We start from the raw sequence: 55,990 nt of genomic DNA on the forward strand, positions 1-55,990 counted from the left end.
GGCCAGGGCCAGCCCGGCTGGTACGCGCCTCCCCCGCCGCAGCAGGGCGGGCAGCCCTTCGGGGCGCCCGTAGGGGCCCCCGCGGGCCCCTACGGCGCTCCGGGCGCCCCTGGAACGGCCCCGGGCGTCCCTGCTCCCCATCCGTACGCGCAGCCCGCCCCGCAGGCGGCCCCGGCTCCGGCCGTGCCGCCGGCCGCCGCGCCTCCGTCCGCCCCCGCCGCCGACCTGACCAAGCCCGAGGACGCCCGATGAGCACGCCCCCGCCCCCGATGCCGCAGAGCGCCGCACCCGAATGGCAGGCGGCACCCGGATCCGCGTATCCCTCCCAGCCGACGTACGCCGGCTACACCTCGCCGATCCCGGTGGTGCGCACGCACTTCGGGCACGCGATCGCCTCCGAGTGGACGAAGATCAAGTCCGTGCGCTCCACGATGTGGACGCTGGGCGTGTTCGTCCTGCTGGTGATCGGCATCGGTCTGCTGACCGGTGTCGTGGTCGCGAGCTCCGACCCCGACCTGGGCGGCGAGAGCCCGCTGTCCCTCGGCTTCTTCGGGCTGCTGCTCGGCAGCATGTGCGTCATCACACTGGGCGTGCTGACCACGGCCTCGGAGTACGGCACCGGCATGATCCGCACCACGATGGTCGCCTGTCCCTCACGCGGACGGGTGCTCGTGGCGAAGGCCCTGGTGTTCTTCCTGCTCGCCTTCGCGGTGACCCTGGTGTGCGCGACGCTCATCGGCTTCCTGCATGTGGCGCTGCTGGAGGACTACAACGCCAAGGACCCCTCCGGCACGGAGTGGTTCAAGGGCACGGTCGGCGTCTCGCTGTACCTGGCGCTGCTGGGCACGCTGTCGCTGGCGATCGGTTCGGTCATCCGGCACTCGGCGGGCGCCATCACCGTCATGATCGGCGCCGTGCTCGCCCCGCTGGTGATCGCGCTGTTCATGTTCTCGGACTCGCTCCGGGACGTTCAGCAGGCGCTGTTCGAGTACTCCATCCCGAACCAGATGAGCATCTTCTACGCCAACTCCTTGAGCGAATCCGGCCCGTCCGGCTGGGACCCGCTGTGGATCATGCTGGTCCTCACGGCGGTCGCGCTCGGCGGAGCCTTCACCCTGCTGCAGAAGCGGGACGTATAGCGCGGTTCAGAACCTCGGCGCGTCACGGGACCGCCGCACCCGAGTGGTGCGGCGGTCCTTCGCGTTCCAGCACGCCTTGTGCCAGTGCCGGCGGTCGGCGACGCCCGAGTGCTCCGGCCAGGCCACCACGTGCGGCACCCCGTCCGGGATCAACTGGTCGCAGCCCGGGCAGCGGTAGGCCTTGCCCTGGGCACTGGCCCCCGCCACGGGCCGTACGCTCCACTCCTCGCCCCGCCAGCTCTCCGTGGAATGCCAGCCGCCGTAGCGTCCGGAACGATCGTCCTCGGCGCTCCGGCCGGACGAACCGGCTCCCTTGGGTCGGTTGCGACGCGGGGACACAGGACACCTCACGGGCTGTACGGGATGCTGGGGCCGCGTCCAGCCTACGCGGCACGGGCAGGGGTACGCGTACGACACCGACCGTCACAGGTCCCCTCCGGGTGATGCGGTGCCCCCCGGCACGGCTCATTCTGCAGACAATCCGCAAAATCGCTCACCCGGCCGTGTCCTCGGCACGTGTCGGACGGTTATGCCCTGCGGGGGAGCTCCGCGTCGGAGCCAAGGAAGCAGGAAAGCAATGCGCGTTGGAAGTTTCGTGTTGGCCGCCCAGTTCCCCGGGCAGGGTGAGGGAGAGGCGCTGCACCGCGCGGTCCGCTCGGCCGAGGTGGCCGAGGAGGCGGGGCTCGACACGGTCTGGCTGGCCGAGCACCACTTCGTGCCCTACGGCACCTGCCCGTCCGCCGTCACACTGGCCGCGCTGTTGCTCGGCCGCACCCGCCGGCTGCGGGTCGGTACGGCGGTGAGTGTGCTGCCCACCGTCCACCCCGTCGCCCTCGGCGAACAGGCCGCGCTGCTGCACATCACCAGCGGCGGCCGGTTCTCCCTGGGCCTCGGGCGCGGCGGGCCGTGGGTGGACCTGGAGGTGTTCGGGGCCGGACTGGAGGCCCACGAAAAGGGGTTCCCTGAATCACTCGATCTGCTGGTGCGCTGGCTGCGCGAACCCTCCGTCGGGGCGGACGGCGAGCGGTACCGCTTCCGCGAGGTGCCGGTCGTCCCGCGCCCGTCGGAGTCCCTGACCGAGACCGAGGGCCCGGAGGTGGTGGTCGCGTGCACGTCCCCGGCGAGCGTACGGCTGGCCGCCGAGCGCGGGCTGCCGATGCTGCTCGGCATGCACGTCGGAGACGAGGAGAAGGCCGAGATGGTCGCCCTGTGGCGGCAGCACGCGCGCGCCAGCGGCCGGCCGTCTGGGGAGATCCACCGCGCGGCCCACGTCTCGGCCGGTGTCTGCCAGATCGCGGACCGGCGCACGGACGCGGCGGAGACGCTGCTGAAGGCAATGCCCGGCTGGCTGAGGCAGGGGCTTGAGGCCCATGTCACGGTGGACGGGCGGCAGCGGCAGATGCGCGACCCGCTGGCGTACACCGAACTGCTCTGCGGGCTGCACCCGGTGGGCACCCCGCGGCTGTGCGCCGACCGGCTCGCCGCGACCAGCGAGCGGACCGGCATCTCCCGCTTCGCCCTGCTCGTCGAGGGCTCCGGCGATCTGGCGGCGACGGAGGAGAACGTACGGCGGCTCGGGGCCGAGGTACTCCCCCAGCTCGTCTAGGACCTGTCGGGCCGGGGTTCACGGAGGCTTGCCGCCCCGGTACGAACCGCACCTCCCGCGTACGGAGCGGCAAGCAAACGATGGCGAGTCAGCAGTCGCGCAGTTCCGGCGACTGGTTCAGCAACTGGTTGCGCACCGAGGTGAAGCGGGCCAGCGTCTCGTCGACCGAGGAGTCAAGCGGGAACACAGCCACCCGGTGGCAGTTCTGGAAGGCCAGCCGTACACCGAAGTGCCGTTGCAGCGCGCCGCGTATCGCGTCACTCGCGAGCGCACGCAGCAGCTGACCGCGTGCCTGCTCGTCCGGCGGGGGCGTCTGGTTGTCGGCGAAGGGTCCGCCGTCCACCTTCAGCTGGGCCACCAGGGAGCTGATCATCTCCCATGCGAAGGGCAGGGAGGTCCGGACGCAGTCGACGAATTCAGCTTCGTCGACCTCGCCTCGCTCGGCCTTCTCGAGTAGGGCCGGTGAGACGTCGAGCGACATGGGTTCTCCTCTCGCACCCCCAACGAGCAGGGGTTGCCTGACAGATAGGGGAGTGCGCGATATCAGACACGCTGCGTACACAGTTCGCGACCTCCCGTTCAATACCGTAAGCAACGGACGGTGACGGCACCAGGAGAATGCCCGGATGCGGTTCTTCCCGTGGGCTGGTAATCGGCCATCACCGAACACGCGTTTTCCAGGAGATTCAGGACGCGTCGCATGGGTCGCACGGGGCGGCCGTGAAGGCGGATCGCCTCCACCCCTGCCGGTCGAGTAGCGTTGCCGACCATGCGTCTCGTCATTGCCCGCTGCTCCGTGGACTACGCCGGGCGGCTCACCGCGCACCTGCCGTCGGCACCCCGTCTGATCCTGGTCAAGGCGGACGGCAGCGTCTCGATCCATGCCGACGACCGGGCCTACAAGCCCCTGAACTGGATGTCGCCGCCCTGCACGCTGAAGGAGGGCTCCGGCGAGGAAGAGGGCGTCTGGACCGTCGTCAACAAGGCGGGTGAGAAGCTCATCATCACGATGGAGGAGATCCTCCACGACTCCTCGCACGAACTGGGTGTCGATCCCGGCCTGATCAAGGACGGCGTGGAAGCACACCTCCAGGAGCTGCTCGCCGACCGCATCGACACCCTCGGCGAGGGCTACACGCTCATCCGCCGCGAGTACATGACCGCGATCGGCCCGGTCGACATCCTGTGCCGGGACGCCGAGGGAGGGACCGTCGCGGTGGAGATCAAGCGGCGCGGCGAGATCGACGGCGTGGAACAGCTCACGCGCTACCTGGAGCTGCTCAACCGCGATCCCCATCTGGCCCCGGTGCGCGGCGTCTTCGCCGCCCAGGAGATCAAGCCGCAGGCCCGGGTCCTCGCAACCGACCGGGGCATCGGCTGCCAGGTCCTCGACTACAACGCGCTGCGGGGCATCGAGGACGACAAGCTGCGCCTGTTCTGAGGCACACACCGGTACGCCGCGACAGGCCGAGGGCCGGGTCCCGTTCGGGAACCCGGCCCTCACGCGTGACCGCGACGGGTCAGATCACCGTCTCCGACGTGCTGGGCGTGCCCGCGCCGCTGCTCTGCGGGGCGTCGGCGGAGGTGCTCGTCTCCACGGGGTCGGACGACGTCGGGCCACCGGCGGCGTCGCTGGTGGACGGCGGTGGCTCGGAGCTGGCAGGCGGCTCCGAGGTCGGGGGCTCGGACGTCGGGGGCTCGGACGTCGGCGGCTCCGAGGTCGGGGGCTTGGACGTCGGGGGCTTCTGGCTGGTCGACGGCTTCGACGTCGGTGGCTTCGACGTCTTCGTCGGATCGTCCGGCTTCCTGGTGCCGCTGGGCTCGTCCGAGGGCTCGTCCGAAGCCGTCGCCGTCGGCTTCGGATCGTCGGAGGTCCCCAGCGTGCCGTCCGCTCCCGGATCCGTCGGCCGGCTGGTGGCGTCCCCGGTGTCGCCGTCGTCGCTCTCGGCCGCCGGGTCGGCGCCGAGGCTGCCGTCGTCGATGCCCTGGCTCGCGGACGGGTTGACGCCGACGTTCTCCGACGGCGTACCGGCGTCGTTCTCGGACGTGGCGCCGAGGGTGACCACCGTGCCCAGCACGGCGACGAGCAGGGCGCCGGCGCCGGCCGCGACCAGGTTGCGCCGGGCCAGGCTCTTCAGACCGCCGCCCGGCCTGTCCTGGGGCGTGGCCGCTGACGGCACCGTGCGGCTGACGAGCAGGGCGGCGTCGGCGGGCGGCTGGAGCTCCGGGAACGCCGTGGGCACCCCGCGTGGTGGTGAGGCCGACTCCTCGAAGCGGGCCTCGGGCACCTCCTCCCCCGCGGTCGGCGCGATCGCCAGCGGAGTGCCGGAGCGGTCGGCGACCAGGGCGAGGGCCCGGCGCCCGGCGACGGTGCCGCGCTTGTCGGCGAGGGCACCGCGCAGCCCGGTGGACGCCTCCAGTTCGGTGCGCGCCCGGTCGAGCTGCCCGGAGCACAGCGCGTGGATGCCGAGCTCGTGGTGGAAGTAGGCCTGTTCACCGACATCGCCGGCCAGCCGGGCGGCCTCCGCACCGGCCCGCAGCGCCTTCTCCCAGGCGCTCCAGTGCAGCCCCGAGGCGAACGCCGGTGCGGCGGTGCGTGCGAGCTGTACGGCGGTGCTGGGCTCCCCCTCGGTGGTGGCCGAGGTGAGCGGCGAGAGCACGGCGAGCGCGGCGAGCACCGCGTCGGCCTCGGCGCACACCCGTTCCGGGGTGACCGAGGGGTGCCCGGTCCACCAGGCGTAGTGCTGGGCGGCGGCGCGGGCCTGGGCCTCGGCCTCGTCGGCGTACCCGGCGGCCTCCAGCTGGGCCGGCACCCCAGCGGCGAGCCGGTAGCGGGAGCCGACCGGGGAGACGAGTCCGCAGGCGGCCAGCTCGCCGAGGGCGGCGTCGGCGTGGGTGTCGCCCACCAGGGCGGGCAGATGCGCCTGATGGGGCACCTCGCCGCCGAGCGCGACGGCGAAGCGCAGGGTGGCGCGGGCGGATGCACTGAGCCGCGAGGCGAGCAGCGGAGCGGGTGCGGCGGCCTCGCCGAGCGAGGGCAGCGGTACCTCGTCGACGTCGCCGTCGGCGAGGTCGTAGGACGCCTCCTCCGGCCGTACGTCCTCGAAGACGCCGTACTCGTCGACGGCGCCGGCGCCGACCCGCAGCCGGTCGCGCTGCCGCAGCAGGGCGCCGGCCTGGACGAAGCGCAGTGGCAGGCCCTCGGACTCGAACCAGAGGTCGCCTGCCCAGTTCGACTCGTCCTCGGTGAGACTGCGGCCGACGGCGTGTTCGAGCAGATCGAGGCCGGCCGCGCGGTCGAGGCCGGAGAGGACGACCTCCTCGATGCCGGCGTCGGCGGACGGCTCGGGCACGTCCGGAGACGCGCCGAAAAGGAAGGCGCACTCGGGGGTGGCGTCCAGGAGTCCGTCGAGGGCGGCACCGCCGATCTCGAGGTCGTCCAGGACGACGACGGCGCCGATCTCGCGGACGCGCTCGACGAGTTCGTCCCGCTCGGGGCGGTGCAGGGGTGCCTTGTGGGCGGCGTAGAAGAGGTCGTACAGCAGATCGTCGGCGGAGCGGCGCAGTCCGTTCAGCCGGACGACGCCCTCGGGTGCGAGGTCGGCGCAGTCCTCGGCGACGACGTCGAGGAGCCGGGTGCGGCCGGAGCCGGCCGGGCCGGTGAGGCGAACGGAGCGGCCGCGGGCGAGCAGCCGGACCAGCTTCTCGCGCTCGTCCTGACGGGCCAGCAGGGGCAGCGCGGGCTGCGCGGGGCCCGGCGGGACGGGCGGCCTGGCCCCGCGTCCGACCTCGGCGCGCTCCGCCTCGGTGAGCTTCTCGGGGCGGGCCGGCCGTTCGGCGGGCGGGCAGGGCTCGATCTCGCTGCCGTCGACGGGGTTGACGGTCAGCAGGAAGTCTCCGGAGACCAGCTGCACCGTGCGGGCGAGTGCCGGTGCGTGCTGTCCGAAGTCCGAAGTGAGGGATTCCCGGGGAGGACGCTGACGCGGCGCACTCCTGTCACCGCCGTGGCCGTACTCCTCGGGTCCCGGGATGTTCGGGTCCATAGGTCCTAGCCCCCAAAAGCGTTGTGGCTGAAGCCCTCCCCGGCCTCGCTGCACACCGCGCGCTGTCGCTTCTGGTCCGGGCCCGCTCGAGGGTTGCAAGGCAGCGGGCAGCCGAACCCTAAACCCTCGCTCAGTATCTACGACAGTCCGGGGTACAGCGCGGTCCGAGACATCACAGTCTCGTGAGGATTGTGCGCGGGTCACACAGTTCGCCAAGGCCGGCCCTGGTCTGCGGGTCGTCCGTCGCGTACGCGTGCGGCCTCACACGCGGGGCAGCGAGTCCACCCCGATGCCCCCTTCGATCGCCAGGATCCGGTGCAGCCGGGTGGCCACCAGCAGGCGCTGCATCTGCGGCGGTACGTCACGCAGCACCAGGCGCCGGCCGCAGCGGCCGGCCCGTCGGTGGGCTCCCATGATCACGCCGAGTCCGGTGGCGTCCCAGGAATCCAGATCGGACAGGTCCAGTACCAGGTCGCCGGCTCCGTCGTCGACGGCCGAGTGCAGGACCGTACGGGCGTCCGCCGCGCTGCGGACGTCGAGGCGGCCCCCGACGACCAGCTCGGCGTGGTCGCCCCTGATGTACATATGCGCTCCCGTGATCCGTCTCGTGCTCCGTGTTTCCGTGTCTTCCGTCAGGCCGGTGATGCAACCTCAGACTGCGTGGCGGCCGCGGAGGTTGCTGCCTGTAAGCGAACCGATACCGAATTCACCCCGGCGTGTGATGCACGCCGGGGTGAGTGCGCGGTGTCAGTGCTCGTAGAAGCCCTGCCCGCTCTTGCGCCCGATGTCACCGGCGTCAACCATCCGGCGCATCAGCTCGGGGGCGGCGAACTTCTCGTCCTGGGACTCGGTGTAGATGTTGTCGGTGGCGTGCAGCAGGATGTCGACGCCGGTCAGGTCGGCGGTGGCCAGCGGTCCCATGGCGTGGCCGAAGCCCAGCTTGCAGGCCAGGTCGATGTCCTCGGCACTCGCCACGCCCGACTCGTACAGCTTGGCGGCCTCGACGACGAGGGCGGCGATGAGACGGGTGGTGACGAAACCCGCGACGTCACGGTTGACGACGATGCAGGTCTTGCCGACCGACTCGGCGAACTCCCGCGTCCTGGCGAGGGTTTCGTCGCTCGTCTTGTAGCCGCGCACCAGCTCGCACAGCTGCATCATCGGCACCGGCGAGAAGAAGTGGGCGCCGACGACCCGCTCGGGGCGCTCCGTCACGGCCGCGATCTTGGTGATCGGGATGGCGGACGTGTTGGAGGCGAGTACGGCGTCCTCGCGCACGATCTTGTCGAGCGCCCGGAAGATCTCGTGCTTGACCTCGAGCTTCTCGAAGACGGCCTCGACGACGACGTCCGCGTCCGCGCAGGCGTCCAGGTCGGTGGTCGCGGTGATGCGGCCGAGGGCGGCTTCGGCGTCCGCCGCCTCCAGCCTGCCCTTGTTCACGAACTTCTCGTACGACGCCTTGATCCCGTCGGTGCCCCGCGTCAGCGCCTCGTCGGTGACGTCACGCAGGACGACCTCCCAGCCCGCCTGGGCGGAGACCTGGGCGATGCCGGACCCCATGAGACCGGCCCCGATGACGGCGAGCTTGCGTGCCACTGTGAGACTCCCCTGAATACGCGCTGTCTTGTTCTCCAGGAGCGGACATTAGCGTTCGCGGGGCGCTGTGTGACCGGTAAGTAACGCGCGTCACGTCTCACATGACGGACATCACACCAACGGGGCCGGAAAGCGCTTCGTACGGCCTCGTTGGGCCCGCTCGCCCCACCGTGTCACTGGCCACACCCGTGCTCGGGACCGCCGCGGCGTCACTAGGCTGGTTCCATGGTCAACCTGACGCGTATCTACACCCGGACCGGCGACAAGGGCACCACCAACCTCGGTGACATGAGCCGGGTGCCCAAGACCGATCTGCGGATCTCCGCCTACGCCGACACCAACGAGGCGAACGCGGTGATCGGCACGGCGATCGCCCTGGGCGGCCTTCACGAGGAGGTCGCCGGAGTCCTCACCCGTGTGCAGAACGACCTGTTCGACGTGGGCGCGGACCTGTCGACGCCGGTCACGGAGAACCCGAAGTACCCGCCGCTGCGGGTCGAGCAGTTCTACGTCGACCGGCTGGAGGCGGACTGCGACCGCTTCAACGAGCAGCTGGAGAAGCTGCGGTCCTTCATCCTGCCCGGCGGCACCGCGGGTGCGGCCCTGCTCCACCAGGCCTGCACGGTCGTGCGCCGGGCCGAGCGCTCCACCTGGGCTGCTCTCGAGGCGCACGGCGAGACCATGAACCCCCTCACCGCCACCTATCTCAACCGCCTCTCGGACCTGCTGTTCATCCTGGCCCGCATCGCCAACAAGGAGACCGGCGACGTGCTGTGGGTGCCGGGCGGGGAGCGCTGAGCCGCCTCTCGCGGCTCAGCGCCGGGCGCTCCCCCGCTCACCCGCGACCCGGTCCCGGTACTCGTCCGCCGGGGCCTTCTTCGGCCAGATCCAGTACGCCAGGGCCACGAGGCCGTGGATGCCGGCGATCCGCCAGGCCGTGGAGCGCCAGTCCTCGAGGGACGTGACGCGGGCCGGGTCGTCGACGTACCAGATGGCGAGTTGGAGCAGCGCGGTCGCCACGGCGGCGCCCGTCAGGGTGCCCAGCCAGACCCTGGTCTCGTGCCGGGCGCGGGCCATGCCGTAGCGCGGCGGGCCGGGTGGCCTGGGCGCACCGCCCAGGCGGTGGGCGGCGTGGCCGTCGAGCCACGTCACCGTGCGGTGGCCGTGGCCCACGGTGTAGCCGATGTAGAGGGCGGCCAGGCCGTGGGTCCAGTTCGGCTCCGCACCATTCTTCAGGTCCAGGGCGGTGACGACCAGCAGGACGACCTCCAGCAGCGGCTCGCACAGCAGCAGGGCCAGGCCGGTGCGCGGCATCCTCAGCAGGTACCGGAACGCCAGTCCGGCCGCCAGCAGCACCCAGAAGCCGATCTCGCAGGCGGCGATCAGGGCGACAATCACGGTTGACTCCTCTCGGTCGCCCTTCCAGGCTCCCGTGCCCGGCGGCCCGGGGCGTCGTCGCCGGCGACGAACTCGCGGTACATCGAAAGATGCAGTCCAGGACCGTTCCCGGGGATCAGGCGCCGGGTGCGCGCACCGTGTTGGATGGTGCCATGGCCGTACGACTGTCCCGCCCCCACCGTTTCGACGTCCGGGTCGCGCTCGCCGGCCTGCTCGGCGGGACGCTGCTGTGGGGCTTCGGGCTGGGCGTGCGGAAGGCGGACGATCCGCTCGTGCTCTTCGACGGCCGCTGGCCGCTCCTGGTGCCGCTCGCCGTGATGGCCGGCTGCGAACTGCTGCGCCGCGCCGCCCCGCGCACCGCCCTGCTGGCCGGCACGCTGGCGCTGGCCGCGGACACGACGACCCAGGGCAGCATCGTCACGCTCGTGATGTACACCGACCTGATGTACGCCGCCGTCCTGTACGGGACGCCCGGCGCCGCCCGTCGCATCCCCTGGATCACCGGACTGCTCAGCGTCGTCGGCACGGTGGTGCCCTACGCGGTGTGGCAGGAACCCGAGGCGCTGCTGATCGGGTTCGCGGTCGGCGTCCTGACGTTCGCGCCCGCGTCGACCGGTCTGATCGTGCGCAACCACCGTGAGGCCGCCGACTCGGCCCGGCTGCGCGCCGAGCAGACCGCGCTGCTCGCGGAGATGGACCGCACTCAGGCGGTGACCGCGGAACGCGCCCGCATGGCCCGCGAGTTGCACGACATGGTCGCCAACCACCTCTCCGCGATCGCCATCCACTCCACGGCCGCACTCTCCCTGGACGACCCCGGGACCTCCAGGGAGGCGCTCGGCGTGATCCGGGAGAACAGCGTTCAAGGACTGTCCGAAATGCGACGGCTCATCGGCATCCTGCGCAACAAGGACGACGACCGTGAACCGGCGGCGACCCCGACCCTCGACAGTCTCGGCACCCTGGTCGAGGGCGCCCGCGCCAACGGCCTCGACGTCACCCTCGACGCCACCTACGGCGATGTCCCGGCGCCGGTCGAGCTGGCCGCGTACAGGATCGTGCAGGAGTCGCTCACGAACGCGCTCAAGCATGCCGCGCCGGGGACGGTCACCGTGTGCCTGCGCCGGCCGGCCGATGCCCTCGACATCCGGGTGACCAGCCACTGCGGCGGGCGGGACACCCCGCGCGCACCGGGCTCGGGGGCCGGTCTCGTCGGCATGCGGGAGCGTGCCGCCCTGCTGGACGGCACGTTCGAGGCCGGTCCGGAGAGCGGCCCCGAGGGCAAGCTGTGGGTGGTACGCGCCACCCTCCCCGTCACCGACATCACGCTGGGAGAGACCTGATGATCCGCGTCCTGGTCGCCGAGGACCAGTCCGCCGTCCGCGCGGGGCTTGTCCTGATCCTGGGCAGCGCCCCCGGCATCGAGGTCGTCGGCGAGGCGGCGGACGGTGAGCAGGCGGTCGCGCTCGCCCGTGAACTCCGTCCCGACCTGGTGCTGATGGACGTACAGATGCCGCGTCTGGACGGGGTGTCGGCGACCCGCCAGGTGGTTGGCGAAGGGCTCGCCGACGTGCTCGTGCTGACCACGTTCGACCTCGACGAGTATGTGTTCGGGGCGCTGCGGGCCGGTGCCGCCGGGTTCCTGCTGAAGAACACGGAGGCGAAGGACCTCATCTCGGCGGTGCGCACGGTGGCGGGCGGCGAGGGCATCGTCGCCCCGGCCGTCACCCGGCGGCTGATCGCCGAGTTCGCCGCGAAGCCCACGCGGCCGGTGACGGCCGATCCCGCGGTGCTGGACTCCCTCACGCGGCGCGAGCGCGAGGTGCTGTCGTGTCTCGGCGAGGGGCTGTCCAACGCGGGCATCGCGACGCGTCTCGACATGGCCGAGGCCACGGTGAAGACGCACGTCAGCCGCCTGCTGGGCAAGCTGGAGCTGCGCAGCCGAGTGCAAGCCGCGGTGCTGGCGCAGGAGTTGGGGATCTGAGCACGTCAGGGGCGAACCGCGAGGACAGTGGTCCAGACCTATTGACCTGTGGTCCAGACCTTTCTATTCTCGCGGCACTGCGGGCGTGATGGCTCAGTCACGTCCACAACGGCTTCTCCCCATAAGGAGGCGCAGCATGCGCTTCAGACACAGAGCCGCCGCAGGGTTCGCGACCCTGCTGCTCCCCGTCGCCGGCCTCGTCGGCCTCGCGAGCCCGGCCGAGGCCGCGACCTCGGCGACCGCCACCTTCGCCAAGACCCAGGACTGGGGCTCGGGCTTCGAGGGCAAGTGGACGGTGAAGAACACCGGCACCACCACGATCAACTCCTGGACCGTCGAGTGGGACTTCCCCTCCGGCACGAAGGTCACCTCCGCCTGGGACGCCACGGTCACCCATTCCGGTGACCACTGGACCGGCAAGAACGTCGGCTGGAACGGCACCCTCGCCCCCGGGGCGTCGGTCAGCTTCGGTTTCAACGGCAGCGGCTCCGGCTCCCCCTCCGGCTGCAAGCTCAACGGCGGCAGCTGTGACGGCACCTCCGTCCCCGGGGACGAGGCCCCCTCCGCCCCCGGCACCCCGACCGCCTCCGACGTGACCGACACCTCGGTGAAGCTGTCCTGGCCGGCGGCCACCGACGACAAGGGCATCAAGAACTACGACGTCCTGCGCGACGGCGCCACCGTCGCCACGGTGACCGGCACCTCGCACACGGACACCGGCCTGTCCAAGGGCACCGACTACTCCTACACCGTGCAAGCCCGGGACACCGCCGACCAGACCGGCCCGGCCAGCGGCGCGGTGAAGGTCCACACCACCGGCAGCACCGAGGAACCGCCGCCCCCCGGCGAGAAGGTCAACCTCGGCTACTTCACCGAGTGGGGCGTCTACGGCCGCAACTACCACGTCAAGAACCTGGTGACGTCCGGCTCGGCCGCCAAGATCACCCACATCAACTACGCGTTCGGCAACGTCGTGGGCGGCCAGTGCAAGCTCGACGACTCCTACGCCGCCACCGACAAGGCCTACACCGCCGACCAGTCCGTCAGCGGTCAGGCCGACACCTGGGACCAGCCCCTGCGCGGCAACTTCAACCAGCTGCGCCAGCTGAAGGCGAAGTACCCGCACATCAAGGTGCTGTACTCCTTCGGCGGCTGGACCTACTCCGGCGGCTTCGGCCAGGCCGCGCAGAACCCGGCCGCCTTCGCCAAGTCCTGCAAGGCCGTGGTGGAGGACCCACGCTGGGCCGATGTCTTCGACGGCATCGACATCGACTGGGAGTACCCGAACGCCTGCGGTCTGACCTGTGACACCAGCGGTCCGGCGGCCTTCAAGAACCTCTCCCAGGCCCTGCGCGCCGAGTTCGGCGAGGACTACCTGATCACCGCCGCCATCACCGCGGACGGCTCCGACGGCGGCAAGATCGACGCGGCCGACTACGGCGGCGCCGCCCAGTACCTCGACTGGTACAACGTGATGACGTACGACTACTTCGGCGCCTGGGACAAGACCGGCCCGACCAACCCCCACTCGCCGCTGACCTCGTTCAACGGCATCCCGAAGGAGGGCTTCAACTCGGCCGCCGCCATCGCCAAGCTGAAGGCGAAGGGCGTCCCGGCGAGCAAGCTGCTGCTCGGCATCGGCTTCTACGGCCGCGGCTGGACCGGTGTCACCCAGGCCGCCCCCGGTGGCTCGGCCACCGGACCGGCCCCCGGCACCTATGAGGCGGGCATCGAGGACTACAAGGTCCTCAAGAACAGCTGCCCGGCCACCGGCACCATCGCCGGCACGGCCTACGCCCACTGCGGCAACAACTGGTGGTCCTACGACACCCCGGCCACCATCGGCTCCAAGATGGCCTGGGCCAAGAACCAGGGCCTCGGCGGCGCCTTCTTCTGGGAGTTCAGCGGGGACACCACGAACGGTGAGCTCGTGAGCGCCATGGACAACGGGCTGAACTAGCCGAAGGAGAGGGCACGGTCACAGGACCGCAGCCACAGGACCGCCCCCGGACGCCGTCGTCCGGGGGCGGTCCCGCGTCCGGTGACCCGGGGGGTCAGGTGTTGCAGCCGTTGACCGACGCGGCGAGACCGTCCAGGGCGTCCTTGATGTCGTCGTTGGGGGCGGTGGAGCCGTTCTCCACGAAGGAGAAGACCTTCCAGCGCCCGTCCTCCCCCTGCGTGATGCCGCTCAGGGCGATCGCGCCGGTGAGGGTGCCGGTCTTGCCCCTGACCTCCCCGACCGCGCACTGCGAGTCCGCGGTGTCGAACCGGCCCCACTCGGGCCCCAGCGTGCCGCCCGCCTCGCCGGCGACGGGCAGACCGTCCGCGACGTGCCGGAGGACACCCCTGTGGCGGGGGTCGGTGGTCAGGTCGAGGATGTCGGCGAGGGTCCGCGCCGGGATGCGGGTGGCGCGGGACAGCCCGCTGCCGTCGTACATCTCGAAGTTCTCCATGGACACGCCGTACGTCCCGCTCAGCACGTCCCGCACGACCGCCGTGCCGTCCTCGAAGGTGGCCGCGCGGCCGGCGCCGAGCGCGGTCGTCCGCAGCAGCGACTCGGCGATGTTGTTGTCACTCACCTTGAGCATGTGCTTGACGATCGTGGACAGCGCGTCCGACCGGTGCTCTGCCACGAGGGCGTCGCCCTCCCCGGCCACACCGCGGGTGACGTCGCCGCTGACCGTGACGCCCCGGTCGGCGAGCAGTCCGGCGAAGACCTCGCCCGCGTCCAGAGCGGTGTCCTCGACCGCGTGTCCGTCCACCACCAGGGAGCGCACCGGTGCGATCTCGCTCGGGTAGTAGCCGTCGTTCCAGCCGGTGGCGAGGGTGGGCTCGGGAAAGAGGCTGTCGTCGACGCGTACCTCGGCCGAGGTGAGACCGGCGTTGTCCAGCCCCGCTACCGCGGCATCGGCCAGGGCGCCCAGGTCCTCGGTGGTCAGCGTGCGGTCTCCCCCGCCGACGAGGGTGAGCGTGCCGTCGGCGTAGACGACCTTGGTGGTGAACCGGTGGTCGGGGCCGAGGACGGTCAACGCGGCGGTGGCGGTGGCGAGTTTGGTGTTGGAGGCGGGCATCAGCGCGGTGGCCGCGTTGTGGTCCCAGATCACCTCGTCCGAGGCGGCGTCGATGACGACACCGCTGAGCCGGGATCCCAGCCGCGGGTCGTCGATCCGCGCGTCGAGGGCGTCCACGATGCCCTGGTCCACGGAGACGGTGCCGGTGTCGGGGTCGGTGTCGGTCGCGCCGGGCCGGACGGACTTCTTGAACACCGGCCGGTCGGCGGAGTCGGGCCGGACGGACTTCACGAACGCCGGCTCGTCCTCGGGCGAGTCGGACGGCTCGGCCAGACGTGCGGAGACGCCTTCGGTGCCCCCGGCATCACCGGCATCCCCGGACTGAAGCAGAAAGCCCTCGTGGGAGTGTTCCTGGGGGATGCCGAAGGTGTTGGCGTCGGCGGCGAAGGCGGACGGCGCGCCCATGATCGTCGCGGCGATGGGGGCCGTCGCCGCGACCACGATCGCTCGGCGGACCGACGGATTCGCCTCTCTGGGCTTGCGGTGACGGCCACTGCTGGTGGTGACACCCGGAAAGCTGGGCGGCATGGGGGGATCCTCACGTGGGATGGATCGAACCAAGACGTTCGAATGCTGTCCCAAGCACAACCGCTGAAGGGCCGGATCGGTTCAATGTCACGGTCGGGCGAGCGCGGAGAAACCGTGTGGCTTCGGCCACATCGGATCCGCTGTCCGTTCACCCCGGCCCACCCACCGGTGGGATCAGGCCACGTTCACCCTCTGGCCGGGCGGGGCCGCCTCGAGCCACGCGAGGAAACCGGTCAGCGCGTCGTCGCTCATCGCGAGCTCCAGACGTGTGCCCCGGTGCAGACAGGCGAGGACCACCGCGTCCGACAGCAGTGCCAGTTCCTCCTCGCCCTCGGGCAGGCGGCGGCCGGCCACCTCGATCGCGGAGCGTTCCAGGACACGGCGCGGGCGGGGCGCGTACGAGAAGACGCGGAACCACTCCACCCGGTCGCCGTTGTAGCGGGCCACCCCGTACGCCCAGCCCTTGCCGCCGGAGTCACCGGCGACCTCGGGGGCGTCCCAGCGCAGGCTGCAGTCGAAGGTCCCACCGGAACGCTGGATGAGCCGGCGGCGCAGACCGAAGACGAAGAGCCCCGCCACCACGAGCACCACGACAATTCCGCACACAGTCAGAGCGAGGACCATCGACACCGACCTCCTCGTCTCCTAGGTAACGGAACGGAAAAATCATCCAGATCTGCCTCAGCCGCGGTCGGCTCCGGATCGCTCCGGTGCCGGCCGCGGCTGAGTGACGTCAACGCATCGGGGTGGTATCAGCGCCCCGCCGTCGCCGCTCGCAGGCGGACATCCGCGCGGCGCTCGGCCTCGGGGTCGTCCTCCGCCTTCGCACGGGCGAGTTCCTGCTCCGCGCTCCTGACGTCGATCTCGTCCGACAGCTCGGCGGTCTCGGCCAGCAGCGACAGCTTGTCGTCCGCGAACGAGATGAAACCGCCGTGCACCGCGGCGACGACCGTCCCGCCCTCGCGCGTACGGATGGTCACCGGGCCCGACTCCAGCACACCGAGCAGCGGCTGGTGACCGGGCATGACGCCGATGTCGCCGGACGTGGTGCGCGCGACGACCAGGGTGGCCTCGCCGGACCAGACCTCTCGGTCGGCCGCGACCAGCGCGACGTGCAGCTCAGCAGCCAAGGTGGCTCCTCGGGTCACCACCCGGCGGTTGTGCCGGGTGTTGGTTACAAGTCTAGTAGTGGAAGAGGGGGCGGGACGTGCCCGCCCCCTCAAGAGTGAGCCGGAAGCTCACATCGGAAACCCGGGGGTCAGGAGACGCCCAGTTCCTTCGCGTTCTTCTTCAGGTCCTCGATGCCACCGCACATGAAGAACGCCTGCTCCGGGAAGTGGTCGTACTCACCGTCGCAGATCGCGTTGAACGCGGCGATCGACTCGTCCAGCGGCACGTCCGAACCGTCCACGCCGGTGAACTGCTTGGCGACGTGGGTGTTCTGGGACAGGAAGCGCTCCACGCGACGGGCACGGTGGACGACGAGCTTGTCCTCCTCGCCGAGCTCGTCGATACCGAGGATCGCGATGATGTCCTGCAGGTCCTTGTACTTCTGCAGGATGTTCTTCACGCGCAGCGCGGCGTTGTAGTGGTCCGCCGCGATGTACCGCGGGTCGAGGATGCGGGACGTCGAGTCCAGCGGGTCCACGGCCGGGTAGATGCCCTTCTCGGAGATCGGACGGGAGAGCACCGTCGTCGCGTCGAGGTGGGCGAAGGTGGTGGCCGGGGCCGGGTCGGTCAGGTCGTCCGCGGGGACGTAGATCGCCTGCATCGAGGTGATCGAGTGACCACGGGTCGAGGTGATGCGCTCCTGGAGCAGACCCATCTCGTCGGCCAGGTTCGGCTGGTAACCCACCGCGGAGGGCATACGGCCGAGCAGGGTCGACACCTCGGAACCGGCCTGGGTGAAGCGGAAGATGTTGTCGATGAAGAACAGCACGTCCTGCTTCTGGACGTCACGGAAGTACTCGGCCATGGTGAGGCCGGCCAGCGCGACGCGCAGACGGGTGCCCGGGGGCTCGTCCATCTGGCCGAAGACCAGCGCGGTCTTGTCGATGACGCCCGACTCGCTCATCTCGTCGATGAGGTCGTTGCCCTCACGGGTGCGCTCACCGACGCCGGCGAACACCGACACGCCGTCGTGGTTGTTGGCGACGCGGTAGATCATCTCCTGGATGAGCACCGTCTTGCCGACGCCGGCACCACCGAACAGACCGATCTTTCCACCCTTGACGTACGGGGTGAGGAGGTCGATGACCTTGACGCCGGTCTCGAACATCTCGGTCTTCGACTCGAGCTCGTCGAAGTTCGGCGCCTTGCGGTGGATCGGCCAGCGCTCGCCCGTGTACTTCTCGTCGGAGTTCAGCACCTCACCGAGGGTGTTGAACACCTTGCCGGTGGTGAAGTCGCCGACCGGCACGGAGATGGCGGAACCCGTGTCGGTCACCGGGGCCTGGCGGACCAGACCGTCGGTGGGCTGCATGGAGATGGTGCGGACCAGGCCGTCACCCAGGTGCTGGGCGACCTCGAGGGTCAGCGTCTTGAGCTCACCCTCCTTGGCCGGGTCGGCGACCTCGACGTGGAGGGCGTTGTAGATCTCCGGCATCGCGTCGACGGGGAACTCCACGTCGACGACCGGGCCGATGACCCGGGCGACGCGGCCCGTGGCCGTCGCGGTCTCAACAGTGGTGGTCATTAGTTGTCACTCCCCGCGTTCGCGTCGGCCAGGGCACTGGCGCCACCGACGATCTCGCTGATTTCCTGGGTGATTTCGGCCTGGCGGGCCGCGTTGGCAAGACGGGAGAGCGTATTGATCAGCTCACCCGCGTTGTCGGTGGCCGACTTCATCGCGCGCCGCGTGGCGGCGTGCTTCGAAGCGGCCGACTGGAGCATCGCGTTGTAGATCCGGCTCTCGACGTACCGCGGCAGCAGCGCGTCGAGGACGTCCTCCGCCGACGGCTCGAAGTCGTACAGCGGCAGGATCTCGCCCTTGGTGGCGCCCGCGGCGTCAGCCGCAGATGTCCCTGCCTGCGCGACCTCGTCGAGGCGCAGCGGAAGCAGCCGGGAGTCGACCGCCGTCTGCGTCATCATCGAGACGAACTCGGTGTAGACGATGTGGAGCTCATCCACGCCGCCGTCGCCGGTCTCGCCCTCGATGGCCTCGATCAGCGGGGCCGCGACCTTCTTGGCGTCCGCGTACGTGGGCTCGTCGGTGAAGCCCGTGAACATCTCCGCGATCTTGCGCTCGCGGAAGTTGTAGTGGGCCACGCCGCGCCGGCCGACGATGTACGTGTCGACCTGCTTGCCCTCGCGCTCCAGGCGCTCGGTCAGCTGCTCCGCCGCCTTGATGGCGTTGGAGTTGAAGGCGCCGGCCAGACCGCGGTCGCTCGTGAGGAGCAGGACCGCGGCACGGGTCGGGTTCTCCGCCTCCGTGGTCAGCGGGTGCTTGGTGTTCGACCCGGTTCCGACCGCCGTGACCGCGCGGGTGAGCTCCTGCGCGTACGGCGTGGAGGCCGCCACCTTGCGCTGCGCCTTGACGACGCGCGAGGCGGCGATCATCTCCATCGCCTTGGTGATCTTCTTGGTCGCGGTGACGGATCGGATGCGACGCTTGTAGACCCGGAGCTGGGCTCCCATGAGTCAGGTCCCTTCCTTACGTCACTTGGCGGCGGACGGGGCGTCCTCGCCGAGCAGCTTGCCGTCGCTGGTCTCGAACTGCTTCTTGAACTCCGCCACGGCGTCGGCGATCGCCTGGATCGTGTCGTCGGACATCTTGGCGCCCTCGCGGATGGAGGTCATGAGGCCCTGCTCCTTGCGGTGCAGGTACTCAAGCAGCTCCTTCTCGAAGCGGCGGATGTCGGCGACCGGCACATCGTCCATCCGGCCGGTGGTGCCGGCCCAGACGGAGACGACCTGGTCCTCGGTGGCCATCGGCTCGTACTGGTTCTGCTTCAGCAGCTCGACCATGCGCTGACCGCGCTCCAGCTGTGCCTTCGACGCGGCGTCCAGGTCGGAACCGAAGGCGGCGAACGCCTCCAGCTCACGGAACTGGGCGAGGTCCACGCGCAGACGGCCGGAGACCTGGCGCATCGCCTTGTGCTGGGCGGAACCACCGACTCGGGAGACGGAGATACCGACGTTCAGCGCGGGGCGCTGACCGGCGTTGAACAGGTCCGACTCCAGGAAGCACTGGCCGTCGGTGATGGAGATGACGTTGGTCGGGATGAACGCCGAGACGTCGTTGGCCTTGGTCTCGACGATCGGCAGACCGGTCATCGAGCCGGCGCCCTCCGCGTCGGAGAGCTTGGCGCAGCGCTCCAGCAGGCGGGAGTGCAGGTAGAAGACGTCACCCGGGTAGGCCTCACGGCCCGGCGGGCGGCGCAGCAGCAGCGACACGGCGCGGTAGGCGTCGGCCTGCTTCGACAGGTCGTCGAAGATGATCAGGACGTGCTTGCCCTCGTACATCCACTGCTGGCCGATGGCCGAGCCGGTGTACGGCGCCAGGTACTTGAAGCCGGCCGGGTCGGACGCCGGGGCGGCCACGATGGTCGTGTACTCCAGCGCGCCGTTCTCCTCCAGCGCACCGCGCACGGACGCGATGGTGGAGCCCTTCTGGCCGATGGCGACGTAGATGCAGCGGACCTGCTTCTTCGGGTCGCCGGAACGCCAGTTGTCACGCTGGTTGATGATCGTGTCGACGGCCAGGGCGGTCTTGCCGGTCTGGCGGTCGCCGATGACCAGCTGACGCTGACCACGGCCGATCGGGGTCATGGCGTCGACGGCCTTGTAGCCCGTCTCCATCGGCTCGTGCACCGACTTGCGCTGCATGACCGTGGGGGCCTGCAGTTCGAGGGCTCGGCGGCCCTGGGTCTCGATCTCGCCGAGGCCGTCGATCGGGTTGCCGAGCGGGTCGACCACACGGCCGAGGTAGCCCTCGCCGACGGCGACGGACAGAACCTCGCCGGTGCGGGTGACCGGCTGGCCCTCCTCGATACCGCTGAACTCACCGAGGACGACGGCACCGATCTCGCGCTCCTCGAGGTTGAGGGCGAGGCCGAGGGTGCCGTCCTCGAACTTCAGCAGCTCGTTGGCCATGGCCGAGGGAAGGCCCTCCACCTTCGCGATGCCGTCACCGGCAACGGTGACCGTACCGACCTCCTCGCGCGAGGCCGCGTCCGGCTTGTACGACTGGACGAAGTTCTCCAGCGCGTCCCGGATCTCCTCCGGCCGGATCGTGAGCTCCGCCATCTGAGTTCCCTGCTCTCCTTGTTGGGCCCGAAGTTTCACTTGGGGGGATGGGGACTCCCCCCTGAAAGAGGTGAATCCTCTGCACGGCCCAACCAGGGCCGTAAGTACGTACTACTTATTCAGAAATGTGCTGCTCAGCCCGCCAGCCGACGGCTCGCGTCCTCGAGCCGGTCCGCCAGGGAGCCGTTGATGACCTCGTCACCGACCTGCACCCGGATCCCGCCGAGGACACCGGGGTCGACGTCGAGGTTGAGATGCATCCGGCGGCCGTAGAGCTTCGCGAGGGCGTCGCCCAGGCGCTGCTTCTGCTGGTCGCTCAGCGGTACCGCGGAGGCGACCACGGCCACCATGCGGTCACGGCGCTCGGCGGCGAGCTTGGACAGGGACTCCAGTCCCGACTCCAGGCTACGTCCCCGGGGCGCGGTCACCAGACGCGTCACCAGACGCTCGGTGGCCGCGTTCGCCCTGCCCCCGAGCAGGCTGCGCAGCAGCTCGCTCTTGGAGGAGACGGGGGCGCTCCGGTTGGTCAGCGCGGCGCGCAGCTCGGTGCTGGAGGAGACGATCCGGCCGAACCGGAACAGCTCGTCCTCGACGTCGTCGAGCCCACCGGCCTTCTGGGCGGCGGTGAGGTCGGCGACGGCCGCCAGTTCCTCCAGCGCGTCCACCAGGTCGCGGGACTGCGACCAGCGGGAGCGCACCATGCCGGCCACCAGGTCCGCGGCGGGGCCGCTGACCTGCGAGCCGAGCAGGCGCCGGGCCAGTTCGGCCTTGGCCTCACCGGCCTGCGCCGGGTCGGTCAGGACCCGACGCAGCGACACCTCGCGGTCGAGCAGCGCGGTGACGGCGGCCAGCTCACCGGCGAGCGAGCCGGCGTCCGCGGACGTGGAGTCCGTCAGCGCGTCGAGACGCTCGCGTGCGGCTGCCAGGGCCTCGCGGCTCGCTCCGTTCATCGTGCGGCCTCGGCCTTCTGGTCGAGCTCGTCGAGGAAGCGGTCGATCACGCGGCTCTGCCGGGCGTGGTCCTCGAGGGACTCGCCGACGAGCTTGCCGGCCAGGTCAGTGGCGATCTTGCCGACGTCCTGGCGCAGCGCGGACGAGGCGGCCTTGCGGTCGGCCTCGATCTGCGTGTGACCGGCGGCAATGATCTCCTCGCGCTGCCGCTGGCCCTCGGCCCGCATCTCGGCGATGAGTGCGGCACCCTGCTCCTGCGCCTCCTGGCGCAGACGCGCGGCCTCGTGCCGGGCTTCGGCGAGCTGGGCCTTGTACTGCTCCAGGACGCTCTGGGCCTCGGTCTGCGCGGCCTCGGCCTTCTCGATACCGCCCTCGATGGCCTCGCGACGCTCTTCCAGGACCTTGTTGATGGTCGGGAGGAGCTTCTTGGCGAGGAACCCGAAGACGATGACGAAAGCGAGGAGGCCGATGACGATTTCCGGCCACGGCGGAATGAGGGGATTCTCCTTCTCACCCTCAGCCGCCAGGAAAACCAGGGCGGAGTTCACATCAGTGCCTTTCGTCGAAAGGGTCGGTCGTCGGGCTCGTCTTAGTAGACGAACGGCATGACGAGACCGATCAGGGCGAGCGCCTCACAGAAGGCGAAGCCCAGGATCTGGTTGGCGCGGATCAGGCCGGCGGCCTCGGGCTGACGGGCGAGGGCCTGGGTTCCGTTACCGAAGATGATGCCGATACCGACGCCGGGGCCGATGGCCGCGAGACCGTAACCGACGGAACCGAGGTCACCGGTGACAGCAGCAAGGGTAGACATGCCAGTTCTTCCTTCTCTTTACGGACCGGTGGGGGTTGGCCACCGGACGATTGCGGGAGCGGGGCGGGGGCTCAGTGGTGCTCGGCGAGCGCACCCTGGATGTAGCTGCAGGTCAGAAGCACGAACACGTACGCCTGGACAGCCTGGATGAAGAGCTCGAAAGCGGTCATGATGATGACCATCACGAACGAGACGCCGGAGTAGGCGATGCCGATGCCGTTCAGCATGTACCAAGCGGCGATCGTGAAGAGCAGCAGCAGCGTGTGGCCGGCGAACATGTTCGCGAAGAGCCGGACGGCGTGGGTGAACGGGCGGACCAGCAGGTTCGAGAAGAACTCGATGGTCATCGAGAGCGGCAGCACGGGGCCGAGCGTCTTGTCGTAGCCCGTCACGTTCTTGAAGAAGCCGACGAAGCCGTGCCGCTTGAACGTGAGCGAGACCCAGGTGATGTAGACGATCAGGGCCAGCACCAGCGGGTAGGCGATGATCGACGTCACGGGGAAGGCGGCGATCGGGATGATCGACCAGAGGTTCATCATCCAGATGAAGAAGAACAGGGCGACGGCGAGCGGGACGTACTTCTCGCCCTCCTTCTTGCCGATCGTCTCGTAGACGATGCCGCGGCGTACGAAGTCGTAGCCGGCCTCGGCCACCATCTGCAGCTTGCCGGGGACGATCTTCGGCTTGGCGAACGCGGCCCAGAAGAAGCCCACAACGAAGATCGACCCGAGCAGCGCGAGCAGCATCGGCTTGTTGAAGTACAGGCCGTTGCCGTCTGCGTTGCCCCAGAGCGGCTCGAAGAGGAACGAGTGCAGGCCCGGAGCCGGGAAGCCACAACCGTCGAAGAGGTGGCAGTCGGTCTCGAAGGCGAGCACCTGCGTCGGGTCAGCACTCACCGCGGGCTCCTTCATCGTGGCGCATAGGTACGGCAACCTCGTGGTGTCGGCGCGGCGCTCGGCCGCGGTTCGGCACGGGACTGGTGTTTCGGATGTGGGGGCGGCTGGGGGGCATCTCGCCTCGCGATTGAGCAGGCGTCAGCTCGGATGCCCGCGCCCGCGATGCCGCAGTTGGCACCGGACGATAGCAGGAGTTCCGAGGCCTCTTTATCCCGGGCCTACCCCTCACGACGAGTGCCCCGAGTTCCCGGGCCTGCTGCCCGTCGTCGACTCGGGCTCGACGTAGAGGATCTTGGACTTCATGTGGGCGCGCGTCTGTGCGGCGATCCACACGAGAGTGGTGCCGACGAGCGTGAGGGCGAAGGCCTTGGGGTGGAACAGCGTCGTGTCCCGGAACACGGCGACGAAGACGAACAGCAACAGGATCTGCGTCGCGTACAGCATCAGACCCATGGCCTGGAACAGGTGCGGAAGCGATTTGGCGGTGCGCTGGAGTACATAGAGGCCGATCCCCATGAAGAGGATCACCACCACGGTCGCGACGAGCGCCCCGACCGCACCCTTGCCGCCGGCGACCATCGCACTGACGACGGCGGCTACGGCGCCGCCGGCAGCCGTGGGCACGGCGGCCTGGGCCAGGATCCGGACGTCATTGGACGGCATGGCGGCAACTCCGCATTTCACAGGGGGCAGGGCGTCGTCATGGACGAGCGTAGACCCCCGGGCCGAGTGGAAATTCCTCGCACCAATGAACCGTCGCACTGCGGTTCTTCGGCTCTATCCGGGGTTCTCGTGAACGGTATCACAAACTATTTGATGCAGTCTTTACCTGTCAGGTGTGCCCACCGTCACACATGAGAGCGATTCCGCGCGTCTGAGCAGGAACCAGAACCTTATGTCTGGTATTGGGGACTTCACACCCCCAATGACGCCCCATCGGAGCCCCACGACTTGGCAATGCTCTAGTCGGATTCTTACCTTGACCGTGACCGGTCGGCCAGACGCGCGCGGGACCCGACGGCGGTCGCTCCGTTGACGCCGGAGACACCCGCGGCCACCGGGGTGCGATCGTCGGGCGCAGCTTCCCCAACTCCGGCCGTCTCAGGGGCAGATGCCGCCACAGCGGACTCCGGGGCCCGTCGGCGGCGGTACCGCGGCGGCACGACCGCCTCCGCCCAGCGCGGGGCCCGCGGGGTGAACCGGGGCAGCAGGAGCAGGAGCAGGCCGAGCGTCGACAGGACCACCACACTCAGCACGATCCACATCGACGCCGAGTTCACGGAGTACGTGAGCGCGCCGAAGGCGATCAACGCCGACCAGAAGTACATGATCAGCACCGCCCGGCTGTGCGAGTGGCCGATCTCCAGCAGCCGGTGGTGCAGATGGCCCCGGTCCGCCGCGAACGGCGACTGGCCGCGCCAGGTCCGCCGTACGATCGCCAGGATCAGGTCGGCGGCCGGCACCGCGATGATGGTCAGCGGCAGCAGCAGTGGGATGTAGACCGGCACCGTCTGGTGCACGGCCTCCTTCTCCGAACCGGCGAACAGCTTCAGCGCGTCCGGGTCGACCTGCCCGGTGACGGAGATGGCTCCGGCCGCCAGCACCAGGCCGATGAGCATCGAGCCGGAGTCCCCCATGAAGATCCGCGCGGGATGCATGTTGTGCGGCAGGAAGCCCAGGCACATGCCCATCAGGATCGCCGAGAACAGCGTCGCCGGAGCGGCCGCCTCGATGCCGTACGAGTACCAGATGCGGTACGCGTACAGGAAGAACGCCGCCGCCGCGATGCACACCATGCCGGCCGCGAGACCGTCCAGTCCGTCCACGAAGTTGACCGCGTTGATCGTGATGACGACCAACGCGACCGTGAGCAGCGTGCTCTGCCACTGGGTGAGCGCGACCGAGCCGACGCCCGGGATCGGCAGCCACAGGATCGTCAGACCCTGCATGACCATCACACCGGCGGCGATCATCTGGCCGCCCAGCTTGATCAGGGCGTCGATCTCGAACTTGTCGTCCAGCACACCGATCAGCCAGATCAGCGCCGCCCCGGAGAGCAGTGCCCGCGGCTCGTTGGACTTCTCGAAGAGCTGGTTGAGATTGGTCAGGTGGTCGGCGACCAGCAGACCCGCGCACAGGCCGAAGAACATCGCGATACCGCCGAGCCGCGGGGTGGGTTCCCGGTGCACGTCACGTGCCCGGATCTCCGGCATCGCACCGGCCACGATCGCGAACTTCCGTACCGGCCCGGTCAGCAGGTACGTCACCGCGGCCGTGACGCAGAGCGTCAGCAGGTATTCACGCACAGGCTTCCCCACAGATCTCGCTGGCCATCACAGCCCCACAGCCTAGCGAGGCGCGCATATGAGTGGGGACTTCCGGGTAGCGACAACGGTTGCGCGTGCGGCTGTGCAGAGGTGCGCCTGCCCCGGCAGCGGCCGTCTCAGCGCGGGTACGGCGGAAACGCCGCCGCCAGTTCCCGTACGTCCTCCCGGGCCCGCGCTGGGTCCGTCCCGCCCCGCAGCACGCTCGCCAGCAGCCCCGCGACGAACGGCATCTCCCGGACGCCCATGCCCTGGGTGGTCACCGCCGCCGTGCCCAGGCGCAGCCCGCGGCCGTCGTCGTGCGGAAGCGCGCAGCAGTCCAGGACCAGTCCGGCCGCCGCGAGCCGGCCGCGCGCGGTGCGTCCGTCGACGCCGAGCGGCGCGGGGTCGGCGGTGATCAGGTGGGTGTCGGTGCCACCGGTGGTGACGGCCAGCCCGTCGGCGGCCAGGGCGGCCGCCAGCGCCTGGGCGTTGGTGACCACCTGGTGCGCGTACGCGGCGAACGCCGGTGTCGCCGCCTCCCCGAACGCGACCGCCTTGGCCGCGATGGTGTTCATCGGGGCGCCGCCCTGGGTGAAGGGGAACACCGCCCGGTCGACCCGCTCGGCCAGCTCGCCGCCGCACAGGATCATGCCGCCGCGCGGGCCCCGCAGCACCTTGTGCGTCGTCGCGCACACGATGTCCGCGTACGGCACCGGGCTGGGCGCCGCTCCCCCGGCGACCAGGCCCATGGGGTGCGCGGCGTCCGCGATGAGGTAGGCACCGGCCTCGTCGGCGACCTCGCGGAAGAAGGCGTAGTCGATGTGGCGGGGGTAGGCGATGGATCCACAGACGATCGCCTTGGGCCGGTGTGTGCGGGCCAGGGCGCGGACCTGCTCGTGGTCGATCAGGCCGCTCTCCGCGTCCACGCCGTAACCGGCGAAGTCGAACCAGCGGCCGGAGAAGTTGGCGGGCGAGCCATGGGTGAGATGGCCGCCGTGGGGCAGGCCGAGGGCGAGCACGGTGTCACCGGGGCGCAGCAGGGCGGCGTACGCGGCGAGCACGGCGGAGGAGCCGGAGTGCGGCTGCACGTTGACGTGTTCGGCGCCGAACAGCGCCTTGGCACGTTCCACGGCGAGGCGCTCGGCGACGTCCACGATCTCGCAGCCGCCGTGGTACCGGTTGCCCGGGTACCCCTCGGCGTACTTGTTGGCGAGCGGTGAGCCGAGGGCGGCCAGCACGGCCGGCGACATGAAGTTCTCGGCGGCGATCAGCTGGAGCGTGGACGACTGCCGCTCACGCTCCCCGAGCAGCACATCGGCCAGCTCGGGATCCTGCCGCCGCAGAACATCGGCCTCGAGGACAGGGGTGACCGCCATCATGGACTCCCGGACGTCGACACTGGCGTACGCCCAATGTAGGCCGAACCCCTCCACAACGCCCGAGTTCTTGCACCCCCCACTGACACCCCGCCCCGCCGTGGGCGCTCGCCCCGCCCCGCTGTGGGCCATCGTTCCGCGGGGCGACGGGGATCCCCCGCTCGGGCGAAGCCGAGAGTGGGGGGAGGGTGGGCACAGCGGAACGACGCCGGAGGCCCTGTCAGCCCGCCCCGGCGGCCGGACGCTCACGCCCGAGCGGGAACCCCGGTCAACGCCGTCACCACGGGGTCCAGCGCCTCGTGTATCTCCTCCCCGATGGACCGGAAGAACGTCAGAGGCGCCCCGTACGGGTCGTACACCTCATCCGCCTCGAGAGTCGGCGCCAACAGCCACCCGCGCAGCGCCGCCGCCGCGCGCACCAGCGCCCGCGCGCGCATGACCAACCCCTCGTCCAGGGGCGGCAGAGTCGCCGGGTCAATGGCATGGACGAGCCGCGTGAACTCCTTCAACGTGAACGTCCGCAGCCCCGCCGAATGCCCCATGGAAATGACCTGCGCCCGGTGATCCCGCGTAGCGGTCAGCACCAGATCCGCCCGGATCACATGATCGTCCAGCAGCTCCCGCCCCACGAAGCCGGAGGCATCCGCCCCGAACTCCGCCAGCACGGTCTCCGCGTGCGCCTCCATCGCCGCACCCTCGTGCCCCCAGGTCCCCGCGCTCTCCACGATGAGCCCGCCGCCCAGGATGCCCAACCGCTGGCTCACGAAATGCCGGGTCAGCCGCTCGGTGATGGGCGAGCGGCACACGTTTCCGGTACTGACGTGGAGGATGCGGAAGGTGTCGCGCGGAAACCCGAAGGTCGTCGTCATCTCCGCGCCGGATTCTTCGTTGCCTATGCCACGCCCCGCCTCAGGGGCCGTCAATTCGCCACCTCGAGGTCGGGTACCACCTTGCGCAGCTCGTCCGGCGAGATCGCACCCTCGCGCAGCAGCACGGGCACGGGGCCCGTCACGTCCACGATGGAGGAGGGCACGTTGCCCGGGGTGGGCCCGCCGTCCAGGTACACGGAGACGGAGTCGCCGAGCATCTCCTGGGCGGCGTCGCAGTCCTCCGGCGCCGGGTGGCCGGTCAGGTTGGCCGACGAGACGGCCATGGGCCCGACCTCGGTGAGCAGCTCGATGGCGACCGGGTGAAGCGGCATCCGCACGGCGACCGTGCCCCGGGTGTCCCCGAGGTCCCACTGGAGCGACGGCTGGTGCCGGGCGACGAGCGTCAGCGCGCCCGGCCAGAAGGCGTCGACCAGTTCCCAGGCCATCTCCGAGAAGTCGGTGACCAGGCCGTGCAGGGTGTTCGGGGAGCCGATGAGGACGGGGGTGGGCATGTTGCGGCCCCTGCCCTTGGCCTCCAGCAGATCGACGACGGCCTCCGAGGTGAACGCGTCGGCGCCGATGCCGTACACCGTGTCCGTCGGCAGCACCACGAGCTCGCCCCGGCGCACGGCGGACGCGGCTTCACGCAGACCGGTCGCGCGGTCGGTCGCGTCGTTGGTGTCGTATCGCCGAGCCATCTAGCGGGCCTCCTCGTACGGGTGCTGCTGGGGGGATGAAGTATGCGGGACGCTCACGGCAGTGCCCTGCGCGCGGTGGCGAACCGGGGCCGGTTGTTCAGGTCGGGATGGTCGGCCGCGTCGGCCCAGCCCCGTTCCTCGGCGAAGATCCACGGCACCTGGCCGCCCTGGGTGTCGGCGTGCTCCACGACGACCACGCCGCCGGGGCGCAGCAGCCGGTGCGCGGTGCGTTCCAGGCCCCGGATCAGATCGAGTCCGTCCTCACCGGAGAACAGCGCCAGGCCGGGGTCGTAGTCGCGGGCCTCGGGGGCGACGTACTCCCACTCGGTCAGCGGGATGTACGGCGGGTTGGAGACGACCAGGTCGACCTGTCCGTCGAGGTCCGGGAAGGCCGCCAGGGCGTCTCCCTGGCGCAGTTCGACCCTGGACCCCTCCATGTTCTTGCGCGTCCACGTCAGGGCGTCCTCGGACAGCTCCACGGCGTGCACACGTGAGCGCGGCACCTCCTGGGCGAGGGCGAGCGCGATCGCGCCCGAGCCGGTGCACAGGTCGACGATGCACGGTTCGACGACGTCCATCGCGCGGACGGCGTCTATCGCCCAGCCGACCACCGATTCCGTCTCGGGCCGCGGCACGAACACCCCGGGACCGACCTGGAGCTCCAGGTAGCGGAAGTACGCGCGCCCGGTGATGTGCTGGAGCGGTTCGCGGGCCTCTCGACGGGCGATGACCTCCCAGTACCGGGCGTCGAAGTCGGAGTCCTTCACACCGTGCAGCTCGCCGCGCTTGACGCCGTGCACGAACGCGGCGAGTTCCTCCGCGTCGGTGCGCGGCGAGGGCACGCCGGCGTCGGCGAGCCGCTGGGTGGCCTGGGCCACCTCGGCGAGCAGCAGGTTCACTGGTCCTCCGGGCTGTTTACGAGGGTTACGCGGCGGCGAGCTTGGCGGCCGAGTCCGCGTCGACGCAGGCCTGGATCACCGCGGCGAGGTCGCCGTCCAGGACCTGGTCCAGGTTGTACGCCTTGAAGCCGACGCGGTGGTCCGAGATGCGGTTCTCCGGGAAGTTGTACGTACGGATCTTCTCGGAGCGGTCGACGGTGCGGACCTGGCTGCGCCGGGCGTCGGCGGCCTCCCGCTCCGCCTCCTCCTGCGCCGCGGCGAGGAGCCTGGAGCGCAGGATACGCAGTGCCTGCTCCTTGTTCTGCAGCTGGCTCTTCTCGTTCTGGCAGGAAGCGACGACTCCGGTCGGAAGGTGCGTGATGCGCACGGCGGAGTCGGTGGTGTTGACGGACTGCCCGCCCGGTCCGGACGAGCGGTAGACGTCGATGCGCAGGTCGTTGGGGTTGATCTCGACGTCGACCTCCTCCGCCTCGGGCGTCACCAGGACACCCGCCGCGGAGGTGTGGATCCGGCCCTGCGACTCGGTGGCCGGCACGCGCTGCACGCGGTGCACGCCACCCTCGTACTTCAGGCGCGCCCACACGCCCTGGCCGGGCTCGGTGGCGCCCTGGCCGCCCTTGGTCTTCACGGCGACCTGGACGTCCTTGTAGCCGCCCAGCTCGGACTCGGTGGCGTCGATGATCTCGGTCTTCCAGCCGACGCGCTCGGCGTAGCGGAGGTACATGCGCAACAGGTCGCCGGCGAACAGGGCGGACTCGTCGCCGCCCGCGCCCGCCTTGATCTCGAGGATGACGTCCTTGTCGTCGCTGGGATCGCGCGGTACGAGGAGCAGGCGGAGCTTCTCGGTGAGTTGCTCGCGCTGCTGCTCCAGTTCCTTGACCTCGGCGGCGAAGTCGGGGTCGTCGGCGGCCAGTTCACGCGCGGTCTCCATGTCGTCGCCCGTCTGCTTCCAGGAGCGGTACGTGGCGACGATCGGAGTGAGCTCGGCGTAGCGCTTGTTCAGCCTGCGCGCGTTGGCCTGGTCTGAGTGGACCGACGGGTCGGCGAGCTTCTTCTCCAGGTCGGCGTGCTCGGCGACGAGTTCCTCGACGGCCTCGAACATCTTGGGCTCCTGCTGGTACGTGGGTGAAGGGGCGGGCGACCAAAAACGCCGGTCCCGGCCTGCCCCGGGGCGGGGGCGCGGCCGTGGACCGGCGGTTGGAGGCTCGCTACTTCTTGGAGCCGGCGGCCTTGCCGAAGCGGGCCTCGAAGCGGGCCACACGGCCACCGGTGTCGAGGATCTTCTGCTTGCCCGTGTAGAACGGGTGGCACTCGGAGCAGACCTCGGCACGGACGGTGCCGCTGGAGATCGTGCTGCGGGTGGTGAACGACGCGCCACAGGTGCAGCTGACCTGCGTCTCGACGTACTCGGGGTGGATGTCGCGCTTCAAGGTGTCTCCTAGGTTCGGGAGGGCGCCGGGTCGCCGCCGCTCGGTGCGGGAGCGTGAACCGGGGCCGACGTACCAGTCTGCCAGGACTGGGGCCATCACCCAAAACCGGGGGCTGCCGCTTTTTGTTCCCCGCGGACCGGTGGGGCCGTCGCGTCCACGCGGCGGAGCCGCGCATCGATGCCGCCCCGCGCCCCTAACCGGTGTTGACCACGCCCCTTGCCTCACCCGCGGCCGTTCCCTCCGTGGCGCTCCCGGGAATCGGCTTGTCGTCCTTCAGTGCGTCCCAGACCAGCTGGGCCTTGTCTGTCAGGGGAAGGACGCGGTTGGCGTCGGCCGGGTCGTACCGGACCGGCATGGTGATCATGTGCATGTTGGACGGGCCGATGCGCTTCAGGCCGTTCGCGAAGGACATCAGGGAGTTCACCGAGCCGAGACCGGAGTCGGTGGTGACGGCCTTGGTGGCGCTGTCGACGAGGTCGTACAGCTTCTTCGGGCTGGTGAAGACGCCGACCTCCTTGACCTGCCGCACCAGGGCCCTGATGAAGGCCTGCTGGAGCTGGATGCGGCCGAGGTCGGAGCCGTCGCCGACGCCGTGCCGGGTGCGGACGAGGCCGAGGGCCCGTTCGCCGTCGAGGCGGTGGGTGCCGGCCGGGAGGTCGAGGTGGCTGTCGGGGTCCTCGATGTCCTCGGTGGTGGTGACCTCGACGCCGCCGAGCTCGTCGATGAGCTTCTGGAAGCCGGTGAAGTCGACCTCCAGGTAGTGGTCCATGCGCAGGTCGGTGAAGGACTCGACGGTCTTCACCGCGCAGGCCGCCCCGCCCGTGGAGTAGGCGGAGTTGAACATCACGCCGTTCGCGGCCGGGTGGGTGCCGCCCTCGGCGTCTGTGCAGGCGGGGCGGTCGATCAGGGTGTCGCGCGGCAGGGAGACGACAGCGGCCTTCTTGTGGCCCTCGTAGACGTGCACGATCATCGCGGTGTCGGAGCGGGCGGTGCCGTCGTCGGCACCGCCCCCGAGGTCCTTGTTGCCGCCGGCGCGGGTGTCGGAGCCGAGGACGAGGATGTTCTCGGAGCCGTTGTCCACCTTCTCGGGCCGGTCGGTTCCGAGGGCCTGGTCGATGTCCACGCTCTCGATGTTGCCGTTGAGCCCGAAGTACAGGTACCCGGCGCCCGTGCCTCCGAGGACGACGATGCCCGCCGCGGTCCAGGCCACGACCTTCCATCCCCGGTGCCGCTTCTCCGGCTGTTTGCGGCGGCGCCCCTTGTCCCGGTGGCGCGCATCCGGTGTGCTCTCGGCAGACATGTACTCCTCAGCTCATCCACGGACGGTTACCCCCTGCCGCCGGTGCCAGACATGCCCGCCAAAGGCCCGTATGCCACCATCGTCCCGCCGTCGGATCAGACGGGGAAACCCGGCGCAGGGTTGCACGCCGCCCTGTGCCGGTCGGTGGGCGGACCCCGCCACGCACCCTCCCGGGAGCGTCGAAGGCCCCGCTGACCTGCGGACCGGCCATCGACGGCGCACGGCCCGTCCCCGGTGCGCGCAGTGCGCCTTGTGGCGAACGTTTCGTCGCGCGCACCACACGCTCCGCGCCCACTACACGCTCCGCACGCACGCACGCGCACGCGCGAAGGGCCGCTTCCTTCGTGGAAGCGGCCCTTCGCGGAAAACTGTGCCACCGGTCCTGCCGAAACAGTCCCCGGAGGCGGGACGTCAGTCGCCGTTGCCCGGCGTCGGCGTCGTCTTCTGGATCTGCATCAGGAACTCGGCGTTCGACTTCGTCTGCTTCATCTTGTCGAGAAGCAGCTCGACCGCCTGCTGCTGGTCGAGTGCGTGCAGCACCCGGCGCAGCTTCCAGACGATGGCGAGCTCGTCGGGGGCCAGCAGGATCTCTTCCTTGCGGGTGCCGGACGCGTCGACGTCCACCGCGGGGAAGATGCGCTTGTCGGCGAGCTTGCGGTCGAGCTTGAGCTCGGCGTTGCCGGTGCCCTTGAACTCCTCGAAGATGACCTCGTCCATGCGGGACCCGGTGTCCACCAGGGCGGTGGCGAGGATGGTCAGCGAGCCGCCGTCCTCGATGTTGCGGGCCGCACCGAAGAAGCGCTTCGGCGGGTACAGGGCGGTCGAGTCGACACCACCGGACAGGATGCGGCCGGAGGCCGGGGCGGCGAGGTTGTACGCACGGCCCAGACGCGTGATCGAGTCGAGCAGTACGACGACGTCGTGACCCAGCTCCACCAGGCGCTTCGCGCGCTCGATGGCGAGCTCGGCGACCGTGGTGTGGTCCTCGGCCGGGCGGTCGAAGGTCGAGGAGATGACCTCGCCCTTGACCGACCGCTGCATGTCGGTGACCTCCTCCGGACGCTCGTCGACCAGGACGACCATCAGGTGGCACTCGGGGTTGTTGTGGGTGATCGCGTTGGCGATCGCCTGCATGATCATGGTCTTACCGGTTTTCGGCGGGGCCACGATCAGACCGCGCTGGCCCTTGCCGATCGGCGACACGAGGTCGATGATCCGCGTGGTCAGCACGCCCGGGTCCGTCTCCAGGCGGAGGCGGTCCTGCGGGTACAGCGGGGTGAGCTTGTTGAACTCCGGGCGGCCGCGGCCGTGTTCGGGCGCCATGCCGTTCACGGAGTCCAGGCGGACCAGCGCGTTGAACTTCTCGCGCCGCTCGCCTTCCTTCGGCTGGCGGACCGCGCCGGTGATGTGGTCGCCCTTGCGCAGGCCGTTCTTGCGGACCTGGGCGAGGGAGACGTACACGTCGTTCGGACCGGGCAGGTAGCCGGAGGTCCGGATGAAGGCGTAGTTGTCGAGGATGTCCAGGATGCCCGCGACCGGGATCAGGACGTCGTCCTCGTTGATCTGCGGCTCCTGCACCTCGTCACGGCCCCGGCGGCCCCGGCGGTCGCGGTAGCGGCCGCGACGGCCACGGCGGCCGCCTCCGTCGTCGTCGTAACCGTCGTCCTGACGGCCGCCGCCCTGCTGGTTCTGCTGACGGCCGCCGCCGCCCTGGTTCTGCTGCTGGTCGTCACCCTTGCCGCGGCGGTCACCGCGGTCGGCACGGTCCCCGCGGTCACCACGGTCACCACGCTCCCCGCGGTCACCGCGGTCGCCGCCGCGGTCCCCACGGTCACGGTCGCGGCCGCGCTCGCGGCGGTCGCGACGGCGGCCCTCGCCGCCCTCGTGGTCGGACTTGCCCTCGCCGTGCTGCGACTGCTGCTGGGCGGTCGTCTCGGCCTTGGAGTCGGTCTTCGCCTCGGCGGTGACCGTCTCGGTCGCGGCGGCCGGGGCGCCGGCGTCGGCGGTGGCACGACGGCGGCGGCGCTCGGCGGGAGCGGGCTCCTCGGCCGGCTCCGACGAAACCTTCGGGGAGGGCTGCCCAGGGATCTCGATCTGCTGCTGGGCCGTGGCCTGCTCGGTGGGGGCCTGCTCGTCCTTGGCGTCGGCCTTCTTCTCTGCGGTGTCACCCGTACGGGTCCGCGAGGTGGCGCGGCGCTTCGGCTTGGTCTCGGTGACGGACTCGGCCTTGGCCGGGGCCGCTCCGGCGGAGGCGCCCCCTCCGGCGGCCTGCGCCTCCTTGATGACCTCGATCAGCTGGCTCTTGCGCATACGCGCGGTGCCCCTGATTCCGAGGCCGGATGCGACCTGTTGCAGCTCGGCCAGCACCATGCCCTCGAGGCCGGTACCGCGGCGCCGCCGGGAGCCGGCACCGGTGGCAGGCGCGGAAGCGTCCGTGGCGGGCGCGGCAGCGGTCTCCTCGACACGTGCGCCCATCAGATCGGTGGTGTCGCTCACGAAGGGTCCTTCCCTGGAGCGGACGTCGGCCTGTCTGGCTCGGCGACCGGTTGTGCTGTCCGGCATCGGTCCTTGCTGTGTGAACCGTGCCGGGGCGGTTGTCCGCCTGCGCGGCGGGAGAGATATCTGGTGATGGCACTTCCTCGAGCCGTGGCACTCTGTGTCACGTGGCGTGGTCGCACCGGTTCCGGAGCGTGCCCGTCGGGCCGTTCAGCATCCGCGTACGACGTACTGCCTGCGTACGTAGCAGTGAACACAGTGCGGCTTGGGGGGCTCCCGGAAGAATGTCTGTCCCGGACGGGGAGACGAGGCACCTCGCCATGGTGGGGTCGGGTGCAGACTTGAGGTTAACACTACCGGATCCAACAAACATTCCCCCTCTCGAAATCCGGCAACCGTGTGTCAGGTGGCGAGCGGAAGCACGCTCGCTCCCTGGGCATCGAGGCTGAGCCGGTTGGCGGCCCAGTCGTCGCCGGCCAGTGCTTCGACCTTGTCGGCCGTGTCCGCGTCCGCCAGCGCCATCACCGTGGGTCCGGCGCCGGAGATGACCGCGGGGATGCCGTCCCCGCGCAGCCGCTCCACCAGGGCGGCGCTCTCCGGCATGGCCGGGGCGCGGTACTCCTGGTGCAGACGGTCCTCGGTGGCGGGCAGCAGCAGCTCGGGGCGCCTGGTCAGGGCCTCGACGAGCAGGGCGGCACGGCCCGCGTTGGTGGCGGCGTCGACATGCGGCACGGTGCGCGGGAGCAGTCCGCGCGCGGTCTCGGTGAGGACCGGCTTCCCGGGCACGAAGACCACCGGAACGATGGAATCGCAGGGCTCCATCCTGATCGCGCGGGCCGCGCCGCGCTCCATCCAGGACAGGGTGAACCCACCCAGCAGACACGCGGCGACGTTGTCGGGGTGGCCCTCGATCTCCGTGGCCAGCTCGAGCAGCGCGGTGTCGTCGAGCTTGGCGTCGGCCCCTATCGTCACGGCGCGGGCGGCGACGATCCCGGCGCAGATGGCGGCCGAGGAGGAGCCCAGACCCCGGCCGTGCGGAATGCGGTTGGCACAGACGATCTCGAGGCCGCGCGGCTGTCCGCCGAGCAGGTCGAAGGCGGTGCGCAGGGAGCGTACGAGGAGGTGGCGCTCGTCCCGCGGGAGGGTCTCGCCGCCCTCGCCGGCGATGTCGATGTGCAGCCCGGAGTCGGCCACCCGGACGACCACGTCGTCGTACAGCCCCAGCGCGAGGCCGAGGGCGTCGAAGCCCGGGCCGAGGTTGGCGCTGGTGGCGGGGACGCGCACCCGGACGGCGGCGGCGCGGAAGGCTGGACCGGCCATCGCTCGAAGACTCTCCTTGAGCTGCGTGACTGTCGAATGACATTCGATGGACATTCGATGAGGTACCAGAACCCCTGGGACCGCCGCCGACCGGGGTGGCCGGCCGCTTTCCGGGCCGCTCCCGGCCACTTTCCTGACCGTGGAGACGACCACTGCCGCGGCATATGCGGCGGGCGGGTTCAGTACAGCCTATCGAAGGAAGGTTCAGTGGCGACATAGGGCGCACAGGAGGCGCACGATGCGTGTCGAGAGCCCTTCATGCACCCCCGATATGTCACTTCCCCAGGTGAGCGCGCCCTTACGCCGGTTCTGCGGAATTCCGGCGCCCCGGGCGGCGGTCGCCGTGGACGGAGGCCGAACGGCTCGGCGGCGGTCGCCGTGGACGGAGGCCGAACGGCTCGGCGGCGGTCGCCGTGGGCGAGGCCGAGCCGCTCGGCGGATGCCTCCCTAGGCGAGGCCGAGCCGCTCGGCGGCGGTCGCCGCGTCGACGGGAACGGTGACCGGCTGCGGCGCACCCGCGACGGCCCAGTCCGGGTCCTTCAGGCCGTTGCCGGTGACCGTGCACACGATCTTCTGCCCCGGGTCGACCTTGCCCTGCTCGGCGGCCTTCAGCAGACCGGCCACCGAAGCGGCGGACGCGGGCTCGACGAAGACGCCCTCCTGCGAGGCCAACAGACGGTACGCGCGCAGGATCTCACGGTCCGTCACCTCGTCGATGGCGCCGCCGGACTCGTCCCGCGCGGCGAGCGCGAAGTCCCAGGAGGCGGGGTTGCCGATCCGGATGGCGGTGGCGATGGTCGACGGGTCCTTGACGACCTCACCGCGGACGATCGGCGCGCTGCCGGAGGCCTGGAAGCCCCACATGCGCGGCGTCTTCGTGCTGACACCGTCGGCGGCGTACTCCTTGTACCCCTTCCAGTACGCGGTGATGTTGCCCGCGTTGCCCACCGGCAGCACATGGATGTCGGGCGCGTCGCCGAGCATGTCCACGATCTCGAAGGCGGCGGTCTTCTGCCCCTCGATACGCGCCGGGTTGACCGAATTGACCAGCGCCACGGGGTAGTTGTCACTCAGCGCGCGGGCCAGCGTGAGACAGTCGTCGAAGTTGCCGTCGACCTGGAGGATCTTCGCCCCGTGCACGAGGGCCTGTCCCATCTTGCCGAGGGCGATCTTGCCCTGCGGCACGAGGACGGCGGAGACCATGCCCGCCCGCACGCCGTACGCGGCGGCGCTCGCGGAGGTGTTGCCGGTGGAGGCGCAGATGACGGCCTTGGCCCCCTCCTCCTTCGCCCTGGAGATGGCCATGGTCATGCCGCGGTCCTTGAAGGACCCGGTCGGGTTCGCGCCCTCGACCTTGAGGTGCACCTCGCAGCCCGTGCGCTCGGAGAGCACCTGCGCCGGCACGAGCGGCGTGCCGCCCTCACGGAGCGTCACGACCGGCGTGCTGTCGGATACCGGCAGCCTGTCCCGGTACTCCTCGATGATTCCGCGCCACTGGTGGGTCATTGCTGGCTACTCTCCTTCAACCCGCATGATGCTGGCGACACCACGCACGGTGTCGAGCTTGCGCAACGCGTCGACGGTCCCGCCGAGGGCGGCGTCGGACGCTCGGTGCGTGACGACGACGAGCGACGCCTCGCCGTCCTTGCCCTGCTGGCGAACCGTATCGATCGAGACACCGTGCTCCGCGAACACGGTGGCGACCTGGGCGAGAACACCCGGTTTGTCGGCCACGTCCAGGCTGATGTGGTATCGCGTGACGACCTCGCCCATCGACGAGACGGGCAGCGCGGCGTACGCCGACTCGCCGGGACCCGTCGTCCCGCTGACCCGGTGGCGCCCCACGGCGACCAGATCCCCGAGCACGGCGGACGCGGTCGGCGCACCGCCCGCGCCGGGCCCGTAGAACATCAGCTGACCGGCGGCGTCCGACTCCACGAACACGGCGTTGTACGCCCCCCGCACGGAGGCCAGCGGGTGGCTGAGCGGAATCATCGCCGGATGCACCCGCGCGGTCACCGACGCACCGTCCCCGGCCCGCTCGCAGATGGCGAGCAGCTTGATGGTGCAGCCCATCTCCCTGGCGGAGGCGAAGTCGGCGGAAGTGACCTCGGTCATGCCCTCGCGGTAGACGTCGTCGAGGCGCACGCGCGTGTGGAAGGCGATCCCGGCGAGGATGGCGGCCTTGGCGGCGGCGTCGAAACCCTCGACGTCGGCGGTCGGGTCGGCCTCGGCGTACCCGAGCGCGGTGGCCTCGTCGAGGGCCTCCTGATATCCGGCGCCCGTGCTGTCCATCTTGTCGAGGATGAAGTTGGTGGTGCCGTTGACGATGCCGAGCACCCGGTTGACCTTGTCCCCGGCGAGCGACTCGCGCAGCGGGCGGATCAGCGGGATGGCGCCGGCGACGGCGGCCTCGTAGTAGAGGTCCTTGCCGTGCTCCTCGGCGGCGGCGTGCAGCGCGGCGCCGTCCTGGGCGAGCAGCGCCTTGTTCGCGGAGACGACGGAGGCGCCGTGCTCGAGGGCGGTGGTGATGAGCGTACGGGCGGGCTCGATCCCGCCGATGACCTCCACGACGATGTCGAGGTCACCGCGTTTGACCAGGGCGGTGGCGTCGGTGGTGACCAGGGCGGGGTCGATGCCCTCGCGTACCTTGTCGGGCCGCCGCACGGCGACCCCGGCGAGCTCCACCGGGGCTCCGATGCGGGCGGCGAGGTCGTCGGCGTGCGTCGTCATGATGCGCGCCACCTCTGAGCCGACCACTCCACAGCCCAGCAGCGCCACCTTCAGCGGACGCGTACGCATCATCCGACCTCGTTTCCTGATTACCGTCTCGGTTGCACCAGTCTCACTCACCGGACGGGACTTTCTGCGTTATGTCCGGATCGTGAGACATCTATTTCGTTTCCGTGACCGGAAGACCGAAAGATCTTCCGTCGGCCGATCGTGGCCACGGCCGCCACACTGAGCACCGACGCACTGAGAGCTCACCGGTCACCACCGGTCACCACCGCTCACCACCGCTCACCACCGCTCACCACCGCTCACCGCTCATCCGACGTCGAGCCGCAGCAGATCCTCCTCGGTCTCCCGCCGGACGATCACCCGCGCCTCGCCGCCACGGACGGCGACGACGGGCGGGCGCAGGACATGGTTGTAGTTGCTGGCCATCGACCGGCAGTACGCCCCGGTCGCCGGTACGGCGAGAAGGTCGCCCGGAGCCAGGTCCGCCGGCAGGAAGGCGTCCTTCACCACGATGTCACCGCTCTCGCAGTGCTTGCCGACGACGCGGCACAGCATCGGCTCGGCGTCGGAGTCGCGGGAGGCGAGAGCCACGCTGTACTCGGCGTCGTACAGCGCGGTGCGGATGTTGTCCGACATCCCGCCGTCGACGGAGACGTACGTCCGCAGCCCGTCGAGCGGCTTGACGGTGCCGACCTGGTAGAGCGTGAAGGCGGTCGGTCCGACGATGGCGCGCCCCGGCTCCACGGAGATGCGCGGCGTCGCGAGCCGGGCGGCCTCACACTCCCGGGTGACGATCTCGGTCAGCGCCTTCGCGATCTCGTGCGGCTCACGCGGGTCGTCGTCACTGGTGTAGGCGATGCCGAGCCCGCCCCCGAGGTCGATCTCGGGCAGTTCGACGCCGTGCTCGTCCCGGATGTCCTTGAGCAGCCCGACCACCCGGTGCGCGGCGACCTCGAACCCCGACATGTCGAAGATCTGCGACCCGATGTGCGAGTGGATCCCGATGAGCTCCAGCCCTTCGAGCTTCAGGGCCCGCCGTACGGCTTCCGCCGCCTGCCCGCCGGCCAGCGGGATCCCGAACTTCTGGTCCTCGTGGGCGGTGGCGATGAACTCGTGTGTGTGCGCCTCGACGCCCACGGTGATTCGAATCTGCACCCGCTGTCGTGTGCCGAGCTCCTCCGCGATGTGCGCGACCCGGACGATCTCCTGGAACGAGTCGAGCACGATCCGCCCGACCCCGGCCTCGACGGCCCGCCGGATCTCGCCGGTCGACTTGTTGTTGCCGTGGAAGGCGATCCGCTCGGCGGGCATCCCCGCGGAGAGGGCCGTGGCCAGCTCCCCGCCCGAGCAGACGTCGAGATTCAGTCCCTCCTCGTGCAGCCACCGCACGACGGCCCGGGACAGGAACGCCTTGCCGGCGTAGAACACGTCGGCCTCATCGCCGAAGGCGGTACGCCAGGCCCGCGCCCGGGCCCGGAAGTCGTCCTCGTCGAGGAAGTAGGCGGGGGTGCCGAACTCCTCGGCGAGCCGCTTGACGTCGATCCCGCCGACGGTGAGCACGCCGTGCCCGTCGCGCTCGACGGTCTGGGCCCACACCTTGGGGTCGAGGGCGTTGAGATCGGAGGGTGGGGCGGAGTAGTGCCCCTCGGGGAGGACGTCGGCGTGACGGGGCCCGGCGGGATGTGCGGAACGGCTCATGGCTGGTCTTGGACTTCCTAGAGATGGTCGGGTGCGTCGATGCCGAGCAGGGACAGGCCACCGGCCAGCACCGTCCCGGCGGCTTCGGCGAGGGCGAGCCGGGCACGGTGGGCGGCCGAGGGTTTCTCGTCGCCGAGGGGCAGCACGGCGGGCAGCAGCGGCAGCAGGGCATCGGCGACGGTGACGAGATGCCGGGCGAGCCGGTCCGGCGCACGGTGGGTGGCGGCGCCCGCGAGGACGCGGGGGTAGTCGGCGAGGGCCTGGAGCAGCGCCTGAGCGTCCACGGCTCCCGGCTCCGGCCCGAACCCCAGATCGGCGGCGTTACGCACCAGCCCCCGACTCCGGGCGTGGGCGTACCGCACCCGGAACAACGGATTGCTCTCCCGCTGCACCAGATACTGGTCGCCCGTTCGCGGCCGGTCGTGCGGCGCGGGACACAGCAGCGCCCAGCGGGCGGCGTCACGGCCGAGAGGCAGCGGATCGAAGGGCGCGGGCACGGGGCGGACGTCGACCGGGCCCCGGCTGCCGGGGTGGTCGACGCGCACCCCCAGAACGCTCCCCCACTCCCCCTCGACCGGCCCGTCGCAACCGGTCCGGACAGGGGCACCCTGAGCCCGGAGCACACGCGCAAGGACATCGAGGTGGACGACCGCCCGGACCTCGTGCGCCGCGTGCAGCCGTACGACGCCCTGCCCCGCGAGGGAGTCGCCGTACCCGTACCGGGACCCGTGCCGCAGCATCTCGCGCACGAGGTCGCCGGGGGCGGTGCTCTGCAACCGGAAGTTGATGAACCCGGGCCCGGTGACGACCACGTCCCTGATCCCACCGGCACGCGCGAGACGCGCGCGGAGGACCTCGGCGACCCTCCGCGCCGGCTGCCCGGCCGGTCGGGCGAGCTGAAGGGCGACGTTGGTGGCGTAATCCCCGCACCCTCCGGGCCCCGGGGGCCCGACGACGACCCGCTCGGGCACGGCCACGCTCAGCTCCCCCTCGTCGACAGCACGGCGCACCGCGTGCAGCACGGTGCGGGAGAGCTCGACGGGAGTCACGGGACAAGCGTAGGGGAGGAGGGGGGTGGGCATGCGAACGAGTTAGACCGCGATCCCGGCATGTGGACGCTTGTGGACATCCCCGACCTCACGCACCGGCATGCCCCGCGGCCGGCTCGGCGTCCCCTGGCCCACGAACCCGCCCGAGCGGATCCACGAGCAACTCGCGAACGAGCCGGACGAGTTCCTGGGGATCGAACGGCTTGGCGAGAAAAGCATCGACCCCGACATCGAGCCCACCCTCGACCTCGTACTGGGTGCAGGCACTGACGATGACGAGCGGAAGCTCACGCGTACGGGGATCGGAACGCAGCCGGGCGGCGGTCCGCAACCCGTCGAGTCTCGGCATCACGACATCGAGGGTGACAAGGTCGGGCCGCACCTGATGAACGACTTCCAGACACTCGGCACCATCGGCCGCGGTCACGACCTCGATGCCCTCCAGCTCGAGGTTGACCCTGATCAACTGCCGGATGACCTTGTTGTCGTCCACAACAAGAACCCGGCCCGCAGCGCCTGGCACAACTCGAGAGTAGGTCGGGACCGGCCACCGCGTCCGGCGTTTGACCACTTCCACCCCGCACGGGCGACACCCGCCCCCGGACCGACCCGGCCGACCACGAAAAGGGGTTCATGACCACCCCACCAGAACTGGTAGTGTTCTACCCGTCGCCGCGATCACCACGCGACGGACACGCCCCCGTAGCTCAGGGGATAGAGCAACGGCCTCCGGAGCCGTGTGCGCAGGTTCGAATCCTGCCGGGGGCACCTTGCATGAGGTGCCCAAAGACCCCGCCATCAGCGCTTTCGCTGAGAACGGGGTCTTCGCGTATGTGCAGGCGTGTGCCGCCCGGAGCGGCCGTATGTCAGGTGCTGTGGACTATGCGTGGACTGGCCGCAGAGCAGGAATCCGCAGGTCAGCACCGGAAAACGACGAGGCCCCTGGACTGTGGTCCAGGGGCCATCATGCCGCAGGTACACGTGTCGGAGGTATGTCGGGATCAGGTCCCGTCGCCGTGTGCGTCTCCTTGGTCGTCGTCCTCGCCGAGGAGTTCAGCGATCCGACGGTTGGCGACGTCCTGGCGGCCGTCGAGGCACTTGGCGTACCGGCACAGGAGCACTTCGACACTGTTGCCCGCGCGCTCCGCAACCTCGGTGGGATCCACGCCGGCGTTGAGCCACGAGGAGAGCGCGGCGTGCCGCAGGTCGTACGGCCGAGCAGCCAGCGGAGAGGCCACCTGCTCAGGTGTGAGCGCCAGGTGCCGCGCCTCGTCCCAGACACGCCAGTACGTCGTCGAGGCGACCACTCCCCCGCGTTCGTTGGCGAACAGCCGGCCGTCCTCGGCCGTGCCGAACTCTTCGATGTGAGCTCGGAGCATGCGAACGAGGCGGGGCGGAATCGGAACGATGCGGGTCTCGTTCGAGGGCCGGTTCTTGAGCCCGCGGTTGTCGTGCACCTCCCCCGTTCCGGTCCAACGCTTGCCGACCGTAGGACGGCTCTTCTCCAGGATCAACGAGCCCCACCCCGTGTCCGGCAGTGCGCAGTCCGGACGACGCAGGGCCACGGCTTCCGCCGGCCGCAGCCCACCGAAGTACATACAGGCGAAGAGCGCGACGAGTCGGCGCCCACGGGCCCGACGGTAGCCACCGACGTACGAGACAGCCCCAAGGAGCTCGGTCGCCTGCCGAGGGTTCACCACCACTCGGCGGTCCACTTCCTTGGTCACCTTCGGCAGCTTCCATTTCACGAGCGTGACCGGATTCTCCGGGAGCTCCCCCAGCTCGACCGCGTACGCCAGGGCGTTGAAGAGGACGGCCCGCTTACGCCGCACCGTCTCAGCAGCCGCCGGGGCACCGGAAAGGGTGAGCTTGAGCGAGTCGAGGACGCCGCGAATGTCTGCCGGGTTCTTGAGCGTCGCCAGCGGCAGCGAGGCTTTGCCTACCCACCGGAGGGCGTTCGCGATGTCCACCGGCGGGGCGTCCTCGTCCTCGGCCTGGATGACGAAGGCCCAACCGCGGAGGGCCCGCCGCAACACATCGTCTGCCGGACGGCCGGGGCGGTCTCCCAGGAGCTGAGTAGTGACGAGCGTCATCGTCTCGTTCAGGCTGTCGCGGGAGTTCGGGGCCGCGTGCGGCCACTTCATGGCCACATAGGCCCGTGCGAAGTCGTACCAGGTGAGGGACTCCTTGACCGGTGCCAGGGAGTCCGGCAGACCGGTGCCCGTGTCGAATGCCTCCCCCTTCTGTGCGGCCCGGAGCAGCTGCGCGCGGAAGTTGTCAGCGAGTGCCTTGGTCCGGAAGGTCTCGGAGAACGGAGAAGCGTCGCCGACCTTCCACCGCACGTCGTAAGACGGCGTCTTGTAGGGCCGCTTGCGGATGCTCCACACCTTCACGTCGTGCGACTTCACGCCGCCTCCCCGAGTTTGTGAAGCCACGAGGTGAAGTCGCTGCGCCAGAACCGAAGCTCACCGTTCGGAAGCTTGATCGCTTCCGGAGCCTGCCCCAGCTCCCGCCAGCGGTAGAAGGTTCGACGGGAGACCCCGCCCAGCTCGGCGAGAACCTGCGGGACAGTCATCAGTTCGTCTCGGCGGCGGTCCACGCGGAGTCTCCTTCCGTGTCGAGGGCAGGTCGGCGTGAGGCAGCGAGCCAGGTCTCTGCGGCGGTCAGCCCGGTGCCGGCGAAGCGCCAGTGCGAGAGGACAAGGACGGTGTCCGGGTCGGGCAGCGGGTGACCGGCTTCGGCCGCGCGTTCGCGGGTGAGGGCTTCGTTGTGGTCGGCGCGTTCCTGGCGGAGGGCGCCGAGCGTGACGGAGTAGGCGCGGGACTTGGTGGAAAAGTGGCCGCGGAAGCCGAGCATGTGGGCCCACTTGCGCAGACGCAGGTCTTCGAGTTCGGGCAGCGCGCCGAGGTGCCAGCAGGTGAGGATCATGCGCCGGGCGTGGTCGGTGATGCCGGAGCCGATCAGGTCCGTGATGGGGTTGCGGATGGGGCGGTCGAGGGTGCCCGCGGTCTCGGCGCCCTTGGTGGCGTACTTGGCGATGTAGGCGGCCACGGCGCGGCTGGACAGTTCCGAGGTGCCCGCGAAGTCGGCCGAGCGGATGGGGCGGATGTCGAGCTGTTCGCCGAAGCGGAAGGCGTACGGGTGGCCGTCGAGGACAGGGCCGGGGGTCTCGGCGAGGTGGGCCGCCGAGCGGATCACGTCGGTGAGGAGTTCGGTCGTGGCCCAGGCCGGCGGGGTGTCCTCGGCGCCGTCCGGGCCGTCGAACCGAATGACGGCGTGGAAGTGGACGGCGCCGCGTCGCTGGTACTCGGCGACCTTGGCGTAAGAGACCTTGAGGCAGTGGCGCAGTTCCGTGCGGTTGATGCCCGCGCGGGAGGCGAGCTGTTGGCGCAGGTAGGTGGTGAAGCGGCCCCACAGTGTCCCGACGTGTGCGTTCCACAGGACGGCCGCGCGGTAGTCGTAGCGGTCCGGGTCGAGAGGAGTGCCGAGGGCAGGGTCGTCGTCCGGGTGGAGGCGTCCGCAGCGACACCGCCCGCCGCCGGGGCGGTTGTGGACGGGGCCGAAGGACGGGGCGGTGAAGGTGGCGAAGACGCGCGGGTGCCCGGCGACGGACGGACCGATGCCCTTGCCGCCGCTCAGGCCGGCGGTGACCAGGTGAAAGGTGTCCTTGCGGTACACCTCGGCGCAGGTGGCGCACCGGGTGGCGCGGCGGTTGTTGCAGCGGATGAGGAGCTGTCCGGCCGGAAGGTCGCGGTCGGCGATCTCCCGGACGATCTCGCCCGTGGCAGCGTGGACGTCGAGCCGGTGGCCCTCCATCCGTACGGGCCGCTCGCAGCCGCCGAGGCGCTGAATCTGGTGGGCGTAGGCGCTGAGGTCGCCATGCCGGGCGAGGGACGCCAGATGAGGGATGGCTACGGCCGGGGCCGTGGAGTGCATGTGCGGTTTCCTCCTAGCAGAGAAGTCGAGAGGCGGGATGACGACCCTCGCCCGACCTGTCGAGGGGGCTAGACAACGTGGGCAAGCCGAGCGGCCGGAAGGCGGCGAGGTCAGCGGTGGTGGAGGAGGGAGCGGAGGACGACGGCGCACACGGCCACGGACGCGGCTGTGATGGCGACGGCGAGGAGCATGGAGACCAGGACGGCGCCGACGACCAGGACCACGGCGGTGCCGCCGCCGACGAGGGCGAGCGCGGTGCCGGGGGTCAACTGGACGGCCGGGCGGGACGGCGCCGGGGGCACGGGGGCCGACTGCGGGGTCGCGGCAGCCGGAGTGATGGCGGTCGGCTCTACGGCGGCGGGCGGAGGGACCGGGCCGGTCGGCTGAGGCATGGTCGGGATTTTCGGCTGGAACATAGGCGGGTCTCCCTTCGCGGTTACTTGACGGCGGTGTCGATGACGGGGGCCAGCAGGCTGTCGGCGAGGAGGTAGCCGCCGAGGAGCAGTGCGGCGATGAGCCACCAGGGCGGGCGGATGAGCTTGACGCCGAGGACCCCGACGACGAGCAGGGCAAGCCAGAGCGGGACGTCCATGGCGGTGGTCTCCTATCAGGCCGAGCAGCGGTGGATACGGGCGGCGAGTTCGGCGGCGGCGCGGCTGTCGTACTCGGCGGAGAAGTCGCAGCGGGGCGCGGTGCAGGCGGCCAGGTGACGGTGCCGGCCGCGGTTGATGTACGAGGCGACGTTGACCGGGCCGATGCGGCGGACGTTGCGGAAGCGCGGGTTCATGGTGGTGCTCCTCTCTCAGAGGTGGGCGGCGACGGATGCGGTCATGGATGGGGGCAGACCGAGCCGGGCGCGTACGGCGTCGGGATCGGCGGGGCGACCGGTGGTCGAGCGGTGTTCGTCGGCCAGGGCCCGGACGCGGTCGACGAGGGCGGGCGGAAGGGCGATGGCCGGAGCAGGCGTCGGGGTCGAAGCGGCAACCGGTTTGGCGTCAGGCTCGGGAACGGTGAGCGCGTCCCGGTCGGGCACCTCAACGGCGATGGGCGGGGCGGGGCGTGACTCCGGTTCCGTGTCTGTGATCGGCGCGGCCGGCTTCCTTGGCTGTTCCTGAATGTGTGGTGCGTGGGCCAGGAGGGTTCCGCCGAAGAAGGCGACGGCGGGCCAGCCCGCGACCGTGACGCGGAGCCAGGCCGGTACGTCGTCCAGGTCGAGGAGTCCGGCCGTGGCGACATTGGCACCGAGGGACGCGGCCAGGGCGATCAGAAACCACAGCCGCGGGCCACCGGCCGCCTGTCCTGCTCGCTGCGACTGACGCATCCGGCGCCAGGCGGCGACCAGGAGCAGGTCGACGCTCACGGGGTAGGCCCATGCCTTCCAGCCGTCCTGTCCGGCCGCCGCAGCCAAGTCATGCAGGTGAGAGAACGACAGAGCACCGGCAATAACGGCCTGAACGATCACGGCGTCCACGCGAGCCAGGTGAGCACGCATCGACTCGACTCCTTCCGGTTTCGGGCATGGGAGGGGTAGGGACGTGGCGTGAGGCGGTCACGCCGACCGTGGGAGCAGGGAGCGCGTTACTCGGTCACCGGGCGAGCAGCGGTGGCGGCAGCCGACGACGAGGACGGCTTGACCGCCTCGGTGACGACGACGGGCCGGAAGGAGTCGAGCCGGGGCAGTACGGGCGCCAGGGCGGCGGTGTCACGGCAGACGGCTGCCGCGTCGTCGAGGGTGAGGTGTGGCGAGCGGACGCGGGACCAGCCGCCGGAGGAGTCGCCGACGACGGCGATGCCGGGCCGGTCGGCCGGGATCGAGGTCGCGGCCAGGGCCGCTTCGGGGGAGACGTCGGCCAGCGCCATGTTCGCCGAGGACTCGTCGTTGACGCGGTGGCAGACCCGGCCGGTCAGCTGGGCGCGGAGCATCGTCGCGCCCTTGCCGAGTTCGGAGCCGAAGCGCTGGCCGCAGACCTCCAGGTAGATGCCGGCCGCGCGGCCTAGTTGGGCGAGGCGGATGAGCTTGGTGACCATGGCGTCCCGCCGCTTCTCGTCGTCCTTGCTCGCGGCGAGGAAGAGCTCTGCCACTTCGTCGACGACGACCACGACCGGCACCGGCCGTACTGCTTCCGGCAGCCCCCACACGTCCGAGGTGAGCACGGCGTCCGGGCCCGCCACGCCCGAGAGACCGATCAGGCGGAACCGGGCCCCCATCTCCTCCAGCAGGACGTCGAGGAGGTCGTTCGCCCGGTCCGGATGGTCGGCGAGGGCGGACAACCGGGGTGCGAACGGCGCCAGTTCGACGCCCCATTTGCAATCGATGCCGACGAGCACGACCGATTGACGGGCCAGGCCGCACAGCAGGTTGCGCAGGTAGACGGACTTGCCGGACTGCGTGGCCCCGAGGATCAGTTCGTGCGGCACGGTGCGGAAGTCTCGTACGTGCCATGCCCCGTCCTCCCGCAGGGCGAGAGGCAGGCAGAGCGGGCCGTTGGTCTGCCGATGCCGGGCGGGACGGACCTCGGCGAGTACGTCCCAGCCGACCAGGCGCAGTTCGAGGCGTCCCGGCTTGGTGGAGCGGACATGCACAGCGTGAGCGCCCCAGGCATGCCGTAGCCGGTCGGCCGAGGCGGTGAAGTCCTCGGGCGCCTGCCCGGCCGCCAGACGCAGCCGCATCACGAGACCGGATCCAGTCGGCCACGGCAGCGAGTGACGAGGAGGTACGGGAGCCGCCTGCCACCCCACCACCCGGGCCGTGGCCCGGCGGATGGCCGAGGCGGGAACCGTCAGGCCGCACGCATCCATCGTCGCCCGGTACGAGGTGAGCACCCGCAGCGCGACGGCCGGGTACCCGACGAGCCACCAGAACAGGACCGGCAGGCGGCGGCGGAGAACGAGCAGCGCGGCCAGGACCAGCAGGACCGGTAACAGCACGCGGACGATGTCAGCCATGGCCGTCAGCCCTGAGCCGGTGCGGCGGCGCTGACCATGACGGCGTCGGCCCGGTAGGCGATGCCGTGCCGGGCGCGCCCGCCGAACTCGCTTTCCCAGGGCCGGGCCACCAGGCCCGACAGGAAGACCGGTGCGCCCATCACCAGGCCTTCACCGATGCCCTGTTCCGGGATGGTGACCTTGATCATGTCCGAGCCGCCGGCGGCGATGAACACCAGCTCCAGCGTCATGAGCCGCTGATTGGTCACCGGGTCCACGGCGACCTCTCCGGTCTGCCGGTCCCTCACCTTGACCTCGGGCAGCTTGGTGACGAGGAGCGTCGCGTCCGAAGTGTCCACGGGGATGACACGCATATCAGAACCTCACTGGGTTGTGGGCACCGGTCGCCCGGCACCGCGCGAACTGAATACCCCCCTAGACACCGCGAGGGAGGGCGCCCCCGACTGTCTAGGGGGGTTGACGACTACCGTAAACCGACGCACCGTCAACTGTCTAGGGGGGTATACGTGCGTGTCTCGGCGTTCGCCGGACGCTCTACGCCAGCGCCCAGTGAAGGACGGTGGCGTCGTCCCCAGCCTTGCCACGCGGCCAGCGTCGGCCGTCGGGATCACCGGCTTCGGCTTCGCGCACGCGGCGGATCAGCTCATCCGGCCCAGAGGAGTTGAGGACGGTCAGGGTCTGCCGCCAGTCGTCGAGGCCGAAGCGGTCGACGAGTCGCGTTGCGCCGTCGCTCATCAGCGTCACGGATGCCAGTGATTCCAGCGGCACCCTGCCTGTCAGGGCATGGTCGGCGGCCCGCGGGTCGGGGCCCGCGATCCAGAAGCCGCCCGGTCGGTTGCGGAGCCCTGTCAGGGCGTCCCGGTACTCGGCGAGCGCGGCGGAGTGTTCGGGCGAGCCGGTGGGCAACGCGTCGACCGGCCCGCGCAGCCACTTACCCACGTCGTCCAGGCGCCGGTCGGTGACCACGTCCGTGCCCCCGCTCCTGTCGGCAAGGAGGAGCGAGGAGTCACCGAGGACGAGGTACTCCAGGGCTCCCCCACCGGCCCGTGCGGCGATCACCGTGCTGGTGGGACTGGCCCGGTAGGTCAGATCGCACGTGTCCTCGTGCAGGGCCCGGACGAGGCCGATGGAGTCGGCCAGGCAGTCAGCGAGCGACCGGTCCTGCTGCACGGTGATACTGCGCAGCAGCAGGCCGCCCAGCGTCGAGGAGAACCAGGCGACGCCATGCGTGCACCCGGTCTCGGCGCCGCCGACGCCGGCACCGTCGAGGAGGACTGCCGCGCCGGGAGCGGCAGCGGCGAAGTCCTCGTTCTCCCGGTCCGGTTCGGCGGGTAGCGAGGCGAGGGTGATCCTCACGCCGGTGTGTCCTCGTCGTGCCGGTACAGGGGGCAGAGCAGTTCGACGGACTGCGGTTCGCTGGTCTCGGGGTCGTACTCAACGCCCACCAGTGTGGAGAAGCGGCGGTCTCCCACCTGCCCCCAGAGCGTGTTGAGGTCGTTGGCGAGCATCTGCACGACGCCGAGGGAGCCTTGCGTGTGGATGCCAGCGATGGCGAGCAGCGAGCCGGAGCCGTCCGGGCGGGACAGTCGGCCGAGGTATCCGACGTCGTACGGGCGGGCCGGATCACTGTCCTGTCCCGACCGGTGCACGGTGCCGGTGCGGCTGTCCATCACCGTCCAGGGCCCGTCTTCGGCGCGCTCCCAGCGCAATACGGGATCCTGCGCGTACGTCTCCCACATCTCCTGAGACATGCGTGGCCCGCAGACGACGACCAGGCCGTCCCGGTTGAGGTCGATCTCACCGCTCACCGGTACGTGTTCCGAGGTGACGTCGAGCCCGTACGACCGCGCCAGGTCTTCCAGGCGCTTGCCGGAGCTGACATCGTCCACGGCGACGACCGTGCGCCCGCGCTCGTCGTCACGGCGCAGCGGAGTGGCGACCGTGACGGCGCCCCGTCCGAGGAAGGCGCCTTCCGGTGCCGGACCGGTGTGCCGGATCTGATGAATGCGCCCGCGACTCAGGCCGGCTTTCGCCGCAATCTGCGCGTACGACAGCCCTTGCGCGTGGAGGTCCTGCACCACCCGCCGGCGGAGCCGGGCCAGCTCGGTCACCTCTTGCTGCGCGTCAGCCAACCTGGTCGTGACCTCGCGCAGAAGCAGGTACGGATCATCAATCGCCATGATCCGTTGCAGCTCGTCCGACATGACCTCACCTCCTAGCAGTAACCAGGAGTCTAGGGCCCTAGACGGTATGGGCGGGAGACGCCGTCCCGACCGGACACCGATCACGTAGAACCTGGCCCGCCGTCGAGGAACACCCCGGGGGCTCACCCGCCACTGCCCGCGAAGCGGCCACAGGGTGCGGCCGACCAGAGGACGGTCACACGCCCTCCCGCGCGAGATCGGCCCACACCGAGCGGCCCTCCGGCCAGGTCTTCACGCCCCAGTCCTTCGCGCAGGCGGCGATCATCCGCAAGCCGCGGCCGCCTTCTTCCTGGCCAGTCGCATCACACAGTTGCGGTACGCGGTCACCACCCTGGTCGACCACCTCGATGCGCACGAGGTCGTCGCCGAGGCTGAGCACGACGAGGAACCAGCCGCCGACCGAGCCACTCAGCGTGTGCCGCACGGCGTTGGTCGCAAGCTCACTCACGACCAGGACGGCATCGTCGATGGGCCCCTGTTCTTGCAGTAGGGCAGCGATGAAGTGACGTGCATGTGCGACTTCCTCAGGCATCCCGGGGAAGGCACGGCACCACTTGGAGCGCATGGGACTCTCCTCTGCGTCTAGGGGGCTATACAGCCCAGCGGCAGAGTATTCCCATGCGCACCCAACAGGCCAGGCATCATGAGGAATTATTCCTCTAAGGAGTGACGGGGTCTCCCAACTCGCGGAACTCCTTCATCACCAGCAACAGCAGCTCCCGCACCTCATCACCGAAGACGGCGGCCTGCTCGAAGCGGCTGAACGTCTCCTCGTACGACGCGACTTCATCAGCGTCGCCGGACACGCGCTCACTGCTGAAGGCCTCAACCACGACGGCCCGGTGATCGCACAACGTGAACCCGTGGCGCGGCAGGACCGGCACCGGTCGGCGCCAGGGGATGACTCCGAGCCGTACCGTGCTCAGACTCTCGACAGCCAGCAGTCGGTCGAGCTGGGCAAGCATGAGGGCCGGAGTGCCAGGCCAGGTGCGCAACACGGCTTCCGTGAGGACGAACACCGACTCCCGCCCCGGCTCGTACAACACGCTCTGCCGCTCCACACGAGCAGCAACAGCCCTGCCGACTTCCTCAGCCGTTGCGGTCGGCGCGCTCGCGAAAACGTGCCTGGCGTACTCCGCACTCTGGAGCATGGCCGGGAGAACGACACATTGGAACGAGCGCACCAGTTGAGCGGACCGAACCTCTTCATCGACCGTCATGCCGACTGAAGTAGCGCCGTCCGCCAGTTGGTCAGAGTCGGACGCAGCCTCTACCGCGGCCAGGAGCTCCCGGACTTCACCCGCAGTCGACTCGTCGAGGCCGAGGGCATGCGAGAGCCTGTCGAGTACATCGGCACTCGGAACCATGCGCCCGGTCTCGACTTTGGACACGGTCGGCTGTCCCACTCCAGCCCGCTGCGCCAACGTGGCACCTGTAAGGCCGACTTCTGCACGAAGCCCGCGAAGACGTGCCCCGAGCACCTTGGTCCGTTCCCGCCGTTCACTCCCCATGCCCAGGGTTCTACACCACGCGCCAGCAACAGCCAGGCTTGCTAGGCCCTGCCAACCGTCAGCCGGGACCGAACGGTCAAGCATCTACCGGGACCGGACAACGGCAGCAGCCCGAGCATGATTCAAACTATCTCTACTGGTTCAAGGCGGCTCGCTCCGCTCCCCGCGCGCGGCCCGGCCCCCGGCCGGGCCTGCGCTCCTGTCTCCGCCCCGCTCCAGCCCGGCCGGCGCCCGTGCCGCGCTCAGGCGATTGAGCCGAGAATCATGAGGCGGATACTCCCCGGTGAGCAGTCGAGGTCAGAGCGATGCCTCCGGCGGGGGATCGGCCGGCACCGGGATGGAGGGGGCGCCGTTCCCGACCGCGGGCCCGTAGAGGGCGTGTGTGGGGAGCTCCCATCCCGTCCGCCGTCGACCCAGGCAAAGCCGAGCAGACGCGGCCCAGGGGCGTCAAGGTCGTTCGTACAGTGGCGCGCTCCACCTTGACGCCCTTGAACCACGCCCGCTCCACGATGTGTGGGTCGACGGCGGACGGGATGGGAGCTGGGGTGGGGAGTGGTGAGGTATCACCTCACCCAATAAGGCCCCGCCGGGCCGATGCCGTCCATATGCTCACAGGTATGGCGACAGGCGTAAATCCAGATCCCGTTCTGGCTGAGTGCCCCGGCTGCGAGCGAGCCGTCTTGGCTAGGGAGGCCGGAGCCCTCGAAATGCAGTACAAGGAAGGCTCCCCTTGGGCATGGCGTTATGCGCTTGCCCGTTGCCAAGAGTGCTTCGGCCCTCTACTGCTGGCGCAAGATAACCCGTTCGAGCGTCCAGAGAGGGCGTGGCCGAACCCTGATGGACGCGAGCTGAGCAGCAATATCCCGGACCCTCTTCGTCGCGAGCACGGCGAGGCTCGTGCCTGTCTGAAGGCGAAGGCATACACAGCCGTAGCCGTCATGGTGCGCCGGACGTTGGAAGGAGTGTGCGCTGACCAAGGTGTCACGAAGCGGCAACCCTTGGTCGCCTCACTGCGTGAGCTACACCAACAAGGGAAAATTGAAGGGCGGCTTCTTGAATGGGCTGAGGCGTTGCGTGCGCTGGGCAACCAGGGAGCTCACTTCACAGGTGTCCAGGTCAGCCGCGAGGACGCGACTGACGCCCTTGCTCTTGCTGAGGCTCTGCTCGACTACATGTACGTTGTCACGAACCAATACGAGCAGTTCAAAGCCAGACGATCGAAGCCCAATACTTCAGGCGACAATGGGGGTAAGGCAGACTCGTCCCAAGACTCCGCCTGACCATCAACTCACAGAACCGATATCATGTGACACCCTTTTGGCGACGAGATGGTGAATTAGGGGAGAATTGTGGGAATCTCACTGCCGGACCGCAAGCGACTTTGGGGGCGATCGGGCGACACATGCGCTTTTCCGGAATGCAGGAAAAGACTCACTGCCGATCTTCAGGATTACACAGGAGACCCCGATGTACACGAAGGCGTCACTCTCGGCGAGGAAGCGCACATCGTCGCAGAGTCAGACGACGGCCCACGAGCAAATCCCCGAATGCCACAGAAGGAGAGAGACTCGTACGCAAATATGATTTTGCTTTGCGAGGAGCATCATAAGGTAATCGACGCCTCCAATGGGCGCTACTTTTCAGTTAAAGTTCTCCTGGAGATGAAAAGAGAGCATGAGGAGCGAGTAGCCAAGAGCATGGGGGATTCAGCTAAAGAGACAGAAGCAGCAGCAGAACGAGCTGCCGGCTTCGTGAGTGAATGGGAAAGGCGCGTAGAGATCGACGCATGGGACGGATGGACATCCGCCCTCCTAGCCCCTACGCCTGTCATGGAATTCGATCGATTTGGGCGTTTCTTCGACACCAGCCTATGGCTACAAGGGAGGAGTTGGCCCACTTCTCACCTTCCAAAGTTTCGACAGGCTGAGCGCATTTTCACAGAAGTGTGGGCCGATCTAATCCAAACCATTAATGACACTTTTACGCATCACCGAATCATGCGGGATCGATTCTGCCTCCACGAAAAACACAAGGAAATCAGCTGGAACGAGAAACTCTATCGAGAGTACGGAGATGAATTCGACTTCAATGTCGACCTCATTCACGAACTCGTATTTCATCTAACGTCAGCAGGAAATCTGATGTTTCAACGAATCCGACAGGAGATCCAGGTCGGATACCGATTCAGCGAAGGGAATTTGAGGATTACTCGCGGCCCGAACGAGATGTTGCGTTTCGAGCACTTCAGTCCATCTTACAGCAAGGACGAGCAGGCATCGGAAAAACCATACCCTGGCTTGGATAAAATCAAAGAGTTCGTGGCCGACCAGCTAAGCAACGGACGCTAGCTGGGAAGCTCCCCCACCGCGATGGCATCCCACAATGGGCACGGACAGCGCCAGCTTAGCCTCGATCTTTCGTGACGGTCCACCGATTTTGTCGGTGGACCGTCACGAAAGATCGAGGCTAAAGCGGGTGTCGCAGGTTCGAATCCTGCCCGGGGCACTTCGCCTCAACCAGCACGATGATGCGGTTGACCAGCGCAGATGCCAAGCATGAACACCGGGAACCAGTCTCACTGGGTCCCGCTCTTTGTCGTTGTTGCGCACAGGGTGCGATAGACCTGTGATAGAGACGGTCGGCAATCAGCACCGGACGTACGCGCTGCCTGCCTCGCATCGAAGCCCTCCTGAAAACCACGGCGCAACGTGCGAACGGACGGCTAGCCTAGCCACAGTCCAGAACCAAAACCAGAACGAGGGGAATGAAGGCAGATGCGAGCCCGTAGCACATGGCAGCGTCTTTCTCTAGGCACAAAAGCAGCTATCGATCAGGCACTGTATTCAAGTGGAATGCCAGAGGAAACCCTTGCCCTGTACTCACGCTGGTGGCAGCTGGAAACTTACCTGCGCTCTCTGATCTACGTGGAACTTCGCTCCTTTCACGGTGTCGATTGGGCGAATCACATCGGACAGAGCGCGACAACCAGGCAACAGAGAGACGAATCTCTTAAGTACATGGCCACTGCGGACTGGGAAGATCCACTGAGCTATCTGGATGTCGGTAGGCTCTTTCCACTGGTTGAGGCCAACTGGCATCTAGTGGAACCCTCACTAATGAACAAGGACGCTCTCATGGCGCGTACTTCAGAGCTTCTCGCGGTACGCCACCGTCTCGGTCATCTACGTCGCCCACACAGTGACGACCTCAACCGCCTCGAGCAGACGTTACGCGACCTAGAAAAAGGAGCATTCACCGCTTACGCTGCATATAACCGGGACTTTCAACCATCTTCTACCAGCGCTGATCCTGTTGTAGCCGCATGGATCCGTGAAGAGCACCAAACGGCTCGGAGACTAATTCGGCACGCCGATCGTCAGTATGATGTCGTGTTCCGCCTTTCGTATACGGTTCGCCCGTATGCCACCGCGCCCACCGGAAGTGACCCGATCAGTGGGTGCACTGGCCTCCTTTGGAAGGCGACTTTCCACCTACGCGGCCAGGAGGTTCGCCCCTCTGCGCTGTGGCGGGACAGCTACCTAGACCGCAATGCAAGACAGCTTCTCGTCCATATGCTCCTCGATGGTGGCTCGGTGGCCTTTACGTTCCCTGCCGTCGACGACAGCAAGCGAGTGGCGGACGCGATAGGGGAAGCGTTTGACGCTGTACTCCTGAGCGTTCGTCGCAGACGCGAGAAGAATGAGCGCGAGCTCATCGAGTCGCCGATGCGCAGCATTCACCTCGACCCGCGTATTGAGATGAATTCAGGATGGACCGTCGTCGATGACACGACAGTGCCTATCTCCATATTCGGGGCTTGATTTTGGGGCGCCTACTTCAGGGCGCCCCACCACCAGATCGTCGGCAAGTCAGGGAGTTCAGTCGAGTTCCTTCTCGATCTTCTGGTTGATCAACTCTTTCTGACCTTGGAGGCATTCCTC

The 55,990-nt window shown here is 69.5% G+C and carries 56 protein-coding genes and 1 tRNA gene (1 of these 57 running past the window's edge); 12 read left to right on the forward strand and 45 right to left on the reverse strand.

Annotation, left to right across the window (positions count from 1 at the left end):
• Both ACZ5C2_RS29910 and ACZ5C2_RS29915 read left to right on the forward strand, forming a co-directional pair.
• Nucleotides 1-252: the 3' portion of an ABC transporter ATP-binding protein gene (locus ACZ5C2_RS29910; RefSeq protein ID WP_468798270.1), read on the forward strand. The gene continues 981 nt to the left of window position 1, outside the view; 252 of the gene's 1,233 nt are visible here — the last part of the coding sequence; its start codon lies off the left edge, out of view; it ends in the stop codon at nt 250-252.
• A complete protein-coding gene (locus tag ACZ5C2_RS29915) occupies nt 249-1,139 on the forward strand; it encodes an ABC-2 transporter permease (RefSeq protein WP_468798273.1) in 891 nt (296 codons plus the stop codon). Before ACZ5C2_RS29910 ends, ACZ5C2_RS29915 begins: the two co-directional genes overlap by 4 nt.
• Nucleotides 1,140-1,145: 6 nt before the next feature.
• Here the strand turns inward: ACZ5C2_RS29915 and ACZ5C2_RS29920 are convergent, their stop codons facing one another.
• Nucleotides 1,146-1,478, reverse strand: coding sequence for an ATP/GTP-binding protein (locus ACZ5C2_RS29920; protein WP_468798276.1), 333 nt, complete (start codon nt 1,476-1,478; stop codon nt 1,146-1,148).
• Between the two features lie 238 nt (nt 1,479-1,716).
• Between ACZ5C2_RS29920 and ACZ5C2_RS29925 the strand changes: the two genes are divergently transcribed.
• Nucleotides 1,717-2,745 (forward strand): LLM class flavin-dependent oxidoreductase, encoded by a 1,029-nt coding sequence (locus ACZ5C2_RS29925; RefSeq protein WP_468798279.1) that lies wholly within the window; start codon nt 1,717-1,719, stop codon nt 2,743-2,745.
• Nucleotides 2,746-2,833: 88 nt separating this feature from the next.
• Here ACZ5C2_RS29925 and ACZ5C2_RS29930 read toward each other — a convergent pair whose 3' ends face one another.
• Nucleotides 2,834-3,226 (reverse strand): SCO5389 family protein, encoded by a 393-nt coding sequence (locus ACZ5C2_RS29930; protein ID WP_468798282.1) that lies wholly within the window; start codon nt 3,224-3,226, stop codon nt 2,834-2,836.
• A gap of 288 nt (nt 3,227-3,514) precedes the next feature.
• On the opposite strand from ACZ5C2_RS29930, the gene nucS reads away from it, so the two are divergent.
• Complete coding sequence (gene nucS / locus ACZ5C2_RS29935; protein WP_468798285.1) at nt 3,515-4,186, forward strand: endonuclease NucS; 672 nt, start codon at nt 3,515-3,517, stop codon at nt 4,184-4,186.
• Between the two features lie 79 nt (nt 4,187-4,265).
• Here the strand turns inward: nucS and ACZ5C2_RS29940 are convergent, their stop codons facing one another.
• The 3 genes from ACZ5C2_RS29940 to ACZ5C2_RS29950 all read right to left on the reverse strand — a co-directional run bounded on the left by ACZ5C2_RS29940 (nt 4,266) and on the right by ACZ5C2_RS29950 (nt 8,384).
• Nucleotides 4,266-6,788 (reverse strand): ATP-binding protein, encoded by a 2,523-nt coding sequence (locus tag ACZ5C2_RS29940; protein WP_468798288.1) that lies wholly within the window; start codon nt 6,786-6,788, stop codon nt 4,266-4,268.
• A gap of 261 nt (nt 6,789-7,049) precedes the next feature.
• Complete coding sequence (locus tag ACZ5C2_RS29945; RefSeq protein WP_468798291.1) at nt 7,050-7,373, reverse strand: STAS domain-containing protein; 324 nt, start codon at nt 7,371-7,373, stop codon at nt 7,050-7,052.
• 162 nt (nt 7,374-7,535) lie between these two features.
• Nucleotides 7,536-8,384, reverse strand: coding sequence for a 3-hydroxyacyl-CoA dehydrogenase family protein (locus ACZ5C2_RS29950; protein WP_468798294.1), 849 nt, complete (start codon nt 8,382-8,384; stop codon nt 7,536-7,538).
• 225 nt (nt 8,385-8,609) lie between these two features.
• Between ACZ5C2_RS29950 and ACZ5C2_RS29955 the strand changes: the two genes are divergently transcribed.
• Nucleotides 8,610-9,182 carry a cob(I)yrinic acid a,c-diamide adenosyltransferase gene (locus ACZ5C2_RS29955; RefSeq protein WP_468798297.1) on the forward strand — a complete coding sequence of 191 codons (573 nt, stop codon included), beginning with the start codon at nt 8,610-8,612 and terminating at the stop codon, nt 9,180-9,182.
• A gap of 15 nt (nt 9,183-9,197) precedes the next feature.
• On the opposite strand, the gene ACZ5C2_RS29960 is transcribed toward ACZ5C2_RS29955, so the two are convergent.
• Nucleotides 9,198-9,782, reverse strand: coding sequence for a hypothetical protein (locus ACZ5C2_RS29960; protein ID WP_468798300.1), 585 nt, complete (start codon nt 9,780-9,782; stop codon nt 9,198-9,200).
• 152 nt (nt 9,783-9,934) lie between these two features.
• Between ACZ5C2_RS29960 and ACZ5C2_RS29965 the strand changes: the two genes are divergently transcribed.
• The 3 genes from ACZ5C2_RS29965 (at nt 9,935) to ACZ5C2_RS29975 (ending at nt 13,726) form a co-directional block, all read left to right on the forward strand.
• On the forward strand, nt 9,935-11,125 hold the full coding sequence (locus ACZ5C2_RS29965; protein WP_468798303.1) for a sensor histidine kinase: 1,191 nt from the start codon (nt 9,935-9,937) through the stop codon (nt 11,123-11,125).
• Complete coding sequence (locus tag ACZ5C2_RS29970; RefSeq protein ID WP_468798306.1) at nt 11,125-11,766, forward strand: response regulator; 642 nt, start codon at nt 11,125-11,127, stop codon at nt 11,764-11,766. The genes ACZ5C2_RS29965 and ACZ5C2_RS29970 overlap by 1 nt, the downstream gene beginning before the upstream one ends.
• Nucleotides 11,767-11,902: 136 nt before the next feature.
• Entirely contained in the window at nt 11,903-13,726 is a 1,824-nt protein-coding gene (locus ACZ5C2_RS29975; RefSeq protein ID WP_468798309.1) for a glycosyl hydrolase family 18 protein, read from the forward strand.
• A gap of 94 nt (nt 13,727-13,820) precedes the next feature.
• On the opposite strand, the gene dacB is transcribed toward ACZ5C2_RS29975, so the two are convergent.
• From dacB to ACZ5C2_RS30105, 26 genes are all read right to left on the reverse strand, one after another.
• Nucleotides 13,821-15,365: a D-alanyl-D-alanine carboxypeptidase/D-alanyl-D-alanine endopeptidase gene (gene dacB, locus ACZ5C2_RS29980; protein ID WP_468798312.1), complete on the reverse strand. Its 1,545-nt coding sequence runs from the start codon at nt 15,363-15,365 to the stop codon at nt 13,821-13,823.
• 174 nt (nt 15,366-15,539) lie between these two features.
• Nucleotides 15,540-15,989 carry a DUF2550 domain-containing protein gene (locus ACZ5C2_RS29985; RefSeq protein WP_468798315.1) on the reverse strand — a complete coding sequence of 150 codons (450 nt, stop codon included), beginning with the start codon at nt 15,987-15,989 and terminating at the stop codon, nt 15,540-15,542.
• A 128-nt stretch (nt 15,990-16,117) separates the two neighbouring features.
• Nucleotides 16,118-16,495: a F0F1 ATP synthase subunit epsilon gene (locus tag ACZ5C2_RS29990; protein ID WP_468798318.1), complete on the reverse strand. Its 378-nt coding sequence runs from the start codon at nt 16,493-16,495 to the stop codon at nt 16,118-16,120.
• Between the two features lie 128 nt (nt 16,496-16,623).
• The gene (gene atpD, locus ACZ5C2_RS29995; protein ID WP_468798321.1) at nt 16,624-18,060 is read right to left on the reverse strand and encodes a F0F1 ATP synthase subunit beta; all 1,437 of its coding nucleotides are present in this window, start codon (nt 18,058-18,060) and stop codon (nt 16,624-16,626) included.
• Entirely contained in the window at nt 18,060-19,001 is a 942-nt protein-coding gene (locus ACZ5C2_RS30000; protein ID WP_468798324.1) for a F0F1 ATP synthase subunit gamma, read from the reverse strand. The genes atpD and ACZ5C2_RS30000 overlap by 1 nt, the downstream gene beginning before the upstream one ends.
• A 21-nt stretch (nt 19,002-19,022) precedes the next feature.
• Nucleotides 19,023-20,612 (reverse strand): F0F1 ATP synthase subunit alpha, encoded by a 1,590-nt coding sequence (gene atpA / locus ACZ5C2_RS30005; protein WP_468798327.1) that lies wholly within the window; start codon nt 20,610-20,612, stop codon nt 19,023-19,025.
• 134 nt (nt 20,613-20,746) lie between these two features.
• Complete coding sequence (locus ACZ5C2_RS30010; RefSeq protein ID WP_468798330.1) at nt 20,747-21,562, reverse strand: F0F1 ATP synthase subunit delta; 816 nt, start codon at nt 21,560-21,562, stop codon at nt 20,747-20,749.
• The gene (locus ACZ5C2_RS30015) at nt 21,559-22,110 is read right to left on the reverse strand and encodes a F0F1 ATP synthase subunit B (RefSeq protein WP_468798332.1); all 552 of its coding nucleotides are present in this window, start codon (nt 22,108-22,110) and stop codon (nt 21,559-21,561) included. Before ACZ5C2_RS30015 ends, ACZ5C2_RS30010 begins: the two co-directional genes overlap by 4 nt.
• A 41-nt stretch (nt 22,111-22,151) precedes the next feature.
• The gene (gene atpE, locus ACZ5C2_RS30020; RefSeq protein WP_037935955.1) at nt 22,152-22,373 is read right to left on the reverse strand and encodes an ATP synthase F0 subunit C; all 222 of its coding nucleotides are present in this window, start codon (nt 22,371-22,373) and stop codon (nt 22,152-22,154) included.
• Nucleotides 22,374-22,444: 71 nt separating this feature from the next.
• The gene (atpB, locus tag ACZ5C2_RS30025; protein WP_468798335.1) at nt 22,445-23,284 is read right to left on the reverse strand and encodes a F0F1 ATP synthase subunit A; all 840 of its coding nucleotides are present in this window, start codon (nt 23,282-23,284) and stop codon (nt 22,445-22,447) included.
• A 210-nt stretch (nt 23,285-23,494) separates the two neighbouring features.
• Nucleotides 23,495-23,932: a hypothetical protein gene (locus ACZ5C2_RS30030; protein ID WP_468798338.1), complete on the reverse strand. Its 438-nt coding sequence runs from the start codon at nt 23,930-23,932 to the stop codon at nt 23,495-23,497.
• A 311-nt stretch (nt 23,933-24,243) separates the two neighbouring features.
• A complete protein-coding gene (locus ACZ5C2_RS30035) occupies nt 24,244-25,575 on the reverse strand; it encodes an MraY family glycosyltransferase (RefSeq protein WP_468798341.1) in 1,332 nt (443 codons plus the stop codon).
• A gap of 137 nt (nt 25,576-25,712) precedes the next feature.
• Nucleotides 25,713-26,951, reverse strand: a complete 1,239-nt coding sequence (locus ACZ5C2_RS30040; RefSeq protein WP_468798344.1) for a serine hydroxymethyltransferase — start codon at nt 26,949-26,951, stop codon at nt 25,713-25,715.
• A 245-nt stretch (nt 26,952-27,196) separates the two neighbouring features.
• Nucleotides 27,197-27,874, reverse strand: a complete 678-nt coding sequence (locus ACZ5C2_RS30045; RefSeq protein WP_468798347.1) for an arsenate reductase/protein-tyrosine-phosphatase family protein — start codon at nt 27,872-27,874, stop codon at nt 27,197-27,199.
• Nucleotides 27,871-28,518, reverse strand: coding sequence for an L-threonylcarbamoyladenylate synthase (locus ACZ5C2_RS30050; protein ID WP_468798350.1), 648 nt, complete (start codon nt 28,516-28,518; stop codon nt 27,871-27,873). Before ACZ5C2_RS30050 ends, ACZ5C2_RS30045 begins: the two co-directional genes overlap by 4 nt.
• Before the next feature lie 53 nt (nt 28,519-28,571).
• Nucleotides 28,572-29,417 carry a peptide chain release factor N(5)-glutamine methyltransferase gene (prmC, locus tag ACZ5C2_RS30055; RefSeq protein ID WP_468798353.1) on the reverse strand — a complete coding sequence of 282 codons (846 nt, stop codon included), beginning with the start codon at nt 29,415-29,417 and terminating at the stop codon, nt 28,572-28,574.
• A gap of 25 nt (nt 29,418-29,442) precedes the next feature.
• Nucleotides 29,443-30,519 carry a peptide chain release factor 1 gene (prfA, locus tag ACZ5C2_RS30060; protein WP_468798356.1) on the reverse strand — a complete coding sequence of 359 codons (1,077 nt, stop codon included), beginning with the start codon at nt 30,517-30,519 and terminating at the stop codon, nt 29,443-29,445.
• Between the two features lie 106 nt (nt 30,520-30,625).
• Nucleotides 30,626-30,847: a 50S ribosomal protein L31 gene (gene rpmE, locus ACZ5C2_RS30065; protein WP_016438250.1), complete on the reverse strand. Its 222-nt coding sequence runs from the start codon at nt 30,845-30,847 to the stop codon at nt 30,626-30,628.
• Between the two features lie 193 nt (nt 30,848-31,040).
• A complete protein-coding gene (locus ACZ5C2_RS30070; RefSeq protein WP_468798359.1) occupies nt 31,041-32,147 on the reverse strand; it encodes an LCP family protein in 1,107 nt (368 codons plus the stop codon).
• A gap of 411 nt (nt 32,148-32,558) precedes the next feature.
• Nucleotides 32,559-34,643: a transcription termination factor Rho gene (gene rho, locus ACZ5C2_RS30075; protein WP_468798362.1), complete on the reverse strand. Its 2,085-nt coding sequence runs from the start codon at nt 34,641-34,643 to the stop codon at nt 32,559-32,561.
• Nucleotides 34,644-35,045: 402 nt separating this feature from the next.
• Nucleotides 35,046-35,963, reverse strand: a complete 918-nt coding sequence (gene thrB, locus ACZ5C2_RS30080; protein ID WP_468798365.1) for a homoserine kinase — start codon at nt 35,961-35,963, stop codon at nt 35,046-35,048.
• Between the two features lie 447 nt (nt 35,964-36,410).
• Complete coding sequence (gene thrC / locus ACZ5C2_RS30085; protein WP_468798368.1) at nt 36,411-37,469, reverse strand: threonine synthase; 1,059 nt, start codon at nt 37,467-37,469, stop codon at nt 36,411-36,413.
• A 6-nt stretch (nt 37,470-37,475) separates the two neighbouring features.
• Nucleotides 37,476-38,765 carry a homoserine dehydrogenase gene (locus tag ACZ5C2_RS30090; protein WP_468798444.1) on the reverse strand — a complete coding sequence of 430 codons (1,290 nt, stop codon included), beginning with the start codon at nt 38,763-38,765 and terminating at the stop codon, nt 37,476-37,478.
• A 246-nt stretch (nt 38,766-39,011) separates the two neighbouring features.
• Nucleotides 39,012-40,403 (reverse strand): diaminopimelate decarboxylase, encoded by a 1,392-nt coding sequence (gene lysA, locus ACZ5C2_RS30095; RefSeq protein WP_468798371.1) that lies wholly within the window; start codon nt 40,401-40,403, stop codon nt 39,012-39,014.
• Nucleotides 40,404-40,420: 17 nt separating this feature from the next.
• Nucleotides 40,421-41,452, reverse strand: a complete 1,032-nt coding sequence (nrtL, locus tag ACZ5C2_RS30100; RefSeq protein ID WP_468798374.1) for an ArgS-related anticodon-binding protein NrtL — start codon at nt 41,450-41,452, stop codon at nt 40,421-40,423.
• An 88-nt stretch (nt 41,453-41,540) separates the two neighbouring features.
• Nucleotides 41,541-42,029 carry a response regulator gene (locus tag ACZ5C2_RS30105; protein WP_468798377.1) on the reverse strand — a complete coding sequence of 163 codons (489 nt, stop codon included), beginning with the start codon at nt 42,027-42,029 and terminating at the stop codon, nt 41,541-41,543.
• Between the two features lie 119 nt (nt 42,030-42,148).
• On the opposite strand from ACZ5C2_RS30105, the gene ACZ5C2_RS30110 reads away from it, so the two are divergent.
• A tRNA-Arg gene (locus tag ACZ5C2_RS30110) sits at nt 42,149-42,220 on the forward strand.
• Nucleotides 42,221-42,453: 233 nt separating this feature from the next.
• Here the strand turns inward: ACZ5C2_RS30110 and ACZ5C2_RS30115 are convergent.
• The 13 genes from ACZ5C2_RS30115 to ACZ5C2_RS30175 all read right to left on the reverse strand — a co-directional run bounded on the left by ACZ5C2_RS30115 (nt 42,454) and on the right by ACZ5C2_RS30175 (nt 52,049).
• Nucleotides 42,454-43,860 carry a tyrosine-type recombinase/integrase gene (locus ACZ5C2_RS30115; RefSeq protein WP_468798380.1) on the reverse strand — a complete coding sequence of 469 codons (1,407 nt, stop codon included), beginning with the start codon at nt 43,858-43,860 and terminating at the stop codon, nt 42,454-42,456.
• A complete protein-coding gene (locus ACZ5C2_RS30120; protein ID WP_468798447.1) occupies nt 43,857-44,027 on the reverse strand; it encodes a helix-turn-helix transcriptional regulator in 171 nt (56 codons plus the stop codon). Before ACZ5C2_RS30120 ends, ACZ5C2_RS30115 begins: the two co-directional genes overlap by 4 nt.
• Nucleotides 44,027-45,388, reverse strand: a complete 1,362-nt coding sequence (locus ACZ5C2_RS30125) for a replication initiator (RefSeq protein ID WP_468798383.1) — start codon at nt 45,386-45,388, stop codon at nt 44,027-44,029. The genes ACZ5C2_RS30120 and ACZ5C2_RS30125 overlap by 1 nt, the downstream gene beginning before the upstream one ends.
• A 110-nt stretch (nt 45,389-45,498) precedes the next feature.
• Nucleotides 45,499-45,804, reverse strand: a complete 306-nt coding sequence (locus tag ACZ5C2_RS30130) for a SpdD-like protein (RefSeq protein WP_468798386.1) — start codon at nt 45,802-45,804, stop codon at nt 45,499-45,501.
• A gap of 20 nt (nt 45,805-45,824) precedes the next feature.
• Nucleotides 45,825-45,980, reverse strand: coding sequence for a hypothetical protein (locus ACZ5C2_RS30135; protein WP_389496589.1), 156 nt, complete (start codon nt 45,978-45,980; stop codon nt 45,825-45,827).
• Nucleotides 45,981-45,995: 15 nt separating this feature from the next.
• Nucleotides 45,996-46,175: a mobile element transfer protein gene (locus ACZ5C2_RS30140; RefSeq protein WP_407110771.1), complete on the reverse strand. Its 180-nt coding sequence runs from the start codon at nt 46,173-46,175 to the stop codon at nt 45,996-45,998.
• A gap of 15 nt (nt 46,176-46,190) precedes the next feature.
• On the reverse strand, nt 46,191-46,880 hold the full coding sequence (locus ACZ5C2_RS30145; protein WP_468798390.1) for a DUF2637 domain-containing protein: 690 nt from the start codon (nt 46,878-46,880) through the stop codon (nt 46,191-46,193).
• A gap of 86 nt (nt 46,881-46,966) precedes the next feature.
• Nucleotides 46,967-48,334, reverse strand: coding sequence for an FtsK/SpoIIIE domain-containing protein (locus tag ACZ5C2_RS30150; protein WP_468798393.1), 1,368 nt, complete (start codon nt 48,332-48,334; stop codon nt 46,967-46,969).
• Nucleotides 48,335-48,339: 5 nt separating this feature from the next.
• On the reverse strand, nt 48,340-48,687 hold the full coding sequence (locus ACZ5C2_RS30155) for an SCO3933 family regulatory protein (protein ID WP_468798396.1): 348 nt from the start codon (nt 48,685-48,687) through the stop codon (nt 48,340-48,342).
• A 181-nt stretch (nt 48,688-48,868) separates the two neighbouring features.
• The gene (locus tag ACZ5C2_RS30160; RefSeq protein WP_468798399.1) at nt 48,869-49,690 is read right to left on the reverse strand and encodes an integrase; all 822 of its coding nucleotides are present in this window, start codon (nt 49,688-49,690) and stop codon (nt 48,869-48,871) included.
• Nucleotides 49,687-50,538 carry a sigma factor-like helix-turn-helix DNA-binding protein gene (locus ACZ5C2_RS30165; RefSeq protein ID WP_468798402.1) on the reverse strand — a complete coding sequence of 284 codons (852 nt, stop codon included), beginning with the start codon at nt 50,536-50,538 and terminating at the stop codon, nt 49,687-49,689. The genes ACZ5C2_RS30160 and ACZ5C2_RS30165 overlap by 4 nt, the downstream gene beginning before the upstream one ends.
• A gap of 175 nt (nt 50,539-50,713) precedes the next feature.
• Nucleotides 50,714-51,103, reverse strand: coding sequence for an ATP-binding protein (locus tag ACZ5C2_RS30170; RefSeq protein WP_468798405.1), 390 nt, complete (start codon nt 51,101-51,103; stop codon nt 50,714-50,716).
• 94 nt (nt 51,104-51,197) lie between these two features.
• Nucleotides 51,198-52,049, reverse strand: a complete 852-nt coding sequence (locus ACZ5C2_RS30175; protein WP_468798408.1) for a helix-turn-helix domain-containing protein — start codon at nt 52,047-52,049, stop codon at nt 51,198-51,200.
• A gap of 707 nt (nt 52,050-52,756) precedes the next feature.
• Here ACZ5C2_RS30175 and ACZ5C2_RS30180 point away from each other — a divergent pair.
• From ACZ5C2_RS30180 to ACZ5C2_RS30190, 3 genes are all read left to right on the forward strand, one after another.
• A complete protein-coding gene (locus ACZ5C2_RS30180; RefSeq protein WP_468798411.1) occupies nt 52,757-53,329 on the forward strand; it encodes a DUF4145 domain-containing protein in 573 nt (190 codons plus the stop codon).
• A 69-nt stretch (nt 53,330-53,398) separates the two neighbouring features.
• Nucleotides 53,399-54,397 (forward strand): HNH endonuclease, encoded by a 999-nt coding sequence (locus ACZ5C2_RS30185; RefSeq protein WP_468798414.1) that lies wholly within the window; start codon nt 53,399-53,401, stop codon nt 54,395-54,397.
• Between the two features lie 504 nt (nt 54,398-54,901).
• Nucleotides 54,902-55,870 (forward strand): hypothetical protein, encoded by a 969-nt coding sequence (locus ACZ5C2_RS30190; protein ID WP_468798417.1) that lies wholly within the window; start codon nt 54,902-54,904, stop codon nt 55,868-55,870.
• Nucleotides 55,871-55,990: the final 120 nt, after the last annotated feature.

It is taken from the genome of Streptomyces sp. NPDC031365 (assembly GCF_055569765.1).

Coding starts and splice junctions, on each gene's coding strand:
- atpA (WP_468798327.1), bottom strand. CDS start 20,612: ATGGCGGAGCTCACGATCCGGCCGGAGGAGATCCGGGACGCGCTGGAG.
- ACZ5C2_RS30165 (WP_468798402.1), bottom strand. CDS start 50,538: ATGTCGGACGAGCTGCAACGGATCATGGCGATTGATGATCCGTACCTG.
- ACZ5C2_RS30170 (WP_468798405.1), bottom strand. CDS start 51,103: ATGCGCTCCAAGTGGTGCCGTGCCTTCCCCGGGATGCCTGAGGAAGTC.
- ACZ5C2_RS30150 (WP_468798393.1), bottom strand. CDS start 48,334: ATGGCTGACATCGTCCGCGTGCTGTTACCGGTCCTGCTGGTCCTGGCC.
- ACZ5C2_RS30000 (WP_468798324.1), bottom strand. CDS start 19,001: ATGGGAGCCCAGCTCCGGGTCTACAAGCGTCGCATCCGATCCGTCACC.
- ACZ5C2_RS29985 (WP_468798315.1), bottom strand. CDS start 15,989: ATGGTCCTCGCTCTGACTGTGTGCGGAATTGTCGTGGTGCTCGTGGTG.
- ACZ5C2_RS30030 (WP_468798338.1), bottom strand. CDS start 23,932: ATGCCGTCCAATGACGTCCGGATCCTGGCCCAGGCCGCCGTGCCCACG.
- ACZ5C2_RS30135 (WP_389496589.1), bottom strand. CDS start 45,980: ATGGACGTCCCGCTCTGGCTTGCCCTGCTCGTCGTCGGGGTCCTCGGC.
- ACZ5C2_RS29925 (WP_468798279.1), top strand. CDS start 1,717: ATGCGCGTTGGAAGTTTCGTGTTGGCCGCCCAGTTCCCCGGGCAGGGT.
- ACZ5C2_RS30175 (WP_468798408.1), bottom strand. CDS start 52,049: ATGGGGAGTGAACGGCGGGAACGGACCAAGGTGCTCGGGGCACGTCTT.
- ACZ5C2_RS29940 (WP_468798288.1), bottom strand. CDS start 6,788: ATGGACCCGAACATCCCGGGACCCGAGGAGTACGGCCACGGCGGTGAC.
- ACZ5C2_RS29955 (WP_468798297.1), top strand. CDS start 8,610: ATGGTCAACCTGACGCGTATCTACACCCGGACCGGCGACAAGGGCACC.
- ACZ5C2_RS30190 (WP_468798417.1), top strand. CDS start 54,902: ATGCCAGAGGAAACCCTTGCCCTGTACTCACGCTGGTGGCAGCTGGAA.
- ACZ5C2_RS29965 (WP_468798303.1), top strand. CDS start 9,935: ATGGCCGTACGACTGTCCCGCCCCCACCGTTTCGACGTCCGGGTCGCG.
- prfA (WP_468798356.1), bottom strand. CDS start 30,519: ATGTTCGAGGCCGTCGAGGAACTCGTCGCCGAGCACGCCGACCTGGAG.
- ACZ5C2_RS29975 (WP_468798309.1), top strand. CDS start 11,903: ATGCGCTTCAGACACAGAGCCGCCGCAGGGTTCGCGACCCTGCTGCTC.
- thrB (WP_468798365.1), bottom strand. CDS start 35,963: ATGGCCGGTCCAGCCTTCCGCGCCGCCGCCGTCCGGGTGCGCGTCCCC.
- ACZ5C2_RS30180 (WP_468798411.1), top strand. CDS start 52,757: ATGCAGTACAAGGAAGGCTCCCCTTGGGCATGGCGTTATGCGCTTGCC.
- ACZ5C2_RS30070 (WP_468798359.1), bottom strand. CDS start 32,147: ATGTCTGCCGAGAGCACACCGGATGCGCGCCACCGGGACAAGGGGCGC.
- ACZ5C2_RS30050 (WP_468798350.1), bottom strand. CDS start 28,518: ATGGCTCGGCGATACGACACCAACGACGCGACCGACCGCGCGACCGGT.
- thrC (WP_468798368.1), bottom strand. CDS start 37,469: ATGACCCACCAGTGGCGCGGAATCATCGAGGAGTACCGGGACAGGCTG.
- ACZ5C2_RS30040 (WP_468798344.1), bottom strand. CDS start 26,951: ATGGCGGTCACCCCTGTCCTCGAGGCCGATGTTCTGCGGCGGCAGGAT.
- ACZ5C2_RS29930 (WP_468798282.1), bottom strand. CDS start 3,226: ATGTCGCTCGACGTCTCACCGGCCCTACTCGAGAAGGCCGAGCGAGGC.
- ACZ5C2_RS30130 (WP_468798386.1), bottom strand. CDS start 45,804: ATGTTCCAGCCGAAAATCCCGACCATGCCTCAGCCGACCGGCCCGGTC.
- ACZ5C2_RS30120 (WP_468798447.1), bottom strand. CDS start 44,027: ATGACTGTCCCGCAGGTTCTCGCCGAGCTGGGCGGGGTCTCCCGTCGA.
- dacB (WP_468798312.1), bottom strand. CDS start 15,365: ATGCCGCCCAGCTTTCCGGGTGTCACCACCAGCAGTGGCCGTCACCGC.
- ACZ5C2_RS30125 (WP_468798383.1), bottom strand. CDS start 45,388: ATGCACTCCACGGCCCCGGCCGTAGCCATCCCTCATCTGGCGTCCCTC.
- ACZ5C2_RS30145 (WP_468798390.1), bottom strand. CDS start 46,880: ATGCGTGCTCACCTGGCTCGCGTGGACGCCGTGATCGTTCAGGCCGTT.
- ACZ5C2_RS29970 (WP_468798306.1), top strand. CDS start 11,125: ATGATCCGCGTCCTGGTCGCCGAGGACCAGTCCGCCGTCCGCGCGGGG.
- atpE (WP_037935955.1), bottom strand. CDS start 22,373: ATGTCTACCCTTGCTGCTGTCACCGGTGACCTCGGTTCCGTCGGTTAC.
- ACZ5C2_RS30010 (WP_468798330.1), bottom strand. CDS start 21,562: ATGAACGGAGCGAGCCGCGAGGCCCTGGCAGCCGCACGCGAGCGTCTC.
- atpB (WP_468798335.1), bottom strand. CDS start 23,284: ATGAAGGAGCCCGCGGTGAGTGCTGACCCGACGCAGGTGCTCGCCTTC.
- lysA (WP_468798371.1), bottom strand. CDS start 40,403: ATGAGCCGTTCCGCACATCCCGCCGGGCCCCGTCACGCCGACGTCCTC.
- ACZ5C2_RS29915 (WP_468798273.1), top strand. CDS start 249: ATGAGCACGCCCCCGCCCCCGATGCCGCAGAGCGCCGCACCCGAATGG.
- ACZ5C2_RS30090 (WP_468798444.1), bottom strand. CDS start 38,765: ATGCGTACGCGTCCGCTGAAGGTGGCGCTGCTGGGCTGTGGAGTGGTC.
- ACZ5C2_RS30140 (WP_407110771.1), bottom strand. CDS start 46,175: ATGAACCCGCGCTTCCGCAACGTCCGCCGCATCGGCCCGGTCAACGTC.
- ACZ5C2_RS29945 (WP_468798291.1), bottom strand. CDS start 7,373: ATGTACATCAGGGGCGACCACGCCGAGCTGGTCGTCGGGGGCCGCCTC.
- nucS (WP_468798285.1), top strand. CDS start 3,515: ATGCGTCTCGTCATTGCCCGCTGCTCCGTGGACTACGCCGGGCGGCTC.
- atpD (WP_468798321.1), bottom strand. CDS start 18,060: ATGACCACCACTGTTGAGACCGCGACGGCCACGGGCCGCGTCGCCCGG.
- ACZ5C2_RS30155 (WP_468798396.1), bottom strand. CDS start 48,687: ATGCGTGTCATCCCCGTGGACACTTCGGACGCGACGCTCCTCGTCACC.